This window comes from Aeromonas fluvialis (genome assembly GCF_000819885.1).
Taxonomy (GTDB): Bacteria; Pseudomonadota; Gammaproteobacteria; order Enterobacterales; family Aeromonadaceae; genus Aeromonas; species Aeromonas fluvialis.
Genome location: NZ_CDBO01000013.1, coordinates 57,672 through 103,677, shown reverse-complemented (window position 1 = coordinate 103,677; position 46,006 = coordinate 57,672). Strand labels below are relative to the sequence as shown.

Annotated in this window: 37 protein-coding genes and 1 pseudogene (1 of these 38 running past the window's edge); 23 read left to right on the top strand and 15 right to left on the bottom strand. The window is 56.4% G+C overall.

Translation table 11 applies throughout. The features are described 5' to 3' along the window. Positions 1-296: 296 nt before the first annotated feature. Both sbcB and BN1125_RS04035 read left to right on the top strand, forming a co-directional pair. Positions 297-1,724, top strand: coding sequence for an exodeoxyribonuclease I (gene sbcB, locus BN1125_RS04040; RefSeq protein WP_042010832.1), 1,428 nt, complete (start codon positions 297-299; stop codon positions 1,722-1,724). 155 nt (positions 1,725-1,879) lie between these two features. After that, positions 1,880-2,380, top strand: a complete 501-nt coding sequence (locus tag BN1125_RS04035; RefSeq protein WP_042010841.1) for a hypothetical protein — start codon at positions 1,880-1,882, stop codon at positions 2,378-2,380. A gap of 77 nt (positions 2,381-2,457) precedes the next feature. Here BN1125_RS04035 and BN1125_RS04030 read toward each other — a convergent pair whose 3' ends face one another. Continuing rightward, entirely contained in the window at positions 2,458-4,167 is a 1,710-nt protein-coding gene (locus BN1125_RS04030; RefSeq protein WP_042010830.1) for a glycoside hydrolase family 36 protein, read from the bottom strand. Positions 4,168-4,342: 175 nt separating this feature from the next. Here BN1125_RS04030 and BN1125_RS04025 point away from each other — a divergent pair, with 175 nt between their 5' ends. The 3 genes from BN1125_RS04025 to cdd all read left to right on the top strand — a co-directional run bounded on the left by BN1125_RS04025 (position 4,343) and on the right by cdd (position 6,464). After that, positions 4,343-4,699, top strand: coding sequence for a CidA/LrgA family protein (locus tag BN1125_RS04025; RefSeq protein ID WP_042010828.1), 357 nt, complete (start codon positions 4,343-4,345; stop codon positions 4,697-4,699). Beyond that, the gene (locus tag BN1125_RS04020) at positions 4,696-5,382 is read left to right on the top strand and encodes an LrgB family protein (RefSeq protein ID WP_042010826.1); all 687 of its coding nucleotides are present in this window, start codon (positions 4,696-4,698) and stop codon (positions 5,380-5,382) included. The genes BN1125_RS04025 and BN1125_RS04020 overlap by 4 nt, the downstream gene beginning before the upstream one ends. Before the next feature lie 197 nt (positions 5,383-5,579). Continuing rightward, a complete protein-coding gene (gene cdd, locus BN1125_RS04015) occupies positions 5,580-6,464 on the top strand; it encodes a cytidine deaminase (protein ID WP_042010825.1) in 885 nt (294 codons plus the stop codon). 133 nt (positions 6,465-6,597) lie between these two features. Here cdd and BN1125_RS04010 read toward each other — a convergent pair whose 3' ends face one another. After that, positions 6,598-7,983 (bottom strand): tryptophanase, encoded by a 1,386-nt coding sequence (locus tag BN1125_RS04010; protein WP_042010824.1) that lies wholly within the window; start codon positions 7,981-7,983, stop codon positions 6,598-6,600. Between the two features lie 460 nt (positions 7,984-8,443). On the opposite strand from BN1125_RS04010, the gene BN1125_RS18360 reads away from it, so the two are divergent. The 4 genes from BN1125_RS18360 to asd all read left to right on the top strand — a co-directional run bounded on the left by BN1125_RS18360 (position 8,444) and on the right by asd (position 13,020). Next, complete coding sequence (locus BN1125_RS18360) at positions 8,444-8,608, top strand: DUF2256 domain-containing protein (RefSeq protein ID WP_084202247.1); 165 nt, start codon at positions 8,444-8,446, stop codon at positions 8,606-8,608. Beyond that, on the top strand, positions 8,608-10,128 hold the full coding sequence (locus BN1125_RS04005; protein WP_042010823.1) for a cryptochrome/photolyase family protein: 1,521 nt from the start codon (positions 8,608-8,610) through the stop codon (positions 10,126-10,128). Before BN1125_RS18360 ends, BN1125_RS04005 begins: the two co-directional genes overlap by 1 nt. 157 nt (positions 10,129-10,285) lie before the next feature. Further along, positions 10,286-11,593 carry a D-amino acid dehydrogenase gene (locus BN1125_RS04000; protein ID WP_342027721.1) on the top strand — a complete coding sequence of 436 codons (1,308 nt, stop codon included), beginning with the start codon at positions 10,286-10,288 and terminating at the stop codon, positions 11,591-11,593. A 314-nt stretch (positions 11,594-11,907) separates the two neighbouring features. Continuing rightward, a complete protein-coding gene (gene asd, locus BN1125_RS03995; protein ID WP_042010821.1) occupies positions 11,908-13,020 on the top strand; it encodes an aspartate-semialdehyde dehydrogenase in 1,113 nt (370 codons plus the stop codon). A gap of 110 nt (positions 13,021-13,130) precedes the next feature. Here asd and BN1125_RS03990 read toward each other — a convergent pair whose 3' ends face one another. From BN1125_RS03990 to BN1125_RS03970, 5 genes are all read right to left on the bottom strand, one after another. After that, positions 13,131-13,565: an RNA-guided endonuclease TnpB family protein gene (locus tag BN1125_RS03990; protein ID WP_208854210.1), complete on the bottom strand. Its 435-nt coding sequence runs from the start codon at positions 13,563-13,565 to the stop codon at positions 13,131-13,133. Between the two features lie 83 nt (positions 13,566-13,648). Then, positions 13,649-14,794, bottom strand: a complete 1,146-nt coding sequence (locus BN1125_RS03985; RefSeq protein ID WP_042010820.1) for a glycosyltransferase family 4 protein — start codon at positions 14,792-14,794, stop codon at positions 13,649-13,651. A gap of 12 nt (positions 14,795-14,806) precedes the next feature. After that, on the bottom strand, positions 14,807-16,078 hold the full coding sequence (locus BN1125_RS03980) for a glycosyltransferase family 4 protein (RefSeq protein WP_042010818.1): 1,272 nt from the start codon (positions 16,076-16,078) through the stop codon (positions 14,807-14,809). Next, positions 16,075-17,481, bottom strand: a complete 1,407-nt coding sequence (locus BN1125_RS03975; protein ID WP_084202246.1) for an O-antigen ligase family protein — start codon at positions 17,479-17,481, stop codon at positions 16,075-16,077. Before BN1125_RS03975 ends, BN1125_RS03980 begins: the two co-directional genes overlap by 4 nt. Beyond that, complete coding sequence (locus tag BN1125_RS03970) at positions 17,469-18,788, bottom strand: lipopolysaccharide biosynthesis protein (protein WP_042010816.1); 1,320 nt, start codon at positions 18,786-18,788, stop codon at positions 17,469-17,471. Before BN1125_RS03970 ends, BN1125_RS03975 begins: the two co-directional genes overlap by 13 nt. A 310-nt stretch (positions 18,789-19,098) precedes the next feature. Between BN1125_RS03970 and BN1125_RS03965 the strand changes: the two genes are divergently transcribed. Genes BN1125_RS03965 through BN1125_RS03950 form a run of 4 tightly spaced genes read left to right on the top strand, consistent with a single transcriptional unit; the run spans position 19,099 to position 24,081 of the window. Continuing rightward, positions 19,099-19,863, top strand: coding sequence for an acyltransferase (locus BN1125_RS03965; protein WP_042010815.1), 765 nt, complete (start codon positions 19,099-19,101; stop codon positions 19,861-19,863). After that, positions 19,860-21,056 (top strand): glycosyltransferase, encoded by a 1,197-nt coding sequence (locus BN1125_RS03960; protein WP_042010814.1) that lies wholly within the window; start codon positions 19,860-19,862, stop codon positions 21,054-21,056. The genes BN1125_RS03965 and BN1125_RS03960 overlap by 4 nt, the downstream gene beginning before the upstream one ends. Continuing rightward, complete coding sequence (locus BN1125_RS03955; RefSeq protein ID WP_042010813.1) at positions 21,053-23,593, top strand: hypothetical protein; 2,541 nt, start codon at positions 21,053-21,055, stop codon at positions 23,591-23,593. Before BN1125_RS03960 ends, BN1125_RS03955 begins: the two co-directional genes overlap by 4 nt. 11 nt (positions 23,594-23,604) lie before the next feature. Next, positions 23,605-24,081 (top strand): hypothetical protein, encoded by a 477-nt coding sequence (locus BN1125_RS03950; RefSeq protein ID WP_042010812.1) that lies wholly within the window; start codon positions 23,605-23,607, stop codon positions 24,079-24,081. Here the strand turns inward: BN1125_RS03950 and BN1125_RS03945 are convergent. Further along, on the bottom strand, positions 24,059-24,505 hold the full coding sequence (locus BN1125_RS03945) for a hypothetical protein (RefSeq protein WP_042010811.1): 447 nt from the start codon (positions 24,503-24,505) through the stop codon (positions 24,059-24,061). The genes BN1125_RS03950 and BN1125_RS03945 overlap by 23 nt on opposite strands. Positions 24,506-24,699: 194 nt before the next feature. Further along, positions 24,700-25,467, bottom strand: a complete 768-nt coding sequence (locus BN1125_RS03940; protein ID WP_042010809.1) for a hypothetical protein — start codon at positions 25,465-25,467, stop codon at positions 24,700-24,702. Between the two features lie 158 nt (positions 25,468-25,625). On the opposite strand from BN1125_RS03940, the gene BN1125_RS03935 reads away from it, so the two are divergent. The 3 genes from BN1125_RS03935 (at position 25,626) to BN1125_RS18355 (ending at position 29,464) form a co-directional block, all read left to right on the top strand. After that, positions 25,626-26,471 (top strand): DUF1194 domain-containing protein, encoded by an 846-nt coding sequence (locus BN1125_RS03935; RefSeq protein WP_042010808.1) that lies wholly within the window; start codon positions 25,626-25,628, stop codon positions 26,469-26,471. A 192-nt stretch (positions 26,472-26,663) separates the two neighbouring features. Next, positions 26,664-27,791: an HD domain-containing phosphohydrolase gene (locus tag BN1125_RS03930; protein WP_042010807.1), complete on the top strand. Its 1,128-nt coding sequence runs from the start codon at positions 26,664-26,666 to the stop codon at positions 27,789-27,791. Between the two features lie 119 nt (positions 27,792-27,910). After that, positions 27,911-29,464, top strand: coding sequence for a methyl-accepting chemotaxis protein (locus BN1125_RS18355; RefSeq protein ID WP_084202245.1), 1,554 nt, complete (start codon positions 27,911-27,913; stop codon positions 29,462-29,464). 208 nt (positions 29,465-29,672) lie between these two features. On the opposite strand, the gene BN1125_RS03925 is transcribed toward BN1125_RS18355, so the two are convergent. The 4 genes from BN1125_RS03925 to BN1125_RS03915 form a co-directional block, all read right to left on the bottom strand. After that, complete coding sequence (locus BN1125_RS03925; RefSeq protein ID WP_042010806.1) at positions 29,673-30,638, bottom strand: sensor domain-containing diguanylate cyclase; 966 nt, start codon at positions 30,636-30,638, stop codon at positions 29,673-29,675. A 52-nt stretch (positions 30,639-30,690) separates the two neighbouring features. Next, positions 30,691-34,740, bottom strand: a complete 4,050-nt coding sequence (locus BN1125_RS18090) for an EAL domain-containing protein (RefSeq protein WP_167562304.1) — start codon at positions 34,738-34,740, stop codon at positions 30,691-30,693. A 377-nt stretch (positions 34,741-35,117) separates the two neighbouring features. Beyond that, positions 35,118-35,555: an IS1595 family transposase gene (locus BN1125_RS19830; protein WP_156993066.1), complete on the bottom strand. Its 438-nt coding sequence runs from the start codon at positions 35,553-35,555 to the stop codon at positions 35,118-35,120. A 27-nt stretch (positions 35,556-35,582) separates the two neighbouring features. Further along, complete coding sequence (locus tag BN1125_RS03915) at positions 35,583-36,944, bottom strand: GumC family protein (RefSeq protein ID WP_042010805.1); 1,362 nt, start codon at positions 36,942-36,944, stop codon at positions 35,583-35,585. Between the two features lie 265 nt (positions 36,945-37,209). On the opposite strand from BN1125_RS03915, the gene BN1125_RS03910 reads away from it, so the two are divergent. From BN1125_RS03910 to BN1125_RS03900, 3 genes are read left to right on the top strand one after another with little or no spacing between them, the layout of a single operon-like run. Continuing rightward, positions 37,210-38,265 (top strand): glycosyltransferase, encoded by a 1,056-nt coding sequence (locus tag BN1125_RS03910; protein ID WP_042010804.1) that lies wholly within the window; start codon positions 37,210-37,212, stop codon positions 38,263-38,265. A gap of 31 nt (positions 38,266-38,296) precedes the next feature. Beyond that, positions 38,297-39,490, top strand: coding sequence for a glycosyltransferase family 2 protein (locus BN1125_RS03905; protein WP_042010803.1), 1,194 nt, complete (start codon positions 38,297-38,299; stop codon positions 39,488-39,490). Continuing rightward, positions 39,487-40,122, top strand: coding sequence for a sugar transferase (locus BN1125_RS03900; RefSeq protein WP_005333398.1), 636 nt, complete (start codon positions 39,487-39,489; stop codon positions 40,120-40,122). The genes BN1125_RS03905 and BN1125_RS03900 overlap by 4 nt, the downstream gene beginning before the upstream one ends. A 288-nt stretch (positions 40,123-40,410) precedes the next feature. On the opposite strand, the gene BN1125_RS03895 is transcribed toward BN1125_RS03900, so the two are convergent. Together BN1125_RS03895 and BN1125_RS03890 are read right to left on the bottom strand one after the other, a co-directional pair. After that, complete coding sequence (locus BN1125_RS03895; RefSeq protein WP_052446051.1) at positions 40,411-41,412, bottom strand: glycosyltransferase family 4 protein; 1,002 nt, start codon at positions 41,410-41,412, stop codon at positions 40,411-40,413. An 80-nt stretch (positions 41,413-41,492) separates the two neighbouring features. Beyond that, the gene (locus BN1125_RS03890; protein ID WP_280136060.1) at positions 41,493-42,443 is read right to left on the bottom strand and encodes a PP2C family protein-serine/threonine phosphatase; all 951 of its coding nucleotides are present in this window, start codon (positions 42,441-42,443) and stop codon (positions 41,493-41,495) included. A 338-nt stretch (positions 42,444-42,781) separates the two neighbouring features. On the opposite strand from BN1125_RS03890, the pseudogene BN1125_RS18350 reads away from it, so the two are divergent. The 4 genes and pseudogenes from BN1125_RS18350 to BN1125_RS03880 all read left to right on the top strand — a co-directional run. Beyond that, a pseudogene (locus tag BN1125_RS18350) lies at positions 42,782-43,015 on the top strand (IS4 family transposase); the annotation flags it as partial. A gap of 23 nt (positions 43,016-43,038) precedes the next feature. Continuing rightward, a complete protein-coding gene (locus BN1125_RS18345; protein ID WP_084202242.1) occupies positions 43,039-44,430 on the top strand; it encodes a sensor domain-containing diguanylate cyclase in 1,392 nt (463 codons plus the stop codon). 528 nt (positions 44,431-44,958) lie between these two features. Further along, positions 44,959-45,450: a putative pterin-binding protein gene (locus BN1125_RS03885; RefSeq protein WP_042010802.1), complete on the top strand. Its 492-nt coding sequence runs from the start codon at positions 44,959-44,961 to the stop codon at positions 45,448-45,450. A gap of 8 nt (positions 45,451-45,458) precedes the next feature. Further along, positions 45,459-46,006 carry the beginning of an ATP-binding protein gene (locus tag BN1125_RS03880; RefSeq protein ID WP_042010801.1) on the top strand. It continues 1,279 nt past the right edge of the window, so 548 of the gene's 1,827 nt are visible here — the first part of the coding sequence; its start codon is at positions 45,459-45,461; the stop codon falls past the right edge of the window.

The following is a 46,006-nucleotide window of genomic DNA, read 5'->3' as shown; positions in this document are numbered from 1 at the left end:
AATCATGGGTAATCAGGTACCCTTATGCCAAGCCCATCAACGTCAGTGACTTCGCTCTGACCCGAGTATGGTTTACCATTGACGCCTCGCAGCCAGCTGTCTGTAATTGCCATAGCTCACCCAATAAAATTTTGTACTAACAAAATACCATGTTTTGTACTTTGAGCTGTACTAATTGGACATTGAACATAGGCAGACAGACACAAACAGCAAAGAATTTATTGGGTGCTCAGATAAAGCTGAACACATCATTAAGTACCATATAATCAAAAGCTTAAGCGAAAAAACAAGAACACATGAGCACACCCAAGAACCAAACAACACAGCCAACATTCTATTTCCACGACTACGAGACCTTCGGCATCAGTCCGGCCAAGGACAGGCCCTCGCAGTTTGCCGGTATCCGTACCGATGCGGATTTCAACATCATTGGCGAGCCGCTGGTTATCTATTGCAAACCGCCGGCGGACTATCTGCCGGATCCCGAGGCGTGCCTCATTACCGGTATCACACCACAAAAGGCGATGAAGGATGGGCTGTGCGAAGCGGATTTCATTCGCCAGATCCACGAGCAGTTCGCCACCCCCAATACCTGTGTGCTGGGCTACAACAGCATCCGCTTCGATGACGAGGTGACCCGCTACACCCTCTATCGCAACTTCTATGACCCCTATGCCTACAGCTGGCAGAACGGCAACTCCCGCTGGGACATACTCGACATGCTGCGGGCCTGCTATGCCCTGCGGCCAGAGGGGATCGAGTGGGCGTTTGACGATGAGGGCAAGCCGAGTTTCCGGCTGGAGAAGCTGACGGTGGCCAACGGCGTGGCCCACGCCAACGCCCACGACGCGCTCTCGGACGTCCTGGCCACCATCGAGATGGCCAAGCTGGTGAAAAAGGCGCAACCCAAGCTGTTTGGTTACCTGTTTGACCTGCGTAACAAGAACAAGGTGAAGGCGCTGATTGATGTGGTGACCATGAAGCCGCTGGCGCACGTCTCCGGCATGTTCTCCCCCTGGCAGGGGTGCGTGAGCTGGGTCTCGCCGCTCGCCTGGCACCCCACCAACCAGAACGCGGTGATCATGGTCGATCTCACCCGTGACCCCACCCCGCTTATCGAGTTGTCGAGCGAGGAGATCCGCGAGCGCCTCTATACCAAGAAAGAAGATCTGGGGGATCTGGTGAGCATTCCGGTCAAGCTTGTACACATCAACAAGTGCCCGGTGCTGGCACCGGCCGCCACCCTGACGGCGGAGCGCGCCGACGAGCTCGGCATCAATAGGGAGCAGTGCCGCAAGAGCCTTGATCTGCTGCGCGCCCACCCCGAAGTACGGGAAAAACTGGTGGAGGTGTTCAATCAGGAGTTCGCCGGCAGCAATGACAGCGACCCCGATACCCAGCTCTACGCCGGATTCTTTGGCCACGGCGACAAGTCCACCATGGATCTGGTGCGTGCTACCCCGGCAGATCTGCTGGGTGAGCGGGAGTTCGCCTTTACCGACGCCCGGCTGCCGGAGATGCTGTTCCGCTACCGCGCCCGCAACTGGCCACACACCTTGAGCGAAGCGGAGCAGAAACGCTGGCGCCTGCACTGCAGCGACTACTTCAGCCGCCGTCTGCCGGACTATGTACCCCGTCTCGAGGCGCTGGCCGAGCAGAATCAGAGTAACGAACGGAACTTTGCCATCCTCAAGAGTCTCTATCGCTATCTGGAGGATTTATGAGTTGTGATTAGTTTCACAATAAATCTTTCCCGCCCATCCCTTTCTTCAGGTCATAATGGCGAAGGGGATTTTTCCAAAAACCTATATCTTGCAACATCCTGGACGGATGACTCCCAAGCAAGAGTTCTCTTTGGCCGAATGGAGGCCATTTGCTGATGTCTCGTCACCACGCACTGCTTGGATTACTGGCCCTGCTGCCACTGGCAGCCAACGCCGCCTACCGGTTCGATGTGCCGGACTATCTGGCTCGCCTGCCCGAGCGGACATATCGCATCGTCGAACAGAACTTCAACACGCTTTATCAGCAGACTGACTTCACCCCCCAGATCACCAACAGCTATTTCAACAGGTCCGAACTCTACAAGTTTGTCGGGGTGCCGCTGGCCATCAGCGCCCAATCCGGTTTTCAGCTGGAGGTATTTGGTCAGGTCTATAACCGCGCGTCCCAGGCTTATATGCACCTGAGCCAGGATATGTCTCTCTATCGGGTGATGCGGGTCGATCTGATGGGGAACCCCAATGATCAGCTGGCCATCGGTTTTGGTCTGGGCGTGCCCATCACCCCGTTGCTGACCCTCAAGGCGATCGCCTCCGACAACGACATCCCGGGCTATGGCTCAGCCAAATACGCCGTCGGTGTTGAATGGCGTTACTAAGCGCTGCGTGATAACCAGTGATAGAAAACAATGCAGGCTCCGTGATGGAGCCTGAATTGTGTGTGGCAGCAAAATGATCAGAAGTAGCGGATCACCCGGCCCTCGCCCCCTTGCAGGGTGACGGTGGTGCCGACAGCCTGCTCCAGCCAAAAGTCGCGTCCCCCTTCCGGCAGCAGAAACGCCTGTGGTTGCGCCTCCCAGTTGAACAGGCAGAGCAGCGAGTCCCCTTCGGGCAGATCCACTTCGCCGCAGGCAAAGTCCATCGACTCAAAACGCGCGGAGGGTGCCCGGGCCGCGCAGAGCTCCAGCAGCTTGCGCAGTTGCGCGGCCTGCTCAGCGTCGAGATCTTGCAGCCGATCCCCTGCCAGCATCATGCCGCCGCTTGCCACCAGCGCCGCCAGATGGAAGCGGTAATCCGCCTGGCTTGCCTGTTGGCTGGGTAGATCCCGCAGGCAGATGCAGTCGGGGTCGAGGGCCCAGAGCTTGTCGTTCTGCCAGGCGCGGCAGAAGGCCTCGCGGGCGATCTGGCGATAGCGGTGGCCGTTGCGCTCCACGTCATCGCTTACCCGCATCCCGTGCACCAAACCGAGGCTTGGCCAGATGGGGGCGTTGCAACCGAGCAGGAAACTGCCCTCCCCTGCACCACGCAGGATGGCCGCCATGCCGCGCCGATAGGCTTCAACCCGGGTGGCTGCCGGATCGTGGAAGCGCCCCCCGTGAATAGCACCCCAGAAGTTGGCATCTAGCTTGAAGTAGTGGATGCCCCACTGCTCGCGCAGGATACGAAACACCTGCTCAAGGTGCGCCTGCACCTCGGGGTGGGTTCCATCCAGCACATACCAGGGGGTGCAACGCCAGCCACCATAGGTCACCCGCTCAGAGGGGAGCGGCAGGCCATCATCCCCCTTCACGAACCAGTCGGGGTGATCCTGAAACACCTGCGAACCGGGTTCAGCGATAAAGGGGGCGACCCAGAGCGCCGGTTCGCAGCCAGCCTGTTTGATCTCGGCAGCCAGTGACGCCACCCCCTGCTCGAACTTGGCGGAGGGAGTGAGCCAGTCGCCCATCTTGGCCTGATAGCCGTCGTCGATCTGCACATAGCGCAAGGCCGGGAAGCGCTCGGCACGCACCTGCAGATTTTCGCGAATATCAGCGGCGCTCACCTCGGCGTAGTAGTGATACCAGGAGCACCAGCCGCTCGGGCGATCACTCACCTGGCCGATCAGCGATCCATGTTCGGCCTCGATCAGCCGTGCTAGTTCGGCCAGCAGATCTTCGCGCTCCGCCCCTTCAAGACAGATCAGCGCCTCGCTCTGCCAATGCCTGCCAGCCGCAAGCTCACGCCCTTCACAGTTCATCATGATCTGCAAGCGACCATCGGGGTAGAGACGAAACTCACCGCCAAAACGGTGGCAACTGGCAAAGGCGAGCAGCAGCCACCCCTTGCCATGCTCCACCAGCAGCAGATTGTGAATGGTGTGGTAGCCATTGTCATCGGTGATGCGATAGACGCTGGCATCGGGGCAACGGCCGACATGTTGCGGTGATTGCCAAGTGCCCATGGTCTGGGCCAGCATCTGGAATCCTTCGCCATAGATGGCGCTCTCCAGCGGCAGGCCAAGCTTGCCATCAAACAGCACCCAGCGGTCAATCGCAGCGGCAGCAGCACCGGTATTGTCGAGTCGCACCCGGCACAGGGGCCCTTCCCACTGACGGGTTTGCAGCAGGCGGGATGGCAATGCATTATCGTTCGCCAGCTGGCGAACGCGGGACAAGAGGGATGTCATGACTACTCCTTGTTGTTCGAAAAGGGTTCTATCAGACGATGTTCAAAAGATTGTTCAACAGATAATCTGCATACAAATCAGCTCCAAACGAACTGATTTCAGTTGTTATTGTTTTAATGCCGCGACCCGGCCTCTCTGGTAAACTGCATTTTTCTTCCCAGTCGATGAGGTTCACGTGATCGCGCAACGCGCCTTGCTGTACTTTCGTGACTTTATGGTCATCGTCGCCTGCCTGCTGGCAGGCAAAACCGTGGCAGCCATCCTGCCGTTTGCCTTCCCCGGCAGCATCATCGGTATGTTGCTGCTGTTCGTCCTGCTCTCGCTGCAACTGATCAAGCTGCACTGGGTCGAGCTGGGAGCAGGCCTGCTGCTGCGTCATATGGGCGTGCTGTTCGTGCCGGTAGCGGTCGGGCTGGTGGCCTGGCTTGAGCCCCTGCGCCAATCCATCGGCGTCATCATGCTCTGTATCGTGCTCGGGATCGTGCTGATCCTCGCCATCGTCGGTCGGCTCTACCAGAGGATGAACCAATGATCTTCTGGCTAGCCATTCCCCTCACGCTCGCGCTCTATTTCGCTACCCGCGCCCTCTATCGCCGACTGCCCTGGCCCATCATCAATCCGGTGCTGGTGCCGACCTCGGTGATCATCGGCCTGCTGCTCTGGTTTGATCTGCCCCTTGAGCAGTACGAGCACGGCAGCAGCCCCATTACCATGCTGCTGGAACCCGCCGTGGTGGCACTGGCGCTGCCGCTCTATCAGCAGGCGCGCCAGATTCAGGCCAAGCTCAAGCCCATCCTAATCTGTACCCTCACCTCCGTCTTGATCTCGGTGTGCACAACCCTGCTGATCGGTCACTTTATGGGCACAGATCCGGCACTGCTCGCCTCCCTTGCCACCAAATCCATCACTACCCCGCTCGCCATGAGCGTCAGCCAGTCCATCGGTGGCATTCCCGCCATCGCCGCAGCCGTGGTGGTGGTGGTGGGGATTGTCGGCGCACTGATCGGATACCCACTGCTCAAATTGCTCAACGTGACTGACCCGGAAGCACAAGGGCTCGCTATGGGGGCCTGTGCCCACGCCATCGGCACTGCCGCCTCAGCTGAACAGGGGATCACCCAGGGGGCTTTTTCATCCCTTGCCATGGTGGTGTGCGGGATCCTCACCGCTGCCGTCGTCCCGCTGCTGTTTGCCATCTATCACTGGCTGATCTGATCGTACTGTTGACCACAGATTGACCACCCCGAGGGGCCTGCCAGCCTCTCGGGATGCGACCTGCTGCACAATTTGCACAAGACAAACGTTTCCATTACCATCCCCCTCCGTTTGCCCGTCAGGGCGTGAGCCTGCTCACACATTTACCCGAGCTAGCTCCCTACAATGGCCCCCCAATTGGCCTTTGAGGACACACTATGCATCCCCGTTTTGCCAAGGCATTCGATACCCTCTCTGCCCCGCTCAAAGCAGCCGTGCAGCCCATGCTGGATAGTGCCGACTTCAACGCCCGCTTCACGCCGGAGCAAGTCGCCACCCTGAAAGCCGCCACTGGTCTCGATGATCGCGCCCTGCGCCTCGCCCTGTTACCGCTGGCTGCCGCCTGCTCGGTGGCGCCCATCTCGAAATTTTATGTCGGTGCCATCGCCTGTGGGCTGAGCGGTACCTGGTACTTAGGCGCCAACATGGAGTTTGCGGGACAAGGTCTGTTCCACTCGGTTCACGCCGAGCAGTCCGCCATCTCCAACGCCTGGTTGGGTGGCGAGACCGGGATCTCTGAAATCACCGTCAACTACACCCCCTGCGGCCACTGCCGTCAGTTTATGAACGAGCTGAGCACCGCCAAGATCCTGAAAGTCTCTCTGCCCGATGACCTGAGCGCCCTGCAATCCTTCCTGCCCCACTCATTCGGCCCGGCGGATCTCGACATCACAGATGCGCTGATGAGCCCGCAGGATCACGCCGAGCTTGAGCTTGAAAGCGAAGACCCCCTGTGGCAAGCCGCGCTGGCTGCCGCCCGTCAAAGCTATGCCCCCTACAGCCAGGGCTATGCCGCAGTGGCGCTGCAATTTGCCGATGGCCGCATCTTCTCTGGCCGTTACGCCGAGAACGCCGCCTTCAATCCCAGCCTGCCGCCGATGCAGATGGCCTGCGCCCATGCGGTGCTTAACGGCGAAGATCTCGCCACTATCCGCCGCGCTGTGTTGCTGGAGAACAAAAACGGCCAGATCAGCCAGCGTGATTCCGCCCAGTCCACCCTCAAGGCGCTGGGCTCGGTCAAGCTGGAGTATCAGGCGGTCTGACCCGGCTTTGCTTCGATAAACGAAAGCCCCCGCACCTTGGTGCGGGGGCTTTTTTGCTGGGCCATTTTACCGGGTGCGGCACTTGATCTTCATAGTTTGGCTGGGTTGATCACCCCGTCTGACCGGTTGCTGATCAGACCGGTTTCAGCCGCGCAGTGAAGTGGCGCAGCAGCGGCGGCTCGTAGTCAAAGGTGAGCCCGCGAATGTCGCTGGCCCGCGCTTTCACCGCGATCAGGCAGTCGGCCACATAGTCCATATGATCCCGGGTGTAAACCCGGCGCGGAATGGTGAGACGCAGCAACTCAAAATCCGCCGCCTCCTGCTTGCCGGTAGCGGGATCGCGCCCCAGCAGTAGGGAGCCAATCTCCACCCCGCGCACGCCCCCTTCCAGATAGAGCTCGCAGGCGAGCGCATGGGCCGGGAACTGCTCGGCCGGAATATGGGGCAGCAGCTTCTTGGCATCCACAAACACTGCATGGCCGCCGGTGGGGGTCTGGATGGGGATGCCCGCCTCAGCCAGCCGCTCGCCGAGATAAGCCACCTGACTGATACGATAGGTGAGATACTCCTCATCCATCCCCTCCCGCAGGCCGATGGCGAGCGCCGCCATGTCCCGCCCGGCAAGGCCGCCATAGGTGACGAATCCCTCCATCGCCACGCAGCGCACCTGCACGGCGCGGAACAGGTCGAGATCTTCCTTGAAGCAGCAGAGCCCGCCGATATTGACCAACCCGTCCTTTTTGGCCGACATGGTGAAGATGTCCCCCAGCGCAAACATCTGGCGCACTATCTCCATGATGCTGCACTTGGCATAGGCTGGATCCCGCTCCTTGATAAACCAGGCGTTCTCGGCGAAACGGGCGGCGTCGATCACCACCGGAATATGGTGACGACGGGCCAGCTCGGAGACCGCCTCCATATTGGCCATGGAGACCGGCTGGCCACCGGCGCTGTTGCAGGTCACCGTGATGATGACACCAGCCACGTTGTCGGCCCCCAGGGTCTCGATGGTGTCGGTCAGGCGACCGAGATCAAAATCCCCCTTCCAGGCATAAGGGGCCGTGGTGTCGAGGGCCTTCGGGGTGAGTAGGTTGATGGCCCGCGCCCCGGCCAACTCCACGTGGGCCTTGGTGGTATCGAAGTGGTAGTTGGAGATAAACACCGGCGCCTTGCCCTTGCAGCGCTTGACCAGCTCGGGGAAGAGGATCTGCTCGGCCCCGCGCCCCTGGTGGGTGGGCATCACATGCTGGTAACCAAAAATGTCGCGCACCGTGCGCTCCAGCTCGACGAAGTTGCGGCTGCCCGCATAGGCCTCATCCCCCATCATGATGCCGGCCCACTGGCGGTCGGACATGGCACCGGTACCGCTGTCAGTCAGCAGATCGATATAGACATCCTCGGCCAGCAGCAGGAAGGGATTCCAGCCTGCGGCCTCGAGGGCGGCGCGGCGCTCGGCGCCAGTGGTCTGTTTGATGGGCTCGACCATCTTGATACGAAACGGCTCGGGTATACGACGCATAAAAGACTCCTCACCGGCGCGGGGCCAGTGTGTTTGAAATAGCGATTGGCAAAGAGGCCGGGGCGATCAGGGTCGTCCGGCTGACAAATTCAAACGGCGGGTGCCACCAATCAGCGGTGAGGAAAGTCGAAGGTGAGAATGGGATCCCGGGTATACCAGTGGGCGAGCAGGCAAGCTGCCCGGGGCGTAGCTGTCATGATTGGCATCACTCCCCTCCATATCGGTTGTAGACAGTCGGTGGCCAACAAGATCCATTGATGGATGCTGCCAACGGGCAGCCTCGCCACGTTAACGGCTGGTTAATTTGCAAACAAGGGGTGCACCGACGGGCTGTGCGCCCGCTCACAAAGTGCGCATCTGCGCGGCAAGCCGGCAGTGAAGTTGATCCGCCCGCTCCCCCGGTTCGTTATTCTCCCTACCCACACGCCACATCCCCCCTTAGCCAAGGCCGGAAGCCATCATGCATCGCAAACTTCATCTGCCCGAGAAGGTCTGCCCCAACTGCCAGCGCCCCTTCAGCTGGCGGCGCAAGTGGGCACGCAGCTGGGAGGCCGTTCGCTACTGCAGCGAGCGCTGTCGTCACGCACGTCACAGCAGTTGCCAACATAACGGGGAGCCAGTGTGATGGAGCTGCGTCTTGTGCTTGGCGATCAGCTGAATGCCGCTCACAGCTGGTTTCGCACCCCGGATCCGGCGATCTGCTATCTGATGGCAGAGCTACGTCAGGAGACCGACTACTGCCACCACCATCGTCAGAAGGTGCTGGCCTTCTTTGCCGCCATGCGCGCCTTCGCGGCAGCCCTCACTCAAGCGGGCCACCGCGTCTGTTACCTGACCCTTGATGAGAGCGCCCGCTGGCCCGATTTGCCCGGCTTGCTGGAGGCTCAACTCGAAGTACATCAGGCCGACAGCGTTGCCTGGCAGAGCCCGGACGAGTGGCGCCTCGCCAGCCAGTTGAAAAGCTGGGCGGCGGACCTTGCCATCCCTGCTACCGAGGTGGAGAGCGAACATTTTCTCACCCCCCGCGATGGCTGGCAGCGCTACCCCCACAGCCGGATGGAGTTCTTCTACCGCGCCCTGCGCAAGCAATACAGGGTGCTGCTCGATGAGCGCGGCCACCCCCTTGGCGGGCGCTGGAATTTTGATGACGAGAACCGCGCCAAGCTGCCGGAGCGTCAGCCGATCCCGGAACCCCTCACCTTTGCCAACGAGGTGAGCGATATTGATGCCATGCTGACCCGCCACGGGGTCAGCACCATCGGCGAGGCAGATGCCAGCAGACTGCCGTGGCCTATCACCCGGCGCCAGAGTCGCGATCTGCTAGCCCATTTTCTCACCCACTGCCTGCCTCACTTTGGCCGCTATCAGGATGCCCTGAGCGAGCGGGGCTGGAGCCTGTTTCACAGCCGTTTGTCGTTTTCCCTCAACAGCAAGATGCTTCATCCGCTTGAGGTGATTCGGGCCGCCGAATCCCACTGGCAGGCCAATCAGGGCACCATCACGTTGGCGCAGGTGGAGGGCTTTATTCGCCAGATCCTCGGCTGGCGCGAGTTTGTCCGCGCCCTCTACTGGGAAAAGATGCCCGAATACAAGAGCACCAATTTTCTCGGGGCCCACCGGCCGCTGCCCGACTTTTTCTGGAGTGGCGACACAAAAATGGCCTGCGTGCGCCACGCCATTGGCCAGTCTCTTGCGCACGGTTACGCCCACCATATCCAGCGGCTGATGGTGACCGGCAACTTTGCCCTGCTGGCAGGGCTCGAGCCTGACGAGGTGGATCAGTGGTATCTCGGCATCTATGTGGATGCCATCGAGTGGGTGGAGCTGCCCAACACCCGCGGCATGAGCCAGTTTGCCGATGGCGGCCTGATGGGCAGCAAGCCCTACGCCAGCAGCGGCGCTTATCTCGAGCGGATGGGCCACTACTGCAAGGGGTGCCACTATCAGGTCAAAGCCCGCCACGGCGACGGAAGTTGCCCCTTCAACAGCCTCTACTGGCACTTTCTCTGGCGAAATCGGGACAAACTGGGCGGCAATCCCCGCCTCGCCCTCCCCTATGCCAACTGGGATGGCCAAGCCGCAGCGCAGCAGCAGGCCATTCTGGCGACAGCAGAGCACTATCTTATCCATCTTGAACAGCTGTAAGTGGGCCATTCCTCCTGACACATGCCCTCTGACAACAGCGCAGCGATTTACGCTGGCAATCAGGCGCGTCATCGCACCAAACACCAGCCTGTGACCGGCAAGCAGACGGAGATCCCAATCCTGCGCAGAGCGGTTGAATATCATATGGCGGCTGATTATGGTGGTGGCCACATCAGGAGATCAGTCAAGGAAAGACGATATGGATATAGTGGTTCTCGGTGGCGGCGTGATAGGGGTAACCAGCGCCTGGTATCTGGCCAAAGCAGGTCACAAGGTGACCCTGCTGGAGCGACAAGGTGGCGTCGCCCTTGAAACCAGCCATGCCAACGCCGGGCAGATATCACCCGGTTATGCGGCCCCCTGGGCGGCCCCCGGCATCCCGCTCAAGGCCGCCAAGTGGATGCTGCAAAAGCATGCCCCCTTCACCGTGCGCCCCACCGCCGACCCTTTCCAGCTTCGCTGGATGCTCAGAATGCTCGCCAACTGCACCCCGACCGCCTATGCCACCAACAAGGGGCGCATGGTGCGTCTGGCCGAATACAGCCGCGACTGCATGAAACTGCTGCGCGACGAGCTCAACATCGATTACGAAGGACGCCAGCTCGGCACCCTGCAGCTGTTTCGCAGCCAATCCCAGCTCGATGCCAGCCAGCGCGATATCGAGGTGCTGGAGGAGTATGGCGTCCCCTACCAGTCGCTGGATGCCAGCGGCTGCGAAGCGGCCGAGCCTGCGCTGGCGCGGGTGCGCGGTAAAATTGTCGGCGGCCTGCGCCTGCCCGGCGACGAGACCGGCGACTGCTTCCGCTTCACCAAGGCCCTGGCCCTTGAAGCCGAGAAGCTCGGGGTCAAGTTCGTCTTCAACTGCGACATCGACGAGATTGAGCAAGCCCGCGGCCGCGCCGTGGCGGTGCGGGCGGGCGAGCAGCGCTATCGCGCCGATGCCATCGTCTGTGCGCTCGGCAGCTATGCCACCGGTTTTCTGCGGCCGCTGCTGCGCCCGCTCGGGCTGGAGCTGCCGGTCTATCCGGTCAAGGGCTACTCCCTCACCCTGCCGATGATCAACGCCGACGCCGCACCGCGCAGTACCGTGCTCGACGAGACCTACAAGGTGGCCATCACCCGTTTTGACGAGCGGATCCGGGTCGGCGGCATGGCGGAGCTGTCGGGCTACAACCTCGCCCTCAACCCCAGACGCCACGACACCCTGGCGATGGTGGTCGGCGATCTCTTCCCCGCAGGGGGCGATATCAGCAAGGCCGAGTTCTGGACCGGCCTGCGTCCCATGACGCCGGACGGTACCCCGCTGGTGGGGCCAAGCCCCATTCCCGGTCTCTGGCTCAATACCGGCCACGGCACCCTGGGCTGGACCATGGCGGCCGGTTCGGGTCAGCTGTTGTGCGATCTGATCAGCGGCAGCGAACCCGCCATCAGCGATGAGGGGCTGACCCTCGCCCGTTACGGATAAATGCGAGACGAGTGACGCCACCCGCTTTATTGACAGGCCACCGCCACAACCGGTGGCCTTTTCGTCTGATGTTGACCTTCTCCCTGCCCGCCAGCCCTAGCGGCGCACTGGCTGCCGGTTAATGCAGCAAACGGCACAGAATATTGCGCAATTCGACTTGCGCCCGCCGTCACAATCCGTAATGTGGATAAACGCATTTTTCGCAGTGCATATTTTTTAAATGACCTGTAAACCGCTTGTAAACAGGCGTCGCCAGACAAGGGGTTACCGGTGTCACCGCGAGTTTCTTTAGCAGCAATCCAGGGTAGGACAATATGAAAAAAGTAGGTTTGGTCGGTTGGCGTGGCATGGTGGGATCGGTTCTGATGAGCCGGATGCAGGAAGAGCAGGATTTCGCCCATATTCAACCCACATTCTTCACCACCTCCCAGGCCGGTGAGGCCGCGCCCAATTTCGGCGTCGATGCCGGTACTCTGCAAGACGCCTTCGATATAAACGCGCTGGCCAAGCAGGATATCATCATCACCGCCCAAGGCGGCGACTACACCAAGGATGTCTATCCGCGCCTGAAAGCCGCTGGCTGGCAGGGTTACTGGATTGACGCCGCCTCCTCCCTGCGGATGGAGAAAGAGGCCGTCATCATTCTGGATCCGGTCAACGGCGATGTCATCGAACAGGCCCTGAACGATGGCATCAAGACCTTCGTCGGTGGCAACTGCACCGTCAGCCTGATGCTGCTGGCCCTCGGTGGCCTGTTCAAGGCCGATCTGGTGGAGTGGGTCAGCGTGGCCACCTATCAGGCCGCCTCCGGTGGCGGCGCCCGCCATATGCGTGAGCTGGTGACCCAGATGGGCATGCTGCGTGACGAAGTGGCAGTCGAGCTGGCAGATCCCGCCTCCGCCATCCTCGACATCGAGCGCAAGATCACCGAGAAGACCCGCTCCGGCACCCTGCCGGTGGACAACTTCGGCGTGCCGCTGGCCGGTGGCCTTATCCCCTGGATCGACACCAAGCTCGACAACGGCCAGAGCCGCGAAGAGTGGAAGGGTCAGGCCGAGACCAACAAGATTTTGGGTATCGAGAATGCCGTCATTCCGGTGGATGGTCTCTGCGTGCGGATCGGCGCCCTGCGCTGCCACAGCCAGGCCTTCACTATCAAGCTGAAAAAAGATGTGCCGCTGGCGGAGATCGAATCCCTGCTGGCTGCCCACAACGACTGGGTGAAGGTGATCCCCAACGATCGCGACATCACCGCCCGCGAGCTGACCCCAGCTGCCGTCACCGGCACCCTCAGCATTCCGGTAGGTCGCCTACGCAAGCTCAACATGGGCCCTGAGTATCTGGCCGCCTTTACCGTGGGTGATCAGCTGCTGTGGGGCGCCGCCGAGCCCCTGCGCCGCATGCTGCGGATCCTGCTGGCGCGCTAATTCGCCAGAGAAGCAGAAACAACAAGGGCGGGGAGTCACACTTCCCGCCCTTGTTGTCTATTTGCATGCTCCGTGTCGCGGGTGGAGGCAGGCCCGCAGAAAGCGTTTCGCTATGACATCGTATTACGTTGAAGCGCTCCCCTGGGAGTGAGGCGGCGGTGACTACTCCCCGCCGCTTGTGCCTTGTACTCCAGCTTCATGATGAAACCATGCCAGCCAGCATCACCAATGGCGCGGGCCAGTTTGTGGTTTTTCATCATGTTCGCTGATTTCAATGTCTCCACGATGATCGCTTGGCTATCGTCAACCATCGTGCGGGAGAGTTTGTGCTGAAAATCGGCGCGGGCATTGGCTACCCGTTCGTGCAGGGCGGCCAGTTGCCGCCATGCTTTGCCACGGTTGGCACTGCCCTTTTTCTTGCGCGACAGTGCCTTTTGCTTTCGCCGCAGATTGCGACTGGCGTTGATAAGGTGGCGTGGGTTGGCAATCTTTATATCGCTATCTATGACTGATCCACATTCATAAACACCTGAAATAAAACCCAAAATTGTAACAATACGTGTTGGGAACAGCGCCCAGAAGACACCATATTAGCTCCCCTTATATCCCAGCCCGATTGGGCGAGGGTTTACGGGGCATTTGCTAACCACTCACGGCTCAGCGCATCCCGTCGCAACAGCCCTTCCCACGGCTCCAGTGTGCTTTGGTAGGTCTTCGCCGCGTGGTAATGAGCCATGGCATGCAGACGGGCATGATGGCCAAGTCGCTTGACCACATCGGGCATGACATTGAGGCTGGCCAGCACCCGCGCCAGATCGCCGGGATCGTTTGGCTGATATTTGCGGCAATTCAGCTCATCGGTAAGGTGCCTATCCCACCAGGCGCCATCGGCCGGGATCACCACGCATAATCCCGCCGCCATGGCCTCCAGAATGGAGAGGCCAAAGGGTTCCTGATGACTGGTGGAGACAAAAATGCCGCATTGAGATCGGATCGCGTCAAGGTTTTGCGGGTTGGCATACCAGTGCGTGTCTGGCAGCTGTGGCTGGGGCTGGCTACAGGGCTGCAGCGTGCCCTTGGGTTGCAGATAGCAGACCATTAGCTCGGGGCGAACGTCAGCAATCCGTTGATGGGCGGCCAGCATGGTCTCCAGCCCCTTCCAGCGCAGCAAGGAGGCCGCCCACAAAATGCGGGGCCCCCCCTGGGTCGCAGTAGGCCAATTCCGCTCGCTCAAGCCGTTGATAAATGGCTGCCAGTGTGACGGGAACTCGGTCTTGCCAAGCCGGGCAAGCAACGCCGCCAATGAGCTGCGCGTCGATTCGAGATAAAATACAAAACTCGCCCGTTGCAGGGCTCGGGCTGAGAGCCCGGAGCACCCCACAGGGCCATGGATCAGCTGAACCACCCGACACCGCAACCAGCGGGCCGCCCAGTAACAGCAGAGATCCACCCCCGGCCCGGACGCCGCCACCAGACACTTCACCTCCCCAAGACGCCACACCAACCAGAGGATGAGCAGGGTCTGCCACCCCTGTTTGAGCAGATAGCCGATACCGGACTCCCGCCCTTTCAATATCCGGGGCAGCCAAAGGGGGTGATGCTGACAACGGGGCCAGGAGTCGGGATCCTGGGTCAACACATGGCATGTGAGCTCGGGCATCCGCTTGGCCAACTCATCAAGCAGCACTTCGGTTGCAACCTTGGAGCCCCCGCGAAACGGGATGGGATCCACGACGATGACCTTTCCGAACACCGGCTCAGTTTGCATGCTCATTTTGCTGCTCCCTTACTCTGGCACCTTGCGGCGACCCAACCCCGCTTGCACTTTTTGCACCATTTTCATCAGCCCACTCGCCAGCCTATTGCGCCCTCTGGCAAGGAGTCGCTGTCCCGCCCAATGAATGAGTGTGAGGTAGGGAGTGGGGGCCGTGGCGTGCCAACGACCAGCCCGCGCGGCGTCCCACACCGCCGTGACCCCGTCAACGTAGCGCGCCACCGTGAACAACTGTGCGGCACGCAACTGAGCTGCCCGCCCCATCGCACATCGGCGCTGCGGATTGCTCAATTGCCGCCAGTGATCAGCCATCTCGGCCCAATCCCCCGGGGCTGCCAGCAAGCCGGTCACCCCCTCCTCCACCACTTCGGGGATACCGCCCACCCGATAGGCACTGACCGGGAGCCCCAACATGCCCGCCTCCGCCAACGTCAGACCAAACACCTCCTCACGGGCTCCGGAGACCAGCAGATCCACCCCGCCCCGCAAGATAGCCGCGCTATCTGGCCGCTCGCCCAAAAAGTGGACCCGCTCGGCCACCCCGAGCTCGACAGCCAATGCCATCAGTGCCTCCCGCTCCGGGCCGCTGCCAATGATCAGCAACTGAGCCTCCTCCCCCGATGCCATCAGGGCAGCCAGCGAGCGGATCAATAGATCAATCCCCTTGCGTTTGATCAATGAGCCGACGGTGGCGATGATCATATCCCCCGGTGGCAAGCCCAGCATGCCGACGACCGGCCAGTGAGCACCGGAATTGAGGCGAGCGGCATCCACCCCGTTGGGTACCCGGATCAACCGATCGGCCGCGCCGCCATCCTGGCGCCAACCGGTCAACACCGGCTCGCTCACCCCAATCAGCACGTTGGCCTGATGAACCCGCAGGCTGAATCTGTCTCTGGGCTGGTAACGGGCATGGAGGTGGCACACCAGCGGTACCTGCAACGCCCGACAGACCCCCGCCAGCCACTGACAAGGGGCCGCGCTATTGGCGTGCACCAGCCCAATCTGCCGTTCGGTGATGAGCTCTCTGGCTCGACGGGAGAGGCGCCGATGGGCCGCAAGATCAAAACGGGGTGCCTGCCATCCCAGCAGCAAGCTGAACGGCTCGACCATGGTTTCTACCCCGAGGGTGGCCGCCTCTGCTGCCAGCGTCGGGCTATTGCACCAGAGCAGCGGCGTAAACCGGCTGCGATCGAGGTGGGCCAGCAGATCCAGCAGGCAGCGTTCGCTGCCGCGGATCCAGTCTTCACCGTAGTGAACCAGCAAAACAGGGGTTGCGTTCATCCTCTTGCTCCCTTTGGTGGCACTGCCGGCAACCGGGTTGCCGCCGGGTGGTCATCAGCGGCGGGCGCCAACTGGGCACCAGCCTGTTGTACATACTTGATGGCGGCGACGGCCAGCGCCAGTTCCAGATAGATGGGCCAGGTAAACCCCTGGGTCAGGAAGGATCCCGAAATCACAAACCCCACCATGCTGGCCATCACCCCCTGCATCGCCGTGATCACTGCAGGAGGCATGCCAGTTAGCTGGCAACGCCAGCCACTGCGCAGGGTCACCGTGACCATGCCGATAAACAGCGCCAGACCGACGAATCCGGTTTCAGCCAACACCCCGAACCAGGTTGAATGCACCGCGTGATTGAGGCCATCCCAATGGGGGCTGTAGAAGAAGTAGTTGTAATAGAAATTGGACAAGCCCACCCCCACCAGCGGATGGCCCAACGCCATGCCCCAGGCCGCTTGCCAGGCGTAGATCCGCCCCATGGCCGAGGCATCGACCCCGCTCTCGGCCGCACCGCCAGAGGCCCGGTCACTGATCCCGGCGGCCACAAACAAGACGCCCAGGGCCAGTGTCCCCACCATTATCAGCAAGGCTTTGGACTGCACCCGCTGCCAGGCAAACAGGCCGCTGACCGCACAGATCCCAAGCAACCCGCCCCGGCTCTGGGTGGCAATAATGGCGGCGGCGGTCAGTGCAAAGCCGAGCCCGCCCAGCAAGCGGCCTCCCACACCATTGCCCTGATTGAGCAGCAAGCTTAGCGAAAAGCCAGCTGGAAAGAGCAGCACCAGCGCCAGATCGTTGGGGTCCCCCAGCACCGAGCCCAGCTCACGCCCTATGGTCACCCGGGTGCCCTCCACCAGCCCAATTCCGCTCGCCTTGTTGTAGAGGGCCACCAGCGCCACCAGACAGCCCGCCACCACGAAGGTGCGCACCGCCAGGGCGAAATCCCCCGGGGTGCGCACCAGCCAAGCGGTGGCCAGGGTCATCAGATAGATCTTGCTGTAGCTGCCAGTCCAGGTGGCGATCGCCTCGCCCCGGTTGCTGGCAAACAGCACACCGATGGAGACCATCACAAAGAAGGCCGTCAACCAGCTCAGGGGCTGGCTCCAGTAAGGTTTGATCCGGCCAGTCAGCAAAATGTGCCAGACCAGCGCGCCGATGGCGGCCAGCGAGAAGAGCAGCGGGATCTTGAGAGGGTAGAGCTGGGGGAACACCTCATGCAGCCGAAAGAAGGAGAAGGTGACAAACCCCAGCACCATCAAGAAGGGCCAGCGCAGGGCAAACCAGATGGCAGGAATGGCAAGGCCAACCACCGGCAGCAGTAAGGGATGGGGCAGCCGCCACCAGAGCAGGGCCAGCACCAGACAGATGGCGCTTGCCCAAAGGGCCGGGATCAGACGAGCCATGATCCTGCCCACCATTGGCCGAGCCAGACCATCGCCAGTGCCCCGAGGGAACTGGCCCAGAGGGGCGAGAGGCGATACGGCAGCGGCAGCAACCGTTGGCTCACCAGATAAAAGGCGATCGCCCGTACCAGATAGACCAGCAGCAGGGTCCAGATCACCCCGGCGACCCCGAAGGGCGGGATGGCGAGCAGAAAGCCTGCGACCCCAAGGGCGCTGCAGCCCAGATTGATCACCATCTGGGCATGGCTCTTCTCGCCGCTAAAGCAGCCGACGTTGAGCAAGTCCGAAACATTGCGCACCGCCATGCCCAGCACCAGCAGCGGAATATAGGTGATCGCCCCGTGATAGCTCTCCGGCGTCAGCCAGCGAATAAGCAAGGGGGCGGTAAGCCCGACAATGCCCGCGGTGACAAACCCCAGCACCGACCCCATCACGCTGTAGTGGGCATTGAGCCGCAGTCCATCCGGCTCGCGCAGCAGCATGAAACGGCGGGGATACCACCAAAGAGCAAAGGGTTGCAGCAGCAGCCCCACCGCCAGCGCCAGCTTGCCAGCTACGGCGTAGTAGGCGAGCAGCGCCTCCCCCACCACATCGGCCAGCAACCAGCGATCCAGCCCGCTCAGGGCAAAGCCCGCCAGCCCGCTCACCACCAATGGCAGCCCATAGCGCAGCAGCGGCCGATAGTGTTGCCAGTCAAAGCGGATCCCGCTATCTCGCCACTGCCAGAGACTGAGCAACAGCGCCAGTGCGATGCAGGTCAGGGTGCCGGAAGCCAGCACCCCGCTCACTCCCCAGCCGAGCCAGAGCCACCAGCCGGTCAGCAGGGACTGGATCACCGCCTTGCCTGCGGTCGCCACGAAAAAGAGCCGAGCCTGATTGCGCATCCGCAGCCACGCCAGCGGCACGCCGATCACCCCTTCAAACGGCAGGGCGCAGAGCACCCAGCGCACATCCGCAAGACGGGTTTCCACCGGCAGCCAGGCTTGCACCACGGGGGCTAGCCCCCAGAGCAGTACCAGACTGGCCAGGGCGATCAACCAGACCAGCCCAAACATGCGGGCCACCACCTGCTGGCGCTCCTGCTCATCTTTCGCCAGTCCGGCAAAGCGGTAGAGGGCATCCACCAGCCCGAAGCCGAGAATAAGGGAGCCCAGATTGATGAGGGTCAGCAGCACCTCCAGCTGACCATATTCCCGAGGTAGCAGCTGATGGGTCAGCACCGGCAGCATCAGCAGGGAGATCCCCTTCATCAACAGCAAGCCGACGGCGTAATAGAGCATGGCAATCTGGTTCACACCAAGTTTCATAGGGCCTCCCAGCCACCCGAAGCATCCCGCTTCGGGTCAGATAACGCTAATGCAAAGCCCACGCCACTCACTCCCGCCCTGAAGCGATAGCCTCTCTGCGTGGCTTGGCCATATGGGCAAGACCGGAACAAGCCCAGAATGAGACTGGCATTTGCGTTTTGCACAACGTTGGCTGCAAATTGCACCGAGCGGCGCAATTTGATTCCCCCTGTTAGCCCCATTTGGCCTGATCCCGCTGGGGTCGTCCTGTTGGCCCGATCCCTGCTTTCTGCATAGCGAGCAACGGACTGCACCAGAGGGAGAGGAGACCATGAACACCATCAACCTGCACCGGATGAAAAGCTGGGCAAAACAGGGGGAGACACCACTGGCTCGCCGGGTGTGGCGACTGGCCAAAAGTGCCCGCCACTGGTCATTCCCCGTGATCCCTCCCCTGCATCGGCTGCTTTATCGGCTCTATCTGCTGGGCAGCAACGCGCTGGCGACCCTGACCCGCACCCTCTGGTGGACCCCCTTGTTTCAATCTCGTCTGACGGCCCCCGCCCCGCGCCTCTATCTCTATGGCGGCATCCCCTATATCAGCGGCCCGGTCACCATCGACATCGGTGCCGACTGCCGCCTCAGCGCCGCCATGACCATCAGCGGCCGGGCATCGAGCCAGACGCCAAGGCTGGTGATTGGTCGCAATGTCGGGATTGGCTGGCAGACCACTCTGGCGGTAGGCAGCAAGATAGTGCTGGGGGATAACGTCAGAATTGCAGGGCGCGCCTTTCTGGCGGGCTACCCGGGGCACCCCGTCAATGCCCGCGATCGCGCCCGGGGCCTGCCGGATCTTGACGAGCAGGTGGGGGCCATTGTGCTGGAACAGGATGTCTGGCTCGGCACCGGGGTGATGGTGATGGCCGGTGTCACCATAGGCGCCGGCACCATTGTCGCCGCCGGCAGCGTCGTCACCCGGGATCTGCCCGCTGGCGTGCTGGCAGCCGGGGTACCGGCCACCGTACTGCGCCCATTGCAACCACAGGATCACAGCGACCCCGCGCTTGCCGCGCACATGTCGGAGGCACAGCCATGAAACCACACTCACTGCCGCAACTGGTGGTACTGGGCGAGGATTGGGGCCAGCACCCCTCCAGCACCCAGCATCTGATCAAGCGTCTGTTGCCCGACTATCAGGTACTCTGGGTCAACTCCATCGGCATGCGCTGCCCCCGTTTTACCCTTAATGACATCACCCGCATCGGCCGTAAACTGGGGGCCGTGCTGCGCGGCGGCCGCCCGTCAGGCGAGCCAAACCAAGAGTGCGCGGCCAACGGCCCCCGGGTACTACCGCCGCTCGCCTTGCCGCTGCCCGGCAGTCGGCTGGCGGGCAAGCTCAATGGCCACTGGCTGGCGGCGCAGATCCGGCGCCAGTTGCCCGAGCTGGATCGCCCCTTGCTCTGGATCTCCCTGCCCAGTGCCGTTGATCTCATCGGCAAGCTGGATGAGCGGGCGGTGATCTACTACTGCGGCGATGACTTCTCGGCGCTGGCAGGGGTGGATCATCAGGCCATCGCCCGTTGCGAGGCTCGACTGGTGGAGAAAGCGGATCTCATTCTGGCCGCCAGCCCCGCGCTGGCCAGCCGCTTTCCCCCTCATAAAACCCGGCTGCTCAGCCACGGCGTGGATCTCGAGCTGTTTATGCCCCCCAGAGAACGCCCGGCGGATCTCCCCTCCGGCCGCCCTATCGCCGGATTTTACGGCAGCCTGAGCAACTGGATTGATATCCCCCTGCTGGCAGAGACGGCCGCCGCCCTGCCCCACTGGGATCTGGTACTGATTGGCCCGGTCCAGACCGATATCGCCCCCCTCAAGGGGATCCCCAATATCCATCTGCTGGGTCCGCGCCCCCATCACACGCTGGCGGCCTACGCCCAGCACTGGCAGGTGAGCCTGCTGCCCTTTGTCGACAACGCCCAGATCCGCGCCTGCAATCCGCTCAAATTGCGCGAATATCTGGCCGCAGGGCGACCCATCGTCAGCACCGATTTTCCGGCCCTCGATGGCTATCGGGATCAGATCCAGCTCCCCCGCAGCGGGGAGAGCCTGGCCCAGGCCATCAATCGGGCCGCCTTTGATCAACCCAATCCGGGCTGGTTTCAGGAGAGTGACTGGGAGGGGCTCACCCGCAGCGAAGGGCGCCACACGCGCCAGCAGCAGGTGGCCCTGCAAAGCTGGGATCACAAGGCTGCCGAGCTGAACAACTGGTTGAAGGGGCTGCCCGGATGAGCAGAGGGCTCTGGCTGGTTATCCTGCTCTGCGCCAATGCAGCGATGGCCACTACCCGGCTGGAGGGGCAGACCCCACTGCCCCTGACAAGTAACCAGACACCCCAGCGGCTCGATCTGAGCACCCACAACTGGCCAATAGGCAGCGATGATGAACTGGTGATCGAGGGCCATAACCCCAGCGCCCGCCCGCAAACCCTGATCCTGCGTATCGACGATGAGGCCTCGGTCAACTACCGCAGCCGGGCCAATCTGGAGCGGATTGTCGCCCCCGGCCCCTTCACCCAGCGCTTTGCCTTGAGTGAGTGGCGCACCAGCCAGCCCAGAGCGCTGGCGCTGGACAAGCTCACCAAGCTCTATCTCTTTATGGCCGATAACGCCCCCTCAATGACCATTCACCGCTGGTACTGGGAGCCCGGTTTGACCTTGCCAGCGGGCACTATTGCACTGGATCTGGGGGCGGCGGCCGCGCCCCGCTTTACCGGCTTTGAAGCCCTGAGCCCGGGGGATCCCCGGCTGATTGGCCATCCCACCCCCATCTTGCGCCCCTCCGGCGATGCCCTTGTGCGCGATGGGCTGCGCAATCTGGATGGCGTACGGCTGGAGGTCGCCAAGGGGCGCTACCAGCTCACCCTCTGGCTGGATGATCCCGGCGAGTGGGAGTACCTGCCCCACCCCTTCGAGCGCAGCGTGCTGGTCAATGGCGAGCCCATCTGGGCCGAGCAGTGGCAACCGCAGGAGTGGCTAACGCAGCGCTATCTGGCGGGACAATCTCGCGAGGCACTGCCAAACCCGGATCCCTGGCAGTTGTTCGGGGCACGACAGGGCGGCCCCGTTTATGTCACTCTGAACCACCCGGGCGGCCCGCTCACTATCACATTGGTGGGCCACTCACCGGATGCCAAATACCTGGCAGGGCTGCTGCTTGCCCCCTATCCGGCCCCCACCAGCAAAGAGGCTCTCCCGAATAGTGGAAAAGATCTCGCCGTATTGGCCGACGCTACCGCAAGCGTGCTGACCAAGCAGCGCCAGCTGTTTTTGGAAAAGTGGACTCTGGCCCCCTATTCCCCAGCCCCAGCTTCGCAGCAACTGAGCCTCACGCCGATTACGGATGCCGCCCCCACCCTGCAGATCGCCCCGCTATCTGCGGCCGATGCGTTGAAGCAGGCTTCACAATCTGTGCTGGCGGCCCGGGGCAGCCAGCTGTTGCTGGAGTTTGCCATCCACGCCGCCACCGACGATCCGGCCCCCTTGCTGGTGATCCAGCCCCCCGAGCGCGCAGGCTCGCCGCTGGCGCTGACCCCCTATTACGGTCAGTGGCATCTGGTTCGCCCGCAGGCGAGCGGCACCCTGCTGGCTCCCTCGGATCAGGAACTGGTCGAGGGGATCGCCGGGCTCACCCTGCTGGCAAACGTACCTCGGCGTCTGGTGCTGCAAATGACCGTCCCCAGAGACGCCCCGGCGGGACGCTATCTCGGCAATATTCAGCTGCTGAGCCAACAGCAATTGGTGCAGTTGCCGCTGACTATCGAGGTGCTGCCGCTGACCCTGCCCGCGGCCAGCAAGCCGGTCGGCATCTATGTCGAAGCGCCCCCCTATCTCAACTGGCTGAGCCCCAACCCCGAGGCGCTAAAAGAGCAGATCGCCGCGGCCAGTCGCTGCGATCTGGAGCGGCTCGCCAAACTCGGGATCAGCGGCCTCTCGCCCGCCCTGCCACAAGATGAGGCGGGGATGCGGGAGGTCATGGGAGAGGCGGTGGGGCTCGGTTTTGTGCCCCCCCTGCTGGCCTATACCCCGCTCAAACGCTGGGGGGGCGACCCTGCCAGCCAGCTTGATCAATGGCAGGCGCGGCAACAGGCGCTGACCGCCAGCGGCTTGCCCCCGCTGGCATGGAGCCTGTTTGATGAGCCCGATCTCGCTACCCTGCCCACCATCACCACCCTGGCGCGGGAGATGAAACGGCGTGATCCGGCGGTGATCCGCGCAGGTCACTTCAATCATCCGGGTCAGGTTGGTCTGCTGGCAGAGGTGGAGATTGCCCTGATCAACGCAGGTTTTGGCGCCGACAAGGCCGACGTGGCGCTGGTGCGGGTGCGCCAGCACAAGGTCACCCCCTGGTTTTACAATCTGGGCACCCCGAGAGCCGCCGGGTTCTATCTGTGGCAAAGCGGCGCCGAGGGCTATTTGCAGTGGCATGGCCGCATGCCCACCGCCCTGCCTTATGACCCCACCGACGGGCGGGAGAGCGACTTTATGCTGCTCGGCCCGCAAGCCTGCGAGGCGCACCGCCTCTCCCACGATCTGCTGCTGTTGCAGCAAGCCATTGAGGATCTGCGCTGGCTCGCCTGGCTGGAGCAGGAGGCCCGTTATCAGGTGGAAGCCGCCCTGCTGCTGGAGCGCCTGCACGAACAGCTGCCGACCCGCTGGCAGGTGGCAGAGCAACTGCCCTCTGCCGCCTGGATCCAGTGGCGCCGCGAGATTGAACAACTGGCCAAGGGCTTGAAAACATTGCAAACTGGTGCCAACTCATCCTCCTGAAGTGACTGCGTATGGCCAACCAGACTCCCCGCTCCACAGCCAAAGACAGCGCCCTGTGCCGCCTGTTGCCTCTGATGCTGCCGCTGCTGCTCCTCACCGGTTGCGCCCGTCAGGAGCCGGTCAATGAGACCCTGCCGATCCTCAACCAGTTGCGGGAACAGCAACTGGCCGAACAGCCCCAGCTGCAACTGCAGTACCAGCAAGCGGAGACACAACTACCAGCGGATCAGGAGCAGCAGCTGCATCAGTTTTTGGGACGCAAGGATCCGGCCCGGATTGCACTGATAAGCGGCCCAGGGCTGCAAACTGACATGCTGGAGAGTGCGCGGATGGCGAGCGTGCGGCTGACCGCCCTCACCCGCTTGCTGGGCTCTCGCGCCATTGAACTGGAGCCCCGCTATGACCCCATGCTGGCCCCCAATACCTTGCTGATCCGCATTCTGCCAAACGGTGAATCGGGGTCGGTCACCCCAGCGGCGGCACAATAAGGCCGAGGCAGGTGGTCGGCAAGGCCACCCGATAGAGGGGATAAGGGGTCAGCCCCCATAATTTGCGCCAACCCTGGGTAAGACGGTACGAGAGCAGCGGCGGGCTCTGGTGCAACTCGCCTAAAAACATCACCCCCTGACTCATCCCTTCACTCGCCAGCGTCACTGACATCGCCTCCCGATCCGGCGCCACCAGCATAGCCTGCAGCAGGCCGTCACAGCGGGGATGGGCCAGCTGATAGCTGACATAGGTGCCGCCCAATACCGGCGTAGCCACCCGCAAGCGCCATCCCAACTGGACCAGCTCCATTAGCATGGGTTTGGCCCCCTCATTGATCGCCCGGTTCTGATAACGCCAGCCCATGGCGGCAGCACTGAGCAGCGCCACCAGCAACAGCAGCAGATATCCCCTAGATAGATGCATCACGGCGCCCTCGGATAAAGAGGATGGTCATCACCAGCAACATCATATTGACCACCCGGCTCTGATAACGCCACCAACCGCAGATATCCCTTAGACAGACGCATCATGGCGCCCCCTTAGAAACAGGATGGTCATCACCAGCAGCATAATATTGACCACCCGGCTCTGATAACGCCACCAACCGCAGATATCCCTTAGACAGACGCATCACGGCGCCCCCTTAGAAACAGGATGGTCATCACCAGCAACATGATGGCCCACTGGTAGAGCTGGGCCAGCGAGCCGGTATGCAGCCAGCCATACCAGCGCAGATCCAGGCTCATCAGCACCAACCGCAGCTGATTGGCCCCGATATAGAGCAGGCAAACCAGCAGCAACATGGGCCACTGCCGGTAGAGTGGGCGCTCCGGCGCCAGCCAGCAGCAGGAGACCAGCCAGGAGAGCACCACCAGATAGAGTTGAGAAAACGAGGAGCACCCCTTGAGCACGATCAGGGCATGACCCCCCAGCCGCTCGATGCGATTGCCATCAAGGCGAGTCTCCCAGCCCAGCAGCTGCAACCACTGGCCCACCCCCCAGGCATCGAGCGCCAGCACAGGGCCGGAGAGCAGGGCAAACACCTGCTGCCCCCACAACACCGCCACGGTAAAGGCGAGCACAATCTGCAACACCGCCCGCTCATCGCCACTCTGATGACGGCGCCACAGCGAGGCCACCAACAGCAGACAGGCCAGCGCCTTGCAACTGGCGCTGGGGATCAGGATCAGCAGGATAAAGAGGGCGAGCACCAGTGGATGCGGACGCCAGCTCGGTGCAACCCGCGATGCAATTTGCCACCAGATAGCAATCAGCAACACCACCAGCAGGTTGAAGTGGCCCATATTGAGCCACACCATGACCCACTGATTGGCCAAACCAAGTAGCAGCCAGTTGGGTGCCCACTGCCAGGGACGGATCGCCATCGTAACTCCTGCCGGTTATCAGCGCTTTTGACCCCTGTCGCAAGTTCCATGCCTGCCCAGCCTCACCCGGATCAAGCCAAGTCAAAGGATGCAACAAAGCTGGCACGCTTTATTCATTCCCCCCTGCTGGCACTAGCGCCAGGGAGAAGGAGTGAGCAATGAAACTCAAACCGTTGGCAGGGCTGCTGGGGATGTTGTTGGTCACCTCCCCCGCATACGCCTTGACCGAAGTCGATACCGAACTGCAACTGCTGATGGATGTGTCGGGCAGCGTCAGTTCATCGGAATTCAATTTGCAGTTACAGGGCTATGTGGACGCCTTTTACAGTCAGGAGGTACAAAGCGCCATCCTCGATACCAGCGACGGCAAGCTGGGATCCATCGCCGTGCAGATGGTGATGTGGAGCGGCTCGACCCAGCAGAGCGTGATGACTGACTGGTTCCACCTCTACGACATGACCTCCATCAACAACTTCGCCGCCACCCTGGATGCCCTGGTCCGCCCCTATGCGGGGATGACGGCCCCCGGTTCGGCCATGGCCTTTGGTGCCCAGCAGTTTGATACCAACAACTTCACCGCCGCTCGCCAGGTGATGGATGTGTCGGGTGACGGGATCCAGAACGCAGGGCTGGATAGCGCCACCGTGCGGGATCAACTGCTCGCCTCCGGCATCGATACCATCAACGGCATCACCATAGGTCAGGACTATGCCGATGGGGTGTTGCAAGAGTGGTATGTGGAGAACGTGGCGGGCGGTCAGGATGCGTTTGTGATCAATGCCACCACCTTCGCCGACTTTGGCAATGCGCTGGAGCTCAAACTGGCTGCCGAAATTGAGGGGGGCATTATTCCGGAAGGTGCACTGGCCGCCCCCATCGAGGAGATCCCGCTGGCCGCCCAGCTGCTGCTCGGTATGCCGCTACTGCTGGCCTGGCGCTATCAACGCCGAACTCAAGGCCGCCCGCAACTAGCAAACTGGCAACAACCCCCCGCCATCGGCTAGTTTATCACCCCATGTGTCGCGATGAGGGAGCCATGGCTCCCTGACCAACCAGCTCCCCCGAACTGCTCTTTGCGCTCTGCCACCCGCAGCTCGGGTCGAGCGCCATGAAATAAATCGGTCTCACTCTTTCAATTAACAAATTTATCTTCTATTCATTATTACATCTGATTTTCATGTGAGGATGGGACACCTATGGATGGCTCATTTGACGACAGACTAGAAAGTATGCATACTCATTTGAAGATCCACTTAAACAAGTTAGGGCAGGTATATGTCGCGATTTATGATCAAAGCACCGATATGCTCAAGACATCCGCTACCAGCACGGCAGAAGGCCACTCTCGGTTTTTGCAAGACAAGGCTAAGTTAAGCGATATTACCTCATTGCGGTATATCGCTGAGCACAAGCAACCCAGAGTGATCGACAATCTAAAAATTTCTCAGCACCCTGACTCTGAGAACTATCGCAAATTGCGCTTGGCAGGCTATGCCTCCAGTTATACCTCACCATTGTGGTTCAACAATCAACTCATCGGCTTTCTATTCTGTGATGCTTTAGAATCGTACTATTTTGACGAGTATGTTCAGAGCGAACTGTCGTCTTATTCCCAGATCCTGTCAAGGATCATCGCGATGGAGTTTATGACCATCAAGATGCTCGGAAGTGCCTTAGCTACGGCATTGGAGTTCAGCCGTTATCGAGATGAAGAGACCACCAACCATCTACTCAGAATGTCATCGTATTCTCGCACTATAGCTAAAGCTATGGCCTCAACTCATAGTCTGACCGATGAGGATATTGAATTTATCTACCGATTCTCCAGCCTACATGATATTGGCAAGATTGCGATACCCGATGCCATCCTACGGAAACCTGGTAAGTTGACCACTGAAGAGTTCGATGTAATGAAGACCCATACCATAAAAGGGGAGGCCATGATCTCGAAAATGCTCAGAGAGTTTAATCTAGATGGGATTTATCATACTGACATGCTCAAGAACATTGTTGCCTACCATCATGAGTGTTTTGATGGTACGGGATATCCAGAGGGATTGGCGGGAGATGCTATTCCGCTTGAAGCGCGCATCGTTGCCGTAGCCGATGTATTTGATGCCTTAAGTAGCGAGCGTTCTTACAAACGAGCTTGGTCATTTGATGAGGCATTTGCTTATCTGGTGGAGAATGCAGGTCGTCATTTTGATCCTGACTGTGTAGCAGCCGCCATTGAGAGTCGGTCTGCGTTTAACACCATCTATCTACAGTATCAAGATATATATTCTGCTTTTGTCTATAACAGTGTAGACAAAAATAAGCATTAGCCTAAATAGGCTCGTGAAAATATAGTTTTGCAGCAGCAATGCTCTATGATAATAAAACATCATTGAATAAAAACCAGTTCACGTCACGACAAAAGCATATATCTAAACGGGGTGATCACATGAACCACAGAATGCAAACCATTACAAATCATGAAGTAGAAGTAGCTGAAAATATACAACTTGTATCTACCACTGATTTACAAGGTGACATTACATATGCTAACCCAGATTTTTGCAAAGTATCTGGTTACAGCTTAGATGAAATGATTGGCCAACATCATAATATGGTGCGACACCCCGATATGCCTAAAGCTGCTTTTGCTGACTTATGGAAAAATCTAAAATCGGGTAAAGCTTGGCGAGGTATAGTAAAAAACCGTTGTAAAGATGGTGGCTACTATTGGGTAGACGCATATGTCACTCCAATTTACAAAGATGGAAAAGTATCTGGCTATCAATCTGTTCGTTGCAGACCAGACCCTGAATATAAAATACGCGCAGAAACAATATATAGAGAATTGATTTCCAACGAAAAAAAATCGAAATCAATTATGAGTTCAGGTTGGCATCAGTTAAATTATTTAAGCCCCCTGCTATTGCTGGCTAGCATAGCTAGCATAGCTTTTTTGTTACCAGTGGCACAGTCACTTTTTATACTAATACCGTTGATAATGGCGATTTTCTTAAATCGCCATCAACTATTTTTAACTCCCAGTTTTTTAAAAGATTTGAGAAACGATTACGACAGTATTAGTCGTCTTATCTTTTCTGGTAATTCCCCTCACAGCATCGCAGACTTCCATATAAAGCTTTGGCAGGCCAGAATACGTACAGTGTTAGGGCGCGTGGACGATGCAACATTTTCATTGAAAAGCATGGCGAATGAACTTCGTGACTCTGCTTCATCAGCAAGTAATGATATAACTGCCCAGGATTTACAGATCCAACAAGTAGCTACCGCGGTAACACAAATGGCTTCTGCAGCAGAAGAAATAAGTAGAAATATTCAGGATAGTAACAGTCAGATAGAAAGTGCTCGAAGTCACTGCATTATGACAAATAAACAACTACAATCGGTAGGCTCAGATATTTCCGCTTTGGCTGTTCAAGCAAATAATGCTTTTGAATCAGCTTTAGCCCTATCAAGTGAGTCAGATCGAATTGGCTCTATCATGTCTGAGATCCAAGGCATAGCAGATCAAACCAATCTATTGGCGCTAAATGCAGCTATTGAAGCAGCCAGAGCTGGAGAACAAGGTCGTGGTTTTGCAGTTGTTGCCGATGAAGTTCGCAACTTATCAACTCGAACACACAAAGCCACTGAGCAAATTCAGAGTAGTATTGGACATATTCAACATACGCTTGGACAGTGGAAGGAAATGATGAAATTGAATGTCAATAAAACGAATGAATGCCTTGTAAGCACCGGTCAAAGCTCAGACAATTTAAATAATGTAGTGATCGAAATTGATAAGGTGTCAGATCTTTCACATCAAATAGCGTCTGCTGCAGCGCAACAACAAGTTGTTATAGAGGAAATAAGCAGGAATATAAATTCTATTTCATCATTTTCTAATGAGAATAGTACAAAAATAAGCCAGGTAAGCAACACCAGCGAACATTTACTCAGACAGACAAGTGATCTAAAAGAGCTAAGCAAGACATTTGGTTGATCCTGGATACAGTACCGATTATCAGACGTAAATACAATTTATTGGCATTTTTGGCTAATTTCATTATGGTTTTTACCCTATCCCACCACCAAATAAAACCGGAGCACGATTGCTCCGGTTTTTGTGCTGTTCCTGTTGCTCGATATTCCGCACCTGATTGGGGTGGCGGCGACTAAGATCGCTACAAGTTCGTAGCATATGGCTATTTTTATTGATTCGCCCTGTCTTTCTTTTTCTCGTACATTGCGGCATCAGCCAACGCAACCATTGTTTCTAACGATTGCTCTGTATCAAAAGAGAAGTTCGCTACACCGGCACTGTATTCTATAAGGTAAGGTTTATTAATGCCCTTGTTCATTAAGTCTATTGCTGTTCTAAAGCGCTCCAGAATGATCGTAACTTTTTCATCACTGGTATCTGTCAGCATAACAACAAACTCATCCCCACCGAGTCTGCCTATAACATCGCTCTCACGGAACACGTTGCGCATCACTTCTGCAAACTGCTTTAATGCAAAATCACCCTCGTGGTGACCGAAATTATCATTAATCTGTTTAAATTTATTAAGATCAAATAAAATAACTGACATCGACAATTTGTTGCGGCGGCAGATTTTTTGGATATGTAAAGCCAATGTCAGGAATCCTCTCCGATTCGAGATCATGGTTAATTCATCCAATGTTGCTAATTGAATTGTCCTAATTTCTTGCTCAATCATGGCACCCAAATCGTTTAATAGCTGCTTATCCTCTTCATCCAGATACTTCGGCTTCGAGTCAATTAAACATAATGTTCCTAGATTTATACCTTGCCTCAACTTTAAAGGGTAACCCGCATAAAAACGGATATTGGGCGCATCGGTAACTAGAGGATTATCAGAAAACCGCACATCCTCAATCGCATTGGGAATAATGAATAAGCCATCCTGATTAATAGCATGACCACAAAATGATATATCACGCGGTGTTTCAGTTGCATCTAAACCTTGTTTTGATTTAAACCACTGCCTATCATCATCAACAAGGCTAACCAGTGAAATGTCTACCCCAAATAGACGCTTGGCCATTCGAGTGACACGATCAAATCGTTCTTCATGTGACGTATCGAGAATTTTGAGCGTTCTTAAGGCATGAAGTCTCTCTGCTTCATTGTCCGGAAATTCTGGTTTAATCATATCTGCACCTATTTTGAGATTTGCTTAAACGTAGCGTGTTTTTATAACCTGATTACCCATGATTAGCAATCGTCACTAACTTTTGTTTACCTGTACATGAGTTGACAATATCTTCAAATTCATCAATTGGAATAGGTTTACTAAACAAGTATCCCTGAAAATGAGAACAGCCTTCCGCTAGCAATATATCGCGTTGTTCTTCAGTTTCAACGCCTTCAGCAATGATATCTAAGTTCAAACTGTTAGCCATTGCAATGATGGTTCGTACAATAGCGCGATCATTATCGTCAACGACAAGTTCACGAACAAACGATTGGTCTATCTTGAGCTGATCAAGGGGCAAACGTTTTAGATATTGCAATGATGAATATCCTGTTCCAAAGTCATCGAGCGAGAATTTTACACCAATCGTTTTCAGTGAGAGCATAGTATTAATCGTTACATCAAGGTTATTGACTAACATACTTTCAGTGAGTTCGATTTTTAACCTTTGTGGAACAATATCATACTGCTCAATGGTAGACTGAACTTGTTTGGCAAAGTTGGCGCTGTGGAACTGTTTTGCACTTACATTAATCGACAATATAAGATCACTCATATGTTCTTGTTGTTGCCACAATTTTAGTTGAGCGCACGCAGAGTTAAGTACCCATTCACCAATAGGTATAATGAGTCCTGTTTCTTCAGCAACAGGAATAAATTCAATGGGCGACACAAAGCCGTGCTCTGGGTGATGCCAGCGTATCAGGGCTTCGGCCCCAAAAGGTCGATTAGATTTATCTACTTGAACCTGATAGTAAAGCTGGAACTGTTGATCTGAAATGGCTTTACGAATGTCAGCCTCAAGTGTTGAACGCGCATTGATCTGCTCTTGCATTTTAGGATTGAAAATACATATCGCATTGCGACCATCATGTTTAGCCTGATACATGGCAATATCGGCATGTTTGATTAGTTTTTCAGGTGAAACATCATCTTCATTGAAGATTATGACACCAATACTGCAGGTACCATGGTATTCATTTGTTGCAAGCTGATAGACCTGATTAAGGCTCGATAATATTTCATTTGCCACATTTATTGTATCTTCTGTGGCTTTATCAATGTTTTTATCTAAATATTCCAGCAAAACAACAAATTCATCACCACCAAGGCGAGCGACAGTATCATGTTCACGGACTGTTTCTTGTAGGCGACTTGCAACCATCTGTAATAAAAAATCGCCATGTTCATGCCCAAGAGTGTCATTGAGGATTTTAAAATTATCAATATCTAAGTACATCAATGCACCTATTTTTTTAGTCCTTGCGCACGAAGCCAATGCCTGTGATAAACGGTCCATAAATAAGCGTCGGTTGGGCAATTTTGTTAATGGATCATAAAATGCCAATAAGTGGATCTCTTCTTCGGCAGTTTTCTGGCTGGTGATGTCAGTAAAAGTTGCAACATAATTAGTAATCTGATGCTGAGTATTCATTACGGCGGTGATAGTTAATTTCTGTGGATAAATTTGACCATTTTTACGCTTATTCCATATTTCACCTTGCCATATGCCATTTTTGTTAATGCTTTTCCACATAGTCGAATAAAATTTAGCATCGTGTCTTCCGGAACTAAACATGCGAGGGTTTTTGCCAATCACGTCAATCATGTCGTAGCCAGTGATGGCAGAAAATGACTTATTGGCACGAAGGATAAGGCCTTGGGAATCTGTTACAAACATGCCCTCTTGAGACTCAAATGCAATGGCCGCTATGCGGATTTCTTCTGCTAATTTTTCATGCTCGGTAATGTCGAAAAGAACACAATGCGTCCTTACAAAATTTCCTTTCCCATCCCTTTGAACTCGACCATGTAATATCACATCAATTATCCGACCATCTCTGCCTTCTAATTTTAACTGAGTGTTAGCATTGCCTGTTTTTTTAAATTCTTTAAATTTGCATGGAAATTGATCCTGAATTTCATCTATCCAAATTTCGCCAAAAGTTGTTCCTAAAATTTCTTCTCGAGAAAAGCCGATCATGTTACAAAATTGTTCATTTACATCAATAAATCGCCCATCAGCATCTAAAGATTGGTAGGCAATTGGTGTTTGTTGAAATAACTCTCTGAAACGTAATTCGCTTTCTGCTAACTGTTTGTAGGTTTCTATCCTTTCACTAATATCATGGGAAAAACCAATCGTTCCTATCAGTTGACCTAACGAGTCAAATAGTGGGCTTTTGAATGTTTCATTATATCGCACCTGACCACCCACTATTACAGACTCTTGCTGTATATGTTTAGTTTTTTGAAATGAAAGCACTTCTTCATCATCGACTAAATAATGCTCTGCTAACTCTTTGGGCCAAATATCGTAATCGGTTTTTCCAATTATTTGGTTTGAATCACTCAACCCGATTAGATCCGCATATTTTTTGTTTATGTTAAGATATTGGCCTTTAGTATCTTTATGCCAAATTAAAAATGGTGAATTGTCTAAAATAGAGCGTATGTTAGATTCACTTTGTTGTAATGCAGTTTTGGCAAAATAATGCTGACTAGTAATCGCTAGTAATAATACTTGCAACAAACCGCTAAAAACCAATCCAATAAGCAACATTTTCCAAGCAAAACTCGTTACATGGCCATCAATATAATGTGTAGTTGGGATAATGGTTAGTTGCCACGTTCGACCTCCAACATTAATATCGCTTTGCCATAGGTATTTTAGGTATCTTGAAGTCGTGTTTAAATGTGATCTAAATAATGTCACTTCAGTAATGGGGGCATATTTGTCTTTAATTTGTATTTCTACATTTTTCATCAAACCTTGTGAAAGCAAAGATTTCATCATGCTTTCTATGCGGACTACGGCCACTGTAAAACCGGATATGACCTCACTCTGGATATTATCTTTAATCGTAGTTACAGGGGCTATGATTAGTATCGAAGCACTATCTCCTGTTTCTTGGACGAGTTTAATGGGTGATGTTATTGCTAACTGCCCCGTATGCAGCACTTGCGTTATGGCTTTGAGCCGAACTGAGTCTGAAGCAATGTCGAAACCTAATGCTTGTTTATTGGAATCGAAGGGTGATATGTACGTTACTGGTGTATAGTGATCGCGGTTTTTAGCGCGAATGAGGTTGCCTTGTACATCCTTTTCGGTAATTTGAAATGTAGGAATGTTTAAATGTTTTGCTAACTGATTTTCAAAGTTTGCTCTTTCAGGAGCAGAAAGATACCTGTTCCAACTAATCCCATATAAGTCAGGATTAAGGGAGAGCAAGTTGCGAGTATAGCTTTGAAATTTAGTGTGGCTGAGCTCAGGGTATATTTGCATCAAGCTACTAAGGGAAAATAAAGTCTCTGTAAAAACATTTAGTTTGCTTTTAATGTTATGTTCTATTTCAAGACCAGTGTTTTGCATCTGAATTTTTAGTTGACGACTTTCAATTTTTGCGACATAGATAAAAACAATAAAAACCATTAACAATGTGATCAACGTAGGAAGCATTACAGTCCGCATGATACTTCTAGCAAATGGCTGCTCACGAAATAGCAGGGTAAGTGTGATAGGATAAAATAATAGTACACCAATGGAATCACCAATCCACCATGTTAACCAGTTTGATGCAAAATGTTCGGCAGAAATAATGTCAAATACATATAACGTTATGCAGCCCCAAGTGGATGAGATTAAGTTAGCTAAAGGTGCCAATATAATTAAAAACAGAACAATTTTTTGCAGCGTAGCGAGCGTCTTCGAGTTTGTTTGGAAACTTTTTAAGAGGTAAAAGGCTACTAGCGCCTGAATACTTGCCCCGATTCCAATTAACAGCGCCATAAAAACATGCTGCAACTCTAAGGCTTCTGTGCTTCCAACTATCCATAGATTGAGAAGAAATGAGCCTAACCATACTCCTGGTAATAATCTAATCCCGCCATATAGGATTGCACTAACTGCGATACCAGATGCAGGGAATATTGCTGTTGAATAATTTTGAGGTGGAGCAAGTTCTACTCCTGCTAGCCCCAGCACAAAATAGATAGCAGCCAGACCTAAAACTTGGATTGGAACTATTAAGGGGAAATTAGAATTAAGCATCTGTGTCATTTTCATTTCCCCTGCATGTTCTAATAATCGTGTAAATTAATGATCACTATAATACAGCTCCTCTAATTTAAAAATGAGCATAGTTGTCATCTCAACGCTTAGCAAGATGATTATGTATTCAGTTACCTGATTACCCGGTCGGCCACCACGGCGCTGTTCCCGTTACGTGTTAGTGAGTCGATTGACATCACCCAGCAACCATGAGCGAGCGTTGTTTGGCTCCTTACCGACTACACGGAACCAAGCCAGATAGTTCATCAGGTATTCTGTTCCTACACCATGAAACGTTGGCATCCACCCACGCCACCGGCTCACGTAGTTGTTCAGCGTCTGGATGTGAAATACCTCATCCTCTACACGAGGTTTGTCCAAATAAATCAAGCGCTTATGAATGGTGCCGGGACTTTTTCGGCCACCGAACTGGTGCTCAGGTTGCCATCCGTGCAGAGGACAGAGCCGGGGGCTAACAACGGTTTTAGCGTCGGTTCGATTTGGGAAAGACTCTTGTCCAGCAGCACAGCATCACTCTCCCGTCCATATCGGTCCAGGGCGATTAATACCGGTACCAAGGGCACATAACCATGCCCTGTCCCACCATGGTGTCGTGCAGGCCGCGCCAAATGGCGACGCCCTTTGAATGACTCGGGGACAAATATTTCGTCGGCCTCCACTATCCCCGCCAATCGGCGCGCCCGGGTCGTCATGGCGTAGCGCAGAAAACGATGTCGCCAACGAAACGCGGTTTTCAAGTTGATACCACGTTCCCTCCATTCAAAACCTGCGGGGCTGTCGCCCCGGCGAAATTCCCCTCCCACCTACGTAGGAGTGAGTCCCCTTTCTCATTAAGATGGATAATCTGGCACCGGCTCGCAGTAGGGAATGCGGCTTAGCACCGGCGCCTTGACCAGCGCGGCCAGTTGATCGGAGCGGCGCAGGCTGGTATCCGCCAGTTCGGCCACCAGCGCCAGACCGCAGCCGAGCCCCAGCCCGCCAACCATGCCCGCCAGCAGAAACAGCCAGAGCGGATAGTTGCTCGGCTTGCTGGGGGCAAAGGGTTTGTCGATCACTTTGATCCGCTCCCCCTGCTCGAAGTTGCCCAGATCGCCGGTCACCTTGGCCTTCTCATAGCGCAGCAGCAAATCCTGATAGAGGGTGCGCTTGACCGCCAGATCCCGCTCCAGCTCGGCGAGCTGGCGCTCGGTATCCCCTTGGGAGTCAACCACCTTGTCCAGTCCATCCAGCTGACTCTTCAAGCCGGCGGCGTTTTGCTCTGCCTCCGTCAGCTGCGTCTGGGCCAGCTGCCACTCGGGCCCGCGGGCCATATCCGGCTGGGATTTGAGCTGCTCAAACTCCTGCTGCAACTGGTCAATCTGATAGCGCAGACTCTGCACCTTGCTGTGCTCGTCGCTGTAGCGGGCCCGCAGCAACACCAGTTCGGTGCGCATCAGTTGCAGCTTCTCATCCAGTTGGCGGGCCAGCTGGCTCTCCTGCCCCAGCGATAGCTGATCGACCCGGGCCTTGGCCTGCTGCAGGGTGATCAGGCTCTCGGCATAGCGCTCCTGCAAACCATAAAGACGGGCGACGTTGGTACTCTGCTGCTGGGGCAAGGCGCTGGCATGCTCCCGTTTAAAATCGGCGAGCAGTTGCTCGGCCGCTTGCAGTTCGCTGCGGCGGCTGTCGAGCTGGCTTTGCAGGAAACGTTCGGACGATTCTGCCGACTGGCGCCCCTTGCTGAGCAGGTTGAAGAAAAAGCGCCGCGAAATGGCTTCGAGCAAACCGGCGCTGTTGGCCGCCGAATCCGCTTTGACCTTTATCTCGATCACCTCATCGCCGATCAGCCGCAGCGAGACGGCACTCGAGAGCCAATCCATGATGGCATCGCGCTGGGCTGGGGGGGTCTCGTCATTGACCAGACCGCGATCCCGCGCCACCCCGTCCAGCACATAACGGCTGCGCAGCAGGGCTTCGAGCACCGCAAAGCGATCCTTGAGACTCTCCTGAGTGATCAGATCCTTGAGGGTCGGGGTCTGGTTGGCATCTTGCGGCACCATAAAGGTGGTGCGGCTCTCATACTCCTTGGGGGTGAGCAGACCGACCGTCACGCCCACCAGCGGCATCACCAGTACCGGGATCACTAGCAGATAGCGACGGCGCCAGGCGGCAAAGAGAATGATGTAGAGGTTGTAATAGAACTGGACAGGCATGGCATCACTCCCTGAGAAAAGCCCTCCCCCCGCACGATGCAAAGGCAGTGCCACCAGAGGAGCTGATCGCCTCTGTGGGCAGATCGCAAGAGTGGTACAAGATTCGCATTCTCCCGCTATCCGGGGTGTCACCCCTTCCCTTGCCGGAGCGCGAACCATGTTGTCATCAACCCCGTCGCACAGACCCCATCCCCGCGGGAGCGCCAGCGCCCAGCCCGTCTTACAACCTGTCTTACAACCTGTTGTTCAACCTGTCGTACAAATCGTGCAGCACCTGCAGCCGGGCGGGCTGGAGACCATGGTGCTCAACCTCACGCAGGCGAGCCCTGCCGAGCAACCGGTGCATATCATCTCCCTCGAAGGGCGCAAAGGGGATGTGCTAAGGGCATGGCCCGCCCTGCATCCCTTCGCGGACCACATTCACTGTCTGGAAAAGCCCGCGGGCTGGTCGCTGGCGACCCTCTGGCGGCTCACTCGGCTGCTGCGCCAACTCAAGCCAGGCGCGGTTCATACCCACCATCTGGGGCCCATGCTCTATGGCGGCCTCGCCAGTCGGCTGGCCCGGGTGCCCACCCTGGTACACACCGAGCACGATGCCTGGTATCTCGATGATCCCCATCAGCGCACGCTGGCCCTGCTGGGGCTGCGCGCCTTCAAGCCCATTCTGGTAGCCGATGCCACGCCGGTGGCCAACCAGCTGCTGGCCAAGCTGGGCCAGTTGTCGCCAACCGTCATCCCCAACGGCATCGATGAGCAGCGCTTTGCCCCGGGCGCCGCCGCCCTCGCCCGTCAGGAGATGGGGCTGCCGCAAGGGGTCAAATTGATTGGCTGCGCCGCCCGCCTTGAGTCGGTCAAGGGGCATACCTTGCTGCTGGAGGCGATCCGCGCCCTGCCGGAGGAGGTGCATCTTGCGTTGGCTGGGGTCGGCAGTTTGCAAAATGCATTGCAACAACAGTGTCAGCAACTGGGGATCGCCCATCGGGTCCATTTTCTGGGGCTGGTCGACAACATGCCGCGCTTCTATCAGGGGCTGGATCTCTTCTGCCTCCCCTCGCTGGCAGAAGGTATGCCGCTCTGCGTGCTGGAAGCACAGGCCTGCGGGGTGCCGGTGGTGATGAGCGATGTCGGTGCGGCCAGAGAGATCGTCTGTCAGGCCAGCGGCCATATCCTGTCAGAGCGGGATCCCGGCCGCCTTGCCCAGCTTCTGGCACAAGGGTTGCTGCACTGCCATAGCCTGCGTGCCGTCACCCGAGAGTTTGTGTGCCAGCAAAGCAGCTTGAGCCGGATGGCTCAGGCCTATCAGCAGCTTTACAGCCGCTGATCAAGCGACCCGATGACCAGAGGAGCCTCCCATGGAGTGGATCATGATCGTGTTCTGGCTGTGCGCTGTCCTGGTGGTCTACCACCATGTCGGCTATCCCCTGCTGCTCAAATTCGGTGGTCGGCAGGCACGCAAGGTAGCCAATCCGCCCCGCCCCCTGGATCGAGGGTTCAAAGCAGACGCCACCGATGAGGCGCTGCCGACCATCACCCTGCTGATGCCGGTTTATAACGAGGCGGCGACCATCGCGGCCAAGCTGCAAAACCTCGCCAGCCTCGATTACCCCGCCGACAAGCTGTGGGTACATGTGCATTTCGACGGCTGCAGCGACAACAGTTACCCCATTGCGCTAAGTCAGCTCGGTGATCCCGCCCTGCAGCAGTTGCAGATCAGGCTGTTTGATCACCCCCGCAATCGCGGCAAGGTCGCCGTGCTCAACGAGGCCATGACCCGGGTGCACAGCGATCTGGTAGCCCTCACCGATGTCTCGGCCCTGCTGCCCATCGACAGCCTGCTGCTGGCGGTCGCCCATTTTGCCGATCCCAAGGTAGGGGTGGTCGGGGAGGCATACCGCTTCTGGCAACCGGGCTCACAGGGCGAGGAGAGTTACTGGCACTATCAAAGCCAGATCAAACTCTGCGAGTCGGCCCTTGGCGGCATGCTGGGGGCCCACGGAGCCTTTTACATGATGCGCCGGGAGTGCCTCACCCCGCTGGCCGCCGATACCATCAACGACGATTTCATCCTGCCGATGCAGGCCATCGCCAAGGGGTATCGCGCTGTCTATGACAATCGCTGCGCCGCACTGGAGCTGGAAGTTTCCGATGCCGCGCTGGAGGCGACACGGCGCAAGCGGATCGGGGCTGGCAACACCCAGCAGCTGTTGCGGTTGCTGCCCCTGCTGCACCCCAAGTTCGGCTGGGTTGCCTTCAACTTTGCCAGTGGCAAAGGGCTGCGGGTGTTGATGCCGCTCTGCCTGACCCTGCTGTGGCTCTGCGCCATCCCGCTGGCCACCCAATCCCTGCTGTTTCAGCTGCTGCTGGGGCTGCAACTGCTGGGGTATCTGCTGGTCATCTTGATCCAGCTGACCCCTGTCCACCCCTGGCCCAATCTGTTTCGCAAGATCCACTATCTGGTACTCGGACACTGGTACAACGGCATGGGCACCCTGCGCTACTGCCTGCGCGCCCCCATACGTTTCATGTCACAGGAGAAAGCCGTATGACACACCCCATTCCAAGATTGACCCTGGTGGTCAAACGCAGCATGGATCTGCTCGGTGCCACTCTTGGCCTGCTGCTGACGCTGCCACTGTGGCCGCTGATCATGCTGGCCATCCGGCTCGATAGCCCGGGGCCTGTGTTCTTTCGTCAGCTGCGGATCGGGCGCAGCCACGCCACCCATACCGAGCTCTTTTTCATGATCAAGTTTCGCACCATGCGCGCCGACGCCGAGGCGGCCACCGGGCCGGTCTGGTGTGGCAAGGGGGACAGCCGGATCACCCGCAGCGGCGACTTTCTGCGCAAAACCCGGCTCGATGAGCTGCCGCAGTTTATCAATGTGCTCAAGGGGGAAATGTCGCTGATCGGCCCCCGCCCGGAGCGACCCGGGATCGCCAACCGGCTGGAAGATGCGGTGCCGTACTTTATCGAACGCACCTATGAAGTGGCTCCCGGTATTACCGGTCTGGCCCAGGTCAATCAGGGTTACGACGAGTCGCTCGATGATGTGCGCAGCAAGCTGGCGTTCGATCTGGCCTACTCGGTCGCCCTGCTCCACCCCTGGCGCTGGCTGGTGCAGGATGTGCATATCATCGGCAAGACGATCGCCATCATGGTCGGCAAAAAGGGGCGCTAATCCCGCCGCGCCGACCTCAACCACTTCTCAACGCCCATCAGGCCATTGTCACTGCAATGGCCTTTTTTATGGCGCATCGTTGTGGCACGTCCGCGGTGATCACAAAGAAGTCAGCGACCTGATCTCCATCATCTGGCCCCATCCACAGGCCTGATGTCCGCTTGCCCCACCGCAGAAACCCAAGCGTTGCGTGATCACAGAAGCAATCCGCCCCCTGCAACCCCTAACACCGGCACATAAAAAAACGAGTAGCCAGCGGCCACTCGTTTTGACAGGTTTCTCCGTGATTCAGGCGCTGTAGACGGCCAGAATATCGGTCACTCTGTTGTTGACGCTATACCCGCGGGCTATGGTGTTGCGGGCCGCCTGACTCATTTTGCTGCGCACCACCCCATCGCTGCGCAGCCAGTAGTTGACCAGCTCCGCCATATCCCGCACATGGCCGGGCTCCACCAGCCAGCCATTGGATTTATGGTCGATCAGATTGACCAGGCCCCCCACTGCAAAGGTACAAACAGGTATGCCGTGAGCCATCGCCTCCAGGGCCACCAGCGGCAACCCTTCAAAGCGGGAAGTGATGCAGAGCAGGTCGATGTTGTGCCACTCATTGGCCATGTTCTGGAAACCATGAAGCTGGACGCGATCACCATACTGCTGCAACAAGCCGCTTTTCATGGGGCCATCCCCGTAGAGATGAAACGCCCCGTCCGGGCAGAAGGCGGCCAGCTGGCAGAACGCCTCCGGCCCCTTTTCCGGCGAGAGGCGGCCGACAAAGGCAATCCGGTTGCCAGTTACCGTAGCCGGCGTCGCAGGCATGGGGACAAAGTTGCTGATCACCGTGCTTGGCACAGGCAATTTGCGAGCGATGGGCTCGCTTACTGCAATACACTTCGCAAAACGCGCTGTGGTGCGATCCAGCCAGCTGTAAAACTTCAGCAAACCCTCCCCGTCATCTCCACTGTGAAAAGTCGAGACCACCGATTTACCGGTAAACCAGGCTGTCAGCCGCCCCAGCACCCCGGCCTTGTAGCCGTGGGTATGGATCAGCACAGAAGCAGGCTGGCGGGCCAGACGGCGCATAAAATCGCGGCTGTTTTGGCACACCTCGTAGGGCAAGCCCTGTTGTTTGAGCAGGGTCGTAAAGGGGGTCATGCCGTGGTTGCTCACCAGTACGATGGTGGGGCGAAATCCCCTGGCCAGCAGATCGTTGGCCAAGTGGATAATGTGAACTTCTATTCCACCGACCTGACGCGCATCGATGGCCAGCCAGATCTGCTGCATGGGTAACATAGGCACCTCCTCCCGTGGCTCCATGCCACCTGAAATGAGGCGCTGCATAGAGCGGGCCAGTCAGGCAAAGAGGAGCAGGATCAGGCGCCGGGACAGGCGACCAGCAAGAGGGTCATGTCATCGAGGTCGGCATCATTGATGCGCTCATCAAACCAGCGGGCAATGCGATGAGCCAGTTGCTCAAGACCGGGCCCCGAAGTCAGGCAGATCTCTTTTAGCTGCGACTCCCAGCGCTGGCGCTCTGCGGCATCACGGCTATCGAGCAGGCCGTCGGTCCAGAACAGCAGGATCTCGCCGGGCTTGAGCTGACGCTCATTGGTCACGAAGTGGGGATCCGGGCGCAAACCGGGCAAGGGGCCGGTCACGCCGACCTGACGGATGGTACCGGGTCCGACCAGCCAGGGCGCCGGGTGGCCCGCGCTGGCCCACTGCACCCGCCCCTCGTTGCCGAGTTCAATGCAGAGGGTGGTGAGCAGGGTAGCCCCGAGGAGCGGATCACTGTGAACCGCATTGGACAAGATGGTCAGTAAACGGGCGGGGGCGAGACCCAGATCGTGCGCCGTCAGCAGGCCACGCAGATAGCCGGCATAGGCATGGGCAAAAAACTTGGCCTCCGCATCGTGCCCCATCACATCCCCGAGCCACAACACCCGATCTTTGACCAGCAGAAAGTCACCGCCCCCCACGGTGGCCGCGCGGGTTTGCAGCGCCAGCTGGTATCCCCCTATCGAGGGAGCGGGCAATAACGGGCGCAGCGCCGAGGTCATACGCTGATCCAGCTGCTCGCCCCATTGCGATTTGAGCTGCTGCGATCGTTGCAGTACCCGCGAAACCGCGAGCAACAACGCCTGTTTGGTGATGGGTTTGACCAGAAAGTCATCGATCCCCAGCGCCCCCGCCCGGCTCTGGGTCCACTGATCTTGATGACCGGTCAGAAAGATAAAGGGCACTCCCTTCATCTTGGGATCCTTCATCAACTGCTGGCGCAGCCCAAAGCCATCGATCCCCTCCATCTCGATATCGGAGAGCACCAGTGCGGGGGGTGGTTTCCCATCGAGGGGTAAAAGTGATCGAGTTGGGATGTTATTGGGTGATCGACATGGATGTTATTACGCGATCGGCATGCGTGGGAATACGCAAGCAGCGAATATTTGGAAGTCGTCCTCACGGCAGGCATCCAGAAATTGACCATCAGTTAACAAAATATTCACGCTCTCACCCTGGGTCACGCTGCTGAGCAAGATGCATGACCTGGGCATCACGCCATCGCCGGACAAAGCAAATAAAATCGATACAAAACAGTACTTTGGAAGGTGTTTAAATTGACATTTTTTCTCAAGGCCCTGTACATGAAGCGGTGCTAAGCTAAGATGAATGTCAGTTGCTGAACTATCTGGACAAGGGAAAACGTAAACTTAAAGAGCGAGAAGGCAGCTTGCAATGGGCCTACATGGCGATAGCCAGATTGGGCGGTTTTATGGATAGTAAGCGAACAGGGATTGCAGGCTGGAGCTCACTCTGGGTAGGCTGGTAAACACTGCAAAGTAAACTGGACGGCTTTATTGCCGCCAAAGAGATGATGGCTTCGGGGATCAAGATCTGATCAAGAGACAGGGATGGTATGTAATGAAAAGAGAACATTACTTAAAAAAAGAACTTTATGAATTAATTAAGAGTGATGATTCTATTTTTGATTTTATTCAAAAAGCGTCCTTAGATGGTATTTGGTATTGGAATTTAGAAAAAACTAATGATGAATGGATGAGTCCTGAGTTCTGGCAGGTCTTAGGCTATGAACATGAAACAATGCCCCATTCCCCTGACTCTTGGCAAAGTATAATTAATCAGGATGACTTGAAAATCGCAATAGATAATTTCAATAAACACATTGAGGATGAAAAACATCCCTATGACCAAATTGTTCGCTACAAGCATAAAGATGGTAGCACCGTTTGGATTCATTGCAGGGGTATTGCTATTCGAAATTCGAATGGTAAACCAATTCGTATGCTTGGTGCACATAATGACATAACAAGGGTCAAAATATTAGAAGAACGAAACCAACGAAATTTAAAAGCTGTAGACGAACTATATGCAACCACAAAGCTTGACCTATTTGAAGCAGAGGCAATATTTAAAAACCTTCCTGATGGTATACTCCAAGCGGATGAATATGGTTTTATTACGAAAGTTAACGATGCAGTTTGCTCAATGCTTGGATATGCTGAACAAAAATTGCTTGCAATGAATGTGGATGACATTGTCCCACAGGAACACCGTAGTAACCATGCCAAACAGCGTCAACAGTATTTTGAATCACCGACTAATCGCAATATGTTATCTTCTCCAAGAAGTGTTTTCGCACAGCACCGAAATGGTACTAAAATACCTGTCGAAATTAGGCTAAACACATTAGCAACTCGCTATGGAAAACGTATATTAGTTAGCCTCAGAGATGTTACCGAACATAATAACTTAGTCAATTCTTTGAAAATTGCGTTAGCTGAAAATAAATCTTTAAATATCGAAGTATCACTAGATCCATTGGCAAAATTAAAAAATCGTCGTTTTTTTGAAGAAGCGGCAATCAGAGAATTTGCAAATAGTAAACGACATACCGTACCACTCTCGATAGCAATTTTTGATATCGACCACTTCAAGGATGTGAATGACAAATATGGTCATGCTGTTGGTGATGAGGTTTTGAAGGCATTGTCAAATGAGTTGAACAATCACGTTAGGGCTGGTGATACTTTAGCAAGAATTGGTGGAGAGGAGTTCGCTGTTTTATTACCTTCCACTTCGCTAGTCGCTGCTGAAATATTGCTGGAACGGATACGAGTATCAATAAAAAAATTGAAGTTTGCAAACGATACTCCAAGTTTAATAACGGCCAGCATAGGAGTGTCGACTGTTAGTGATAATGACTATAGTTATCAAGAAGTTCTACAAAGAGCTGATAAAGCTTTATACACGGCTAAAGAAAATGGAAGAGATAAAGTGATATTTAATATTTGAAGCCGACAGTATTTAATCCGTCATTCCGCACCTGATTGGGGATTTTTTTCGGCGATGATGCCTACACGTTCACAGCAAGTTGCAACATTGAGGTGTTGGCAGTTGAGGTTGGAACAAAAACTAAAATGCTCAGATTCATTCTTTCGCCCCCGTGAAATGATGTGAACTGCTACCCAACAGAACATTGTTACGTGGCAACATATGTGAAGTCACTGGTTTTCTCAATTCAATCCTGGCTGTGTGAACTTCATCACCATTTAAAATAAGAAAATTAGGTGCGGAATGTCGGATGATCCTTGCCCCTTGTTGATCCGCCCCGATACCTCGTTTTGGTAGCCAAATTGCAATTAACGCCTACCGCACGTTGCAAACTGCAATTCCCCTCATCCGACATAACCCGATAACCGGCTCTTTCGCTGAACATTCACGCTTGTTGCACCCGGCCCGATTATTGCTTTGCTCTGGCTACACCTCACCAGCCACTGTTGGCTCAATAAGCACCCGGGTGGACTCAAGGAAGGAGATATCATGAAACCAGGCCTTTATATCGCACCGCTGCTGGCAGCCCTTTGCGGCGCAGCACACGCAGCCCCCTCCCCTGACAGCGCCGTGTTGAAGGTTGAAGGGGCCATCAGCAGCCCCACTCATCAGGCACAAGCCCTGTGGGACAGCGCCATGCTGGACCAATTACCGGTACACGAAATCACGACCCATACCCCCTGGTATGATGAATCCAAGACCTTTCGCGGCCCGCTGCTGCAAGATGTATTGGCCAAAGTAGGGGCAACTGGCAAGCAGCTCACCATTACCGCGCTCAATGACTACTCGGTACAGGTGCCGGTAAGCGATGCCAAGCAGTATCAGGTCATCCTGGCCCGCACAATCAATGGCAAACCCCTGTCGGTGCGTGACAAAGGGCCGCTGTTCCTTGTCTATCCGTTCGATCACTATCCCGAACTGCAAAACAAGCTCTATTACGGTCGGGCTATCTGGCAGATCAGTACGATAAAAGTGGAATAGATCTCATCATGCGCTCCATGGCAGCCAGTCAACGTTTCTTGTTTGTGGTGCTCTGTGTGCTGCTCCTGGCCTTTGCCGGTTTTGGTACCATCCAGTACCGGCAATTTCAGGATCTGCAACGCAGTACCAGTCAGGGCGAAGACAACGTGATGTGGAACTATTTCCAGCTCTATAACGAAGCGCTGCGTTTTCAAAGCTCGCTGCTCCATGAGTCGCAACCGGCGTTTCAGCTCAGATACGATATCCTGGTCAGCCGCATGGATCTGGTGCTGGAGAGCAAGGATCGCAGCCTGCTGCAGCAAACAGCGATCTACCAGCAGGCAAGCAAAGCCATGCGTTCCTACATCTCTTTGGCTGACATCTGGCTCGGCCCGGAGGCCACCCAACCGCTGGATAAGGTGGCTCATCAGGCGTTGCACCAACAGCTCACCACCCTGCTCCCCCTGCTTCATCAGTTGACCCTGGAGGTGAACCAGCAGGCGACCCTGTTCGATGTGGCCCGCCGCGACAGCGTGAGGGAGCAGATCATCACGACGACGCTCATTGCGACCCTGCA

Bases quoted from the DNA above. Each gene is read 5' to 3' on its own strand.
- sbcB (WP_042010832.1), top strand. From the start codon at position 297: ATGAGCACACCCAAGAACCAAACAACACAGCCAACATTCTATTTCCAC.
- BN1125_RS04035 (WP_042010841.1), top strand. From the start codon at position 1,880: ATGTCTCGTCACCACGCACTGCTTGGATTACTGGCCCTGCTGCCACTG.
- BN1125_RS04030 (WP_042010830.1), bottom strand. From the start codon at position 4,167: ATGACATCCCTCTTGTCCCGCGTTCGCCAGCTGGCGAACGATAATGCA.
- BN1125_RS04020 (WP_042010826.1), top strand. From the start codon at position 4,696: ATGATCTTCTGGCTAGCCATTCCCCTCACGCTCGCGCTCTATTTCGCT.
- cdd (WP_042010825.1), top strand. From the start codon at position 5,580: ATGCATCCCCGTTTTGCCAAGGCATTCGATACCCTCTCTGCCCCGCTC.
- BN1125_RS04010 (WP_042010824.1), bottom strand. From the start codon at position 7,983: ATGCGTCGTATACCCGAGCCGTTTCGTATCAAGATGGTCGAGCCCATC.
- BN1125_RS18360 (WP_084202247.1), top strand. From the start codon at position 8,444: ATGCATCGCAAACTTCATCTGCCCGAGAAGGTCTGCCCCAACTGCCAG.
- BN1125_RS04005 (WP_042010823.1), top strand. From the start codon at position 8,608: ATGGAGCTGCGTCTTGTGCTTGGCGATCAGCTGAATGCCGCTCACAGC.
- BN1125_RS04000 (WP_342027721.1), top strand. From the start codon at position 10,286: ATGGTGGTGGCCACATCAGGAGATCAGTCAAGGAAAGACGATATGGAT.
- asd (WP_042010821.1), top strand. From the start codon at position 11,908: ATGAAAAAAGTAGGTTTGGTCGGTTGGCGTGGCATGGTGGGATCGGTT.
- BN1125_RS03985 (WP_042010820.1), bottom strand. From the start codon at position 14,794: ATGAGCATGCAAACTGAGCCGGTGTTCGGAAAGGTCATCGTCGTGGAT.
- BN1125_RS03980 (WP_042010818.1), bottom strand. From the start codon at position 16,078: ATGAACGCAACCCCTGTTTTGCTGGTTCACTACGGTGAAGACTGGATC.
- BN1125_RS03975 (WP_084202246.1), bottom strand. From the start codon at position 17,481: ATGGCTCGTCTGATCCCGGCCCTTTGGGCAAGCGCCATCTGTCTGGTG.
- BN1125_RS03970 (WP_042010816.1), bottom strand. From the start codon at position 18,788: ATGAAACTTGGTGTGAACCAGATTGCCATGCTCTATTACGCCGTCGGC.
- BN1125_RS03965 (WP_042010815.1), top strand. From the start codon at position 19,099: ATGAACACCATCAACCTGCACCGGATGAAAAGCTGGGCAAAACAGGGG.
- BN1125_RS03960 (WP_042010814.1), top strand. From the start codon at position 19,860: ATGAAACCACACTCACTGCCGCAACTGGTGGTACTGGGCGAGGATTGG.
- BN1125_RS03955 (WP_042010813.1), top strand. From the start codon at position 21,053: ATGAGCAGAGGGCTCTGGCTGGTTATCCTGCTCTGCGCCAATGCAGCG.
- BN1125_RS03950 (WP_042010812.1), top strand. From the start codon at position 23,605: ATGGCCAACCAGACTCCCCGCTCCACAGCCAAAGACAGCGCCCTGTGC.
- BN1125_RS03945 (WP_042010811.1), bottom strand. From the start codon at position 24,505: ATGCATCTATCTAGGGGATATCTGCTGCTGTTGCTGGTGGCGCTGCTC.
- BN1125_RS03940 (WP_042010809.1), bottom strand. From the start codon at position 25,467: ATGGCGATCCGTCCCTGGCAGTGGGCACCCAACTGGCTGCTACTTGGT.
- BN1125_RS03935 (WP_042010808.1), top strand. From the start codon at position 25,626: ATGAAACTCAAACCGTTGGCAGGGCTGCTGGGGATGTTGTTGGTCACC.
- BN1125_RS03930 (WP_042010807.1), top strand. From the start codon at position 26,664: ATGGATGGCTCATTTGACGACAGACTAGAAAGTATGCATACTCATTTG.
- BN1125_RS18355 (WP_084202245.1), top strand. From the start codon at position 27,911: ATGAACCACAGAATGCAAACCATTACAAATCATGAAGTAGAAGTAGCT.
- BN1125_RS03925 (WP_042010806.1), bottom strand. From the start codon at position 30,638: ATGATTAAACCAGAATTTCCGGACAATGAAGCAGAGAGACTTCATGCC.
- BN1125_RS18090 (WP_167562304.1), bottom strand. From the start codon at position 34,740: ATGACACAGATGCTTAATTCTAATTTCCCCTTAATAGTTCCAATCCAA.
- BN1125_RS03915 (WP_042010805.1), bottom strand. From the start codon at position 36,944: ATGCCTGTCCAGTTCTATTACAACCTCTACATCATTCTCTTTGCCGCC.
- BN1125_RS03905 (WP_042010803.1), top strand. From the start codon at position 38,297: ATGGAGTGGATCATGATCGTGTTCTGGCTGTGCGCTGTCCTGGTGGTC.
- BN1125_RS03900 (WP_005333398.1), top strand. From the start codon at position 39,487: ATGACACACCCCATTCCAAGATTGACCCTGGTGGTCAAACGCAGCATG.
- BN1125_RS03895 (WP_052446051.1), bottom strand. From the start codon at position 41,412: ATGTTACCCATGCAGCAGATCTGGCTGGCCATCGATGCGCGTCAGGTC.
- BN1125_RS18345 (WP_084202242.1), top strand. From the start codon at position 43,039: ATGAAAAGAGAACATTACTTAAAAAAAGAACTTTATGAATTAATTAAG.
- BN1125_RS03885 (WP_042010802.1), top strand. From the start codon at position 44,959: ATGAAACCAGGCCTTTATATCGCACCGCTGCTGGCAGCCCTTTGCGGC.